Origin of the sequence: Massilia sp. (assembly GCF_046293535.1) — a bacterium.
In the GTDB taxonomy this organism is placed as follows: domain Bacteria; phylum Pseudomonadota; class Gammaproteobacteria; order Burkholderiales; family Burkholderiaceae_D; genus Telluria.
On record NZ_JBKBOV010000022.1, the window covers coordinates 1 to 55749 of the forward strand.

The window sequence follows — 55749 nt, forward strand, 5'->3', positions numbered from 1 at the left end:
CAGTTCCGCGGCCAGCGCGGCGTCCACTGCGCTCAGCTCGGGCGCGGCGGTCGCCGCCTCGCGGCCCCTGCCGCGTCCACCGCGGCCGCGGCGCCCACGCTCCGCCTTGGCCTCGGCCGGCGGCGCTTCCTCGCCGCCCTGGACGGCGGCGTCCTCGCCGGCCGGGATTTCCGGCGCCACCACCAGTTCCGGCGCCGGCATCGCCACCGGCGCCGTGGCGCTGCGGTAGACATAGGTGCCGGATTTCTCGTCGCGGCCGAAATCGAACAGGCCGCGCGCCTGGGCTTCTTCGAGCAGGTTGCCGAAGGTGCGGAAACCATAGAAGGTCTCGGAGAAGTCCGGGCGGCGGCGCTTCAGGGTGTCTTTCAGCAGCGAGGCCCAGATCTTGCCGGTGTCGCCGCGTTCCAGCACCAGCGCGTCGAAGGTCTCGACCACCATCTCGAGCGCCTGCGCCTTGCGCGCTTCCAGCTCTTCGCGGCGCTTGTCGTCACTCGGGCGGCGCGTGGACGGCTGGCCGCGGCGCGCCTCGGACTCTTCCTTGCGCTTGGCGGCGGCGCGGCGTACTTCGCGCACCAGGTCGTCATAGAAGATGAACTCGTCGCAGTTCGCCACCAGGAGGTCCGAGGTGGATTGCTTGACGCCCACGCCGATCACCCGCTTGGCGTTCTCGCGCAGCTTCGACACCAGCGGCGAGAAATCCGAGTCGCCCGAGACGATGACGAAGGTATCGACGTGCGACTTGGTGTAGCACAGGTCGAGCGCATCGACCACCAGGCGGATGTCGGCCGAGTTCTTGCCCGACTGGCGCACGTGGGGGATCTCGATCAGCTCGAAGTTCGCCTCGTGCATGGGCGCCTTGAAGGTCTTGTAGCGGTCCCAGTCGCAATAGGCTTTCTTGACCACGATGCTGCCCTTGAGCAGCAGGCGTTCCAGCACCGGCTTGATGTCGAATTTTTCGTAGTTGGCGTCACGCACGCCGAGCGCGACGTTTTCGAAGTCGCAGAACACCGCCATGCTGATGTTGTCGGAGGAAGCCATGAATTATTGCTTTCAGATAATAGAAGGACAAACTGACCGCGATTATACGCAACCCGCTTCTTCCTGGCGGCGCGTCTCGCATTGGTAAATGTTTCATGGCAAGCGCTTCGCTTTTATAATCGTGTTTTCTTCATGCCCTGACCCCGTGTTGACCCATGCTTTCGCCATCCGTCTTCGAGTCAGCGTTTAACAGTTCGCCGATCGGCAAGTACCTCTTGTCACCGACGCCCGAGGCCGTCATCCTGGCCGTGAACGATGCCTTCCTGAGAGCGTCCTCGCGCCGGCGCGAGGAACTGGTGGGCACGAGCCTGTTCGTGGCCTTCCCTTCCAATCCGGACGACCCCGGCAGCAGCACCAACGAGGCCGAACTGCGCGCCTCGTTCGCCAAAGTACTGGCGACGGGCGAGCCGGATATGCTTCCGGTGCAGCGCTACCCGATCCCGGTGCAGGCCGCGGACGGTGCGATCGGTTTCGAAGAAAGGTTCTGGAGCGCCTACAGCGCGCCGGTATTCGGCGAGGACGGCGCCATCGCATGCATCTCGCACACGACCAAGGACGTCACCGAGCAGATCCATTCCGAGCGGGCGCTGCGCGAGAGCGAGAACCGGTTCCGGGCACTCACCACTGCCGGCCAGGTGGTGTACCGGATGAACGCCGACTGGACCGAGTTGCGCGAACTCGACGGTCGCGGCTTCCTGAAGGACACCGAGCGGCCGCGCTCGTTCTGGCTCGAGGATTACATCCCGGCCGACGAGCAGGAGCGGGTGCACGCCGCAGTGCTCGAAGCGATCCGGTCCGGCTCCGTGTATGAGCTCGAACACAGGGTACGCCGCCTCGACGGCAGCGAAGGCTGGACATTGTCGCGCGCAGTGCCGATCCTCGATGCGAAGGGGCAGGTCGTCGAATGGATCGGCGCCGCTAGCGACATAACCGAGCGCAAGGTGGCTGAGGAAAGGCTGCGCGAGTCGGACCGCCGCAAGGACGAGTTCCTGGCCATGCTGGCGCACGAACTGCGCAATCCGATCGCGCCGATCGGCGCCGCGGCCGCCCTTCTGCAGCGCATGAAGCCGGACGAAGCGCTGGTGCGGCGAACCAGCGAGATCATCGCACGCCAGGTCGGGCACATGACCGGGCTGATCGACGATCTGCTCGACGTCTCGCGCGTCACCCGGGGACTGGTGGAACTGGACCGCGCACCGGTCGACCTGCGCACGGTATTGCAGGACGCGGTGGAGCAAGTCATGCCGCAGATCGAGGCGCGCCGCCACGCGCTGGCCCTGGCGCCGCCATCCGGACCGGTCATGGTCATGGGCGACAAGAAGCGGCTGGTGCAGGTGGTGGCCAACCTGCTCAACAACGCCGCCAAATACACGCCGGAAGGCGGACGCCTGGCCCTGCGGGCCCATGCCGCGGACGGGCAGGCCTGGATCGACGTCAGCGACAATGGCATCGGCATGGCGCCCGAACTGACGGGGCGGGTGTTCGAGCTGTTTGCACAGGCCGAGCGCAGCGTCGACCGCTCGCTGGGCGGACTCGGACTGGGGCTCGCGCTGGTCAAGAGCCTGGTCGAGCTGCACGGCGGCTCGGTCGCCTGCGCCAGCCCGGGACTGGGCCTGGGCAGCCGCTTCTCGGTAGGCCTGCCATGCCTGGACGCGCAGGTGGCGCCGTGCCCGCACAGCGGTGCGGGCGCCACGGCCGCCAGCGCCGTCACGCTCTCCCCGCTGCAGGTCCTGGTCGTGGACGACAACGTCGACGCGGCCGTGACCCTGTCCATGGTGCTGGAAGCGGCAGGCCACCGCACACTGGTGGAACACGGCGCGCTGGCCGCTCTCGAACGGGCGCGGGCGTCCGCGCCGCAGGTCTGCCTGCTCGACATCGGCCTGCCGGAGATGGACGGCAAGGAACTCGCGCGCCGCCTGCGCGCCGACCCGGCCACCGCGGGCGCCCTGCTGGTCGCCGTCACCGGGTACGGCCAGGACAGCGACCGCCAGCAGATCATGGCCGCCGGCTTCGACCACCATCTGGTCAAGCCGGTGGACATGGAACGGCTCGGCGCCATCCTGGCCGCTGCCTGAACCGGCCTCGCTAGCGCAGCAGCTGCCCCGGCCCGTGGCGCAGCCGCGCGGCCAGTTCGCGCACCTGCTGCTGGCGGCGCGCGGCCGCCGGGTCGGCGGGCGCGCTGCGGGCGCCGGGCGTACCGAGGTCGAGGACCGTGATCCGTTGCAACGACTCGGTAGCCTTGCCGGTCGAATCGCGCACGCGCACGACGACGTAGTAGTCGCCGTTGGCGGTATAGGCGTGGCTGGCGCGCACCTCGCCCCTGCCCCGGTATTCGCGCAGGCTGGCCGCCCGGGGACCGCTGCCGTCGCCCCAGTCGATCGTCGCGCCATGGGTGTCGCCCGGGTTGCGGTCGCGGAAGGACAGCGTGAGCTCGAACGGCTGGTTCAGGCGCGGCTCGGTGTGGCGGATCGGTCCGAGCACCGGCGCATCGGTACCGCCGCCGTTGGCGCGCAGCAGCACCACGCCGGCGTTGGAACTGGCCAGGATATCGCCGTTGTCCGCGATCGCGATCGCCGAGTTCAGCACCAGGCCGGCGGGCGGGTCGAGCAGGCGCGTGTTCAGGTCGACCGCGCTGGCGCGCGTCCAGCGGTAGGCGATGCTCTCCCCCGGGGTGCGCTGTCCCAGTCCGACGACCACGCCGTAGCGGTTGGCGGCGTTGGCTTCGGAGGCGTACAGCCCGCGCGGGTGCAGGTCGACCAGCCCGCGCACGCGCGAGAACAGGAAGGCGCGGGGCGCCGGGTCGGAATTGCCGCTGACCCTGCGGCCGACCACCTCGCCGTTGCCGTTCAGGGCGTGCGTGATGGTGCGGGCGCCGATACGGACCGCGCCCTTGCCCGGACTCCATAGAAAGGCGCTGAGGTTCGGACTGAGCGTATCGAGCATCCCGGCGATCTCGCCGCGGTTGTTGTTGGCCGACGCGAAGGCGAAGCGCTTGCCGAAGGCACCGAGGTCGATCAACCGGCCGGCGCCATCCCAGGCCAGCACGTTCGGCACTCCGTCCGGCCGGTCCCCGGAGCCGACGGTGACGTTGTCGTCGTTGATGTGGCTGGCGAAGGTCTGGACGATGCCGGCGGGAGCAGGCAGCGGCATCAGGCGGTTTGCCGCCGTCCAGCGTACGGCCCGGTCGGCGCCGTTCTCGTTCGAGAGGGCGGACCGTCCCACGATCTCGGAGCGCTCGTTGATGGCCGTGATGAAGGTGGGAGCGTCGCTGCTCAGGCTCGGCAGGGCAAGCAGTCCGCGCCGCGCCGACCAGCGGAACGGCCGGAACGGGGTTCCCTCCGGCATCCCGGGTTCGACGGTGCTGGCGGAGAAGGCGACTTCGCCCTTGTCGTTCAAGCCGCCAAGAAAGGCGGCCTGGTTGTTCGGCGGCGAGACGTCGGTCATGCGCGTACCGTCGAAATAGCCTACGCGCAATTGGTCGTCGAGACCGAAGTATTCGAACGCGGCCTGGCCGCGCGCATTGACGGCGCCGGCGAAGCCGAAGGCTCCTCCGGCAAGGTTGACGATGCCATAAACGTCCCTGCCCCGGCTCCCCGCCTTGTGTCCTTCCTGCTCTCCCGGCGCGGCGCCGGCGGCCACCGTGCCCGTCACCAGCACCACGCCTGTTATCGCGGAAAAACGTCTTTTGGAAAAAATTTGCATGTCTGCCTCCGGTAGTGGTCTCATGCGCCCGCATGAGGCAGGACGAATGTAGAACGCCGCCCGCGCAGGCAGGACGAACTACCGCAAACGGGTTCGACGCGGCGAGGCGATCGAGCGCCGCGGCCTAGAGCCGGGCCAGGGTGGCGTCGTCCGGTTCGCCGTCGAAGTACTTGTCGATGCAGTCCTGGAACACCGCTTCGTCCGGCGCGACGTCGGCGAACAGGGTCATCGAGGCGTGGAACTTGAGCTCGTCGGGATGGCCGAAAATCTCTTCGGCAGACAGGTCATCCCGCTTGGCGACGATGCCCGCGCACTCGCGCAGGCGCGCCCCCAGCACCGGATGCGCCAGGTAGGCGGCCGCTTCGTCGCTCGATGCGATCGCGTAGCGCCGCGCCATCTCGCTGCTGCCGAGCCCGGCAACCTGCGGGAAGATGAACCACATCCAGTGGCTCCGCTTGCGCCCGGCGCGCAGTTCGGCCAGCACCGTGGCGTATACCGGGTCCTGGGCCTGGACGAAGCGTTCCAGGTCGAATTCATTGTCCATGGCACTCACCTCCAGGTCCGACAATGCTATGACTTTGAGATTGTTTGCTAAAGTGCGTTCCATAGGACGCACCAATGGACACACATCATCTCTCCCTCCTGCTCGTGCGCGACATGCCGTACGGGAAATATAAAGGCCGCAAAATCGCCGACTTGCCGGGCCATTACCTGGGCTGGTTCGCCCGCGAAGGCTTCCCGCACGGCGAGCTAGGCCAGTTGCTGGCCCTGATGTACGAACTCGACCATAACAATCTGCGCAGCCTGCTCGACCCGCTTCGTAGCCGCTGAGCAACAGCTCCAGGCACTGTATTGCTGCTTGTGGGCTATACTGGCAGCGGCACCGCCTCACCCGAATTCGATGGAAAACGAACACGCTTCCCCTCCCCTCGTGCTGGTCGTCGAGGACGACGAGCACATCGCCCAGGTTCTGCGCTTCATGCTCGAACGCCAGGCATACCGCGTCGTCCACCTGGCCGACGGCCGCGCCGCGAGCGACCATATCCGCACCGCCAGCGAGCGGCCCGGCCTGGTGCTGCTCGACGTCATGCTGCCCTACGTCGACGGTTTCGAGCTGGTGCAGCTGGCGCGCGAACGCAGCGACTGGGCCGGCGTGCCGATCCTGATGCTCACTGCCAAGAATACCGAACGCGACACCGTGCGCGCGCTCGATGCCGGCGCCAACGATTTCGTCATCAAGCCCTTCCAGCCGAACGAACTGCTGGCGCGGGTACGGCGCTTCCTGAAGACGGGACCATGAGCCCGAGCGCCCTGCCCGAAGGCGCCAGCAATACCTTCGTCACCGTCGCCCTCTGGACCGGGACGGTCGCGCTCATCGTGACCCTGCTCCTGGCCCTGCAGATCGTGCTGCTGCGCGTCGGCCTGCGCCGGCGCGAGCGGCGCGCGGCGCGCGCCGTCGCCCGCTGGCGCCCGCTGCTGAACCAGGCCATCGTCGGGGAAGAGCCAAGCCTGCCATCCTTGCGGCCAAGCGAACGCCTGCCCTTCCTGCACCTGTGGGCGCACCTGCAGGCTTCGCTGCGCGGCGAGGCCAGCGAAGCGCTCAACGGCGTGGCGCGCCGGCTCGGCGTCGACACGCTTTCGCGCGAGATGCTGGCGCGCGGCGCACGCGACGAACGCCTGCTCGCCACGCTGGTGCTGGGGCACCTGCGCGACCGCGCCGCCTGGCCCCAGCTGCTGCCGCTGGCCAGCGCCGCCGACAGCGTGCTGTCCCTGAGCGCGCTGTGGGCGCTGGTGCGGGTCGACCCGGAGGCCGCGGCCGACTACCTGACGCCGCTGTTCATCGAACGCGAGGACTGGGCGCTGTCGCACGTGGCCGGCATCCTGCAGCAGGCCAGCGGCCCGGTGGCGCAGGTACTGGCGCGCATCCTGCCGGGCTTGCCGGAAGAGCGTCTGCCGCGCGCCTTGCGGATCGCCGAATCCTTGCGGATACCCCTGCCGGCCGGGGTGCTGGCCGGCGCCCTGCACAGCCCGTCCAGCGCGGTGGTGATCGCCGCGCTGCGTGGCGTGCTCGATCCGGCCACCCTGGCCGAGGTGCGCGCCTTGCTCGCCCATGACGACTGGCAGGTGCGGGTGCAGGCCGCGCGCGCCCTGGGCCGGATCGGCGAGCGCAGCGATGCCGCCCGCCTGACCAGCCTGCTGGGCGACCCGCAATGGTGGGTACGCTACCGCGCGGCCCAGGCGCTGCGCGAATTGCCGCTGCTATCGCAGGCCGACCTGAAGGCGGTGCGCGCCTCGCTCACCGACCGCTTTGCGCTCGACATGCTGGACCAGGTGCTGGCCGAGGAGGCGGCATGAGCGACGTGAACTGGGGCCCCTTGCTGACCGAATTCATCACCTGGTTCGTGTTCTGCTATTTCATCGCGCTCAACGGCGGCTACCTGCTGCTCAACGCGATCGCGCTGCGCTCGCTGCGCATCAAGGGGCAGGAACTGTTCCTCGCCGACTTGCCGCGCGCCTATTCCGGCCTGGAGCCGCCGGTGAGCATCCTGGTGCCGGCCTATAACGAGGAAGCCACCATCGCCGCCTCGGTGCGCTCGATGCTGCAGCTGACCTATGCCGAGTTCGAGATCATCGTCGTCAACGACGGCTCGAAGGACGGCACGCTGGAGGTGCTGGAGCGCGAGTTCGCCCTGCTGCCCTTCCCCGAGGCCTACCGGCGGAGAATCCCGACCGCCGAGGTGCGCGGCATCTACCGCTCGACGCGCTACCCGAACGTGCGCGTGATCGACAAGCTCAACGGCGGCAAGGCGGATTCCCTGAACGCCGCCATCAACGTTTCGCGCTATCCGCTGGTCTGCGGGGTCGACGCCGATTCGATCCTGCAGCGCGACAGCCTGGCCAAGGTCACCGAACCTTTCCTGCGCGACCCCACCGTGGTGGCGGCCGGCGGCACGGTGCGGGTGGCCAACGGCTGCACGGTCAGCGGCGGTTTTCTCACCAGCGTCGGGCTGCCGAAGAACATCTGGGCCCTGTTCCAGGTGGTCGAATACCTGCGCGCCTTCCTGTTCGGCCGGCTGGGCTGGTCCGCGATGAACGGCATGCTGATCATCTCCGGCGCCTTCGGCGTGTTCCGCAAGGACGCCGTGGTGCTGGCCGGCGGCTACCGGGTTGATACCATCGGCGAGGACATGGAACTGGTGGTGCGCATGCACCGCCTGCTGCGCGAGAAGCGCCAGCCCTACCGCATCGAGTTCGTGCCCGACCCGGTATGCTGGACCGAGGCGCCCGAGGACTACCGCACGCTGAAGAACCAACGCATCCGCTGGCAGCGCGGGCTGGCCGAGAGCCTGAACGCGAACTGGGGCCTGGTCTTCTCGCGCAAGGGCGGCGTGCCGGGCTGGGTGGCCTTCCCGTTCATGGTGCTGTTCGAGTGGCTCGGGCCGCTGGTGGAAATCGGCGGCTATGTGTTCATGTTCTGGGCCTACTTCAGCGGCATGATTTCCTGGGAGGCCTTCGGCGCCTTCCTGTTCGTCGCCATCGGCCTGGGCATCCTGCTGTCGGCCTCCGGCCTGCTGCTGGAAGAGATGTCCTTTCACATCTACCCGCGCGGCAGGCAGCTCCTGATGCTGGGACTGGTGGTGATCCTGGAAAACTTCGGCTACCGCCAGCTCAATTCCATCTGGCGCCTGACCGGCCTGTGGCGCTGGGCGACGCAGAAGGAGTCGAGCTGGGGCACGATGAAGCGCAAGGGTCTTGGCGACGAGCCAACACGGCAGACCCCAGCCGGCAAATGAGCGCGGCCGGCTGACCGTCAACGCTACACTGAGGCCATGTCACGGCTTGCCCTACTCCTCCTGTTGTCGATGAGCGCTCCCGCCCACGCCGCCTTCCTGCACCTGTGTCCGGCGCAATCCGCGCCGGCCGGCCACGCGTCCGCCAAGGCCCGTGGACCCGACGGCAAGGAGCTGCGCTTCGTCGTCACCGGCGCAGCAGCGCTGCCCGGCTGCCGCTCGCTCGAACTCGGCGCCGCCCAGGTCGAGGCCCTGCACCTGCTGGGCGCGGACGCGGCGCCGACCGCCACCATCCTGCTGCAGGGCGAGGCCAGGGACGGCGGCTTCGCCGTCAGCGAACAAACCCTGGTGCCGGAAGGCGGCGCCGGCCAGCCGGAAAAACCCGCGCCGATGCCGCTGCGGACCAACCTCCTGGGCGGGATGCAGGTGCGCAGCTACGGCGTCGAGGAGCGGGTGCACGCGCTTCTGGACCAGGGCCGCCTGCGCGTCGACTGCCGCGCCGGCACGCGCCCAGCCGGCGTCCTGCTCACCGGACCGTGGTTCATCCCGCGCCTGCGCGCGCAACTGGTGGCCACGCATTCGGGCAAGGGACAGTTCGCATGGCAGGCCGCGGACGCGGACCGGGCGGCGCGCGAGTCGGCCCTCGACATGGGCCGGCTACCCGCCGCCGGCGCCGCCGGCAGCACCCGCCTGGCCCTGCCGGCCGCCCTTGACCGGGCCGCCTGGCGCCACTTCGTGCTTGCCTGTCCAGCCGGCGGCGGCGAGCTGCTGCTCGATGCGCTCACGCTGGAGCCGCAGGCAGCGGCCGCGGCGCCGCGCTCGACCTGGATCTGGGACCGCGGCGCCTGGCTCGAGCGGGGCGAGGAGCTGCTCGACTGGGCGGCGCGCGAGCGCATCGGCGAGCTGTTCATCGTGGTAGCGCTGGAAGAAGGCCGCATCAAGGAGCCGGAGGCGCTTTCCGCCTTCGTGCGCCGCGCCGGCAGCAAGGGCATCGGCATCGGCGCGGTGGAAGGCGACCCGCACATGGTGCTGCCGCGCGAACGCGCCGCCACCGCGGCGCGCGCCCGCGCCTACGCCGCCTACAACGCGGCGGCCGAACCGGCGGCGCGTTTGAGCGGCATCCAGTTCGACATCGAGCCCTATCTGCTGCCCGAGCACGTGCTGCCGGCCGCGCGCCTCGACGCGGAATACGTGGCCACCCTGGCGGCGCTGCGCGAGGCGGCAGGCGGCATGCCGCTCGAATTCGTCGTGCCCTTCTGGTGGGGCGAGCGGCAGGCCGTGCTGGACGGCCTGGCGCGCCATGCGGACGCGGTCTCGGTGATGGACTACCGCACCGATCCCGACCAGATCCTCGCCTTCGCCATCCCTTTCCTGGACTGGGGCGCGGCCACGGGCAAGCGCGTGCGCATCGCACTCGAAGCGGGCCCGCTGCCCTTCGAGACCCAGCGCCGCTACCGCCGCGCGCCGGTTGGCGGCGCAGGCGACATGCTGCTGTTCACGGTCGACGGCCAGCAGGTAGCGGTGCTGCTGCGCCAGCCGCTCGCGCATCCGCGCGCCACGCCCTACACGCTGGTCGACACCCGCCCGATCGACGGCTCGGCCACCACCTTCCACAAGAACAAGGACGCGCTGCGCGCCCTGCTGCCCCGCCTGGAAGCCGATTTCGGCGCCTGGCCGGGGTTTGCCGGGATTGCCCTGCACGAGTGGCGATGACTTCAACCGATTTCGATCCCGACCTGCTGGACGCGCTCAGGAATGCGCGGAAGATCACGGTGCTGACGGGCGCCGGGGTGTCCGCCGAAAGCGGCATTCCGACGTTCCGCGACGCCTTGAGCGGCCTGTGGCAGCATTTCGACGCGGCCTCGCTTGCCACGCCTGACGCATTCCGGCGCGACCCCGCCCTGGTCTGGGGCTGGTACGAATGGCGCCGCATGCAGGCGCTGTCGGCGCGGCCGAACGCGGGGCACCTCGCGATCGCCCGGCTGGCCGGCCGCGTCGAGCGCCTGTCCCTGTTCACGCAGAACGTCGACGACCTGCACGAGCGTGCCGGCAGCCATGACGTGCAGCACCTGCACGGCAGCCTCCATCATCCGCGCTGCGCCGACTGTTCCCGCCCCTTTTCCCTGCCGGCGGCCGCTCCCGTGGAGCCCGAAGGCGGCCGGCGCCTGGCGCCGCCGAACTGCCCGACCTGCGGCGGCCCGGTCAGGCCCGGGGTGGTGTGGTTCAACGAGGCGCTGCCCGAAGACGTCCTCGCGCATGCATTCGAAGCATGCAACAGCTGCGATCTCCTGATCGTCGTCGGCACCTCGGGAACGGTCTATCCGGTGGCGCAGCTTCCCGAGGTGGCGCGCCGGGCCGGCAGCCAGGCCGTCCAGGTCAACCCGTCCGCCAGCGAGCTGGATCGCGTGTGCACCTGGAACCTGAGGGGAAGCGCCGCGCAGGTGCTGCCCGCCTTGCTCGACCGCGCATGGTGAGTCGGGCAGCGCGCCGCTGCTGCCACCTCAGACCAGGCCGAACAGGTAATAGGCGCCGATCGCCACCAGCACGGCCGAGGTGCCGATCAGGACCGTGACGATGAAGATGTCGCGGTAGGCCTGCTTGTGCGTCAACCCGGTCACGGCCAGCAGGGTAATCACGGCCCCGTTGTGCGGCAGCGTGTCCAGCCCCCCGCTTGCCATGGACGCGACGCGATGCAGCACCTCGAGGGGAATGCCGGCGCCGTTCGCGGCGGCGATGAAGGTATCCGAGAGGGCCGCGAGCGCGATGCTCATGCCGCCCGACGCCGAGCCCGTGATGCCGGCCAGCGCGCTGACGCTGACGGCCTCGTTGAGCAAGGGATTGGGAATATTCTTGAGCAGCCCGGTCACGGCGCCGAATCCCGGCAGCGCGGCGATGACGGCGCCGAATCCATATTCGGACGCGGTGTTCAGCGAGGCCAGCAGCGCGCCGCCCACCGCGCTGGTGGAGCCTTCGGCGAAACGCGCCGCGACCGGCCGGAACGCGAACAGCATGACCCAGAGGATACCCGCCAACAAGGCTCCCTCCACGGCCCAGATCGCGGCCAGCGGCGTCACCTGCACGGTCAGCGGCGTGCCGGAAACGTCGATGGTGACGGCGCTGCCGAAGTAGCGCGGAATGAGCTGGGTGAACAGCCAGTTCAACAGGCCGACCACGAACAGGGGCGAGACCGCCAGCAGCGGATGCGGCAAGCCTGCGCTGTCGAGCGCCTCGGGCTCGTTGCGATGCCCGGCGCCGTAACCCTCGCCGGCCGCGGCGGCGCTGCGGCGCCGGCCTTCCAGGTAAAGAATGCCCACGACGGCGATGAAGACCGAGCCAAGCAGGCCGAGGACGGGCGCGGCCCAGGTCGTGGTGCCGAAGAAGCTGGTGGGAATGATGTTCTGGATCTGGGGCGAACCGGGCATTGCCGTCATGGTGAAGGTGAAGGCGCCCAGCGCGATCGTGGCCGGGATCAGGCGTTTCGGGATATCGCCCTGCCTGAACATCTCCGCCGCGAACGGATAGACCGCGAACACGACCACGAACAGGGACACGCCGCCATAGGTCAGCAGCGCGCACACCAGGACGATCGACAGGATGGCACGCTGTTTCCCGACCAGTTGGATGACCGCGCCGACGATCGCCCTCGAAAATCCGGACAACTCGATCACCTTGCCGAAGATCGCGCCGAGCACGAACACCGGGAAGTACAGCTTGACGAAGGAGACCAGGCTTTCCATGAACACCCCGCTGAACATCGGCAGCACGGCCCCCGGATCGGTCAGCAGCACCCCGAGCAGCGCGCATAGCGGAGCGAACAGGATCACGCTATAGCCACGGTACGCAGCCAGCATGAGCAAGGACAGTGCAGCGAGCACGATCAAGATATCCAACACGGCCTCCCTGGAAAAACGGACATCGGTTCAGCCCCCCAGTATAGTCGAGCCCGGGCACGGGCAGCGCCGTGAGATTCGGTGAATTTGTCCGGCCCTTTTATCGGTAGAGTCGAGGTTTTGCCCCTACCGGAACGCCCATGCGCCTCCTTCGCCCCGCCCTCCTTGCCGCGGCCCTGGCCGGATGCGCCGTCCCGCCGCCCGGTGTGTTCAGCTTCATCGACCGCAGCTTCTACCGCTAGGATCGCGAGGCACCCATGCGTACTCCGCCCATTCATCCCCGCGTGGCCACGCGCGCCTCGGCGGTACAGCTCATGCGCTCCCGCCTGCTGCAGGAAGGCTTCCCGCGCGTCCAGATGTTCATCCTGGTGTCGCTCACCGCGCTGGCCGGTTTCGGCGCCTCGGTGGCGATGCTCGCCGCCGGGGTCGACACGATGGCGCTGCGCTACATGCTGGCGATGGGCGTGGCCTACATCGTCTTCCTCCTGCTCCTATGGCTGTGGCTGCGCACCAGCGCGGCGGACTACCTCGACCCCGAATGGGTCGGCAACGCCGACGGCAGCGGAGCGGCAAAGGATGGCGCGGCCGATTTCAGCGGTGGTGGCGGCAGCTTCGACGGCGGCGGAGCCAGCGGCAACGTCGACTTCGGCATGCAGGACAGCGCCATCGACGCCGTCGCGGACAATCCGCTCGGGCTCGCGGCCGAGGCCGAGGAAACCGTGATACCCCTGGTCGTGATCCTGCTCGCCATCGGCATCGCGCTGTCTTCCCTGTTCGTGATCTGGTCGGCGCCGATCCTGTTCGCCGAGATCCTGGTCGATGCCTTGCTGGCCGCGGGCCTGTACCGGCGCCTGCGGGTACTAGAGCCACAGCACTGGATGCTCGCCGCCTTGAGGCGCACCATCATCCCCTTCGTGCTGACCACCCTGACGGTGGCCGCCGCGGGATGGGGCATGCAGGCCTACGCGCCCGAGGCCCGCTCGCTGGGCGAGGTCCTGGCCAGCCGCTAGCTGCCCGCCGCCGGCAGTTCCACCACGAAGCGCGTGCCGCGGCCTGGCGCGGTGGTAAAGCCGATGGTCCCGCCGTGCTCCTCGATGATCGCCTTGCTGATCGCCAGTCCCAGGCCGGTGCCGCCGCGGGTTCGGGAGTCGGCCCCATCGGCCTGGGCGAAGCGCTGGAACACGCGCTGCTGGAATTCCGGCGCGATGCCGGGCCCTTCGTCGAGGACCAGCAGGCGGGCCTTACCGGGCGTGCGGGCCAGGCCCAGGGTGACCGTCTTGCCCGCCGGGGTGAACTTGATGGCGTTCGACAACAGGTTGGTCAGCACCTGTTCCATGCGGTCGGCATCGATGCTGGCCGCGATCCCCGCTGCGCCGGCATCCCAGTCGTGCCGCAGCAGCACCCCGGCCTTGCGGGCATGCCCTTCCATCGCCGCCAGCGCGCGTTCGGCCACCGGCAGCAGCGGCTGCGCCCTTGCCTCGAAATGCATCTGGCCGGCCTCGATCTTCTGGATGTCGAGCAGGTCGTTCACCATGCGCACCAGCCGCTCGCTGCTCTGGCTGGCGATGGTCGTCAAGCGCAGGGCGTCCGGCGGCAGTTCGCCCGCCATGCCGTCGGCCAGCATCGCCAGCGAGGCCTGGATCGAGGTCAGCGGCGTGCGCAGTTCGTGCGAGACGGTCGAGATGAATTCGTTCTTCATCTGCTCGACCCGCTTGCGCTCGGAGATATCGTGCAGGAACACGCTGAAGAAGGCCTCCTCGCCCCGGCCGGCCAGGGCCGCCGTCATCTCGATGGTGAATTCGCGGCCCTGGCGGTCGATCACCGTGCGCTCCAGGCGCTGCTCCAGCATGGCCAGGCGGCCGGTCTGGCGGAAGGCATGCAGGGCCTGGCCCAGGTTGGCGCGGTAGCGCTCCGGCAGCACCAGCTCGGATAGCGGCCAGCCCACGGCCTCGTTGCGGCCCCAGCCGAACATGCGCTCGGCCGCGCCGTTCCAGTCGAGGATGATGCCGCGCTGGTCGACCGCGATGTAGGCGTCCTGCGCCGCTTCCACGATCGCATTGATGCGCTGCTCGTTGGCCTGTACCGATGCCAGCGCCCGCTCCAGCTCGCGGGTGCGTTCCTCGACCCGCTGCTCCAGCGTGGCGTTCAGGTCGCGCAGTTCGGCCTGTTTTCGCACCAGGTCGCCCACCAGCCCGTTCAGGGTGCCCGACAGCGCCTGCACTTCGAAATAGTCGTTGGCGTTCGGCGGCAGCTGGACCGCCTCGCCGCGTCCCAGGCGCTCGGCCGATTCGGCCAGCGCCCCGAGCGGGCGGGTGATGCGGCGCGCCACCAGCACGCCGGCCAGCGAGAACAGCACCGCCAGCGCCGCGCCGCTCCACAGCGCCTGCTCGCGCAGGCGGCGCACCGGCGCATAGGCATCCTCCACGTCCTGGCGCACCAGCACGGTCCAGCCCAGGCCCGGATAGATGCCGCGGCCGATGGTGGCGCCGTAGCCGACCAGATAGGACAGGCCGTCGGGCCACTCTTCGACCAGGTAGCCGGTGCGCTTCTGCTGCGCCAGTTTCAGGCTCTCGGTCGCGATCTTCCTGCCTTGCAGTTCCTTCGGTCCGAGCAGGACCACGCCCTGCTGGCTGACGATCAGCGCCTGCACCCGGCCACGCGACTGGACCGGCGCGATGATCGAGCGCTCGACGTCGCGCGCCCACTGCCAGGACAGGTGCACGCCCAGCACGCCGGCGGTCTTGCCGGCCAGGTCGGAAAACGGGAAAGCGACGTCGACGAAACGGCGCGGCTCGCCGTTCTCGCTCGGCAGCAGTTTGGCCAGCTTGACCGCTTCGTGCACGTCGCCGACGTAGACGCCCTCGAGGGCATTGCGGAACCACGGACGCTGCGACACGTCGACGCCTTCCAGCAGGCCGCGCGCCTCGACGATCACCCGGCCGTCCAGGCCGGTCAGGCCGATCCAGTCGTAGTAGCCGTAGGTCTCGCGCATGTCGGACAGGATCTGGCGGCGCTCGGACAGCGCAAGCTTGGGGTCGCGCAGGTCGCGCCGCCCGGCCATCAGCATGACTTCGCGGTAGCGCTCGGCCATGCCGCGATCGAGCTTGTCGGCGGTCTGGCGCGCCAGCTCGCCCAGGCCGTGCCCGATGCTGTCCTTGACCTGTTCGTTCGAGGATTGCTCGACCACCTGCACCAGCAGCAGGGTCAGGATCACCGTCAGCAGCGAGAAGGCTAGCGCCAGCCAGGCGCCGAGGCCGCGCCTGCGCTGCCGGGTCGGGGAATGTGCGGGTGTGTCCATGCTGGGGGCTAGGCTTGAAACAATTACGCCAGCGTAACATACGCAAGTGTAAGGCACTATGGACAAGACCGGCAGCGTCGTACGGGAGAGACGGATTTCCTGTAAACTAGACGACCAGGATTTGCACGATGCTGCAACAACAAGAAATACCAAGAGAAACGCCATGCCCACCCTATCCGCCGCCAACGAGCCTTTGCTCGATTACGTCACCTCGTGCGACCTGCCGACCCCGTGGGCGCAGTTCACGCTGCATGCCTTCATCGAGCATGCGACGGGCAAGGAGCACCTGGCGATGGTGCTGGGCGACATTGGCGACGGCGAACCGGTGCTGGCGCGCGTGCATTCCGAATGCCTGACCGGAGACGTGCTGTTCTCGCAACGCTGCGACTGCGGAGCCCAGCTCGAAGGCGCGCTGCAGCGCATCGCCGAGGAAGGGCGCGGCGTCCTGCTGTATTTGCGCCAGGAAGGGCGCGGCATCGGCCTGGTCAACAAGATCCGCGCCTACCGCCTGCAGGAGGCCGGCGCCGACACGGTCGAGGCCAACCTGCAGCTGGGCTTTCATGCCGACGCCCGCAACTACGAACTGTGCAAGCCGATGCTGGAACAGTTCGGCGTGCGCTCCCTGCGCCTGATGACCAACAACCCGCGCAAGATCGATGCCTTGAGCCGCCTCGGAATCGCGGTGGCCGAGCGGGTGCCGCTGCTGGTCAACCGCAATGCCTTCAACAACAGCTACCTGAACACCAAGCAGGCCAAGCTGGGCCACATGATGGGCCCGGTGGAGGCGCCTGTCGACGCGTCCTGATTACCTAGGATGGGCGGCATAGCCGCCCATCCTACCGCGCGCACGGGCAAGCGCTCCGGTGGCAAGATAATGCTTCCTTCTTGCCAATGATTGGATTGCATGAAACGGACTGCCGCCGCCCTCCTGCTTCTCTGCCTCGCGGCAGGCGCAGCCACGGCGCCGCCGGAACAGGCTGGCCGCCCTCCCCGCGCCAGCGCCAGCGCCACCACGATGCCGGCGCCGCCTCCGCACCTGCCGCCCACCGCTGCGCCGGGGACCACGCCGCCGGCACCCGCCCCGGGCGAGATCGACGCCCAGGACGCCCTGCCGCCGCCCTCCTCGGCCGCGCAGGATTTGTACTCGTCGGCGCGCGGCGACCTGCTGCAGATTCGCATGCTGCTCAAGAACGGCCGCACCCAGTCCACCGTCGGCTCGGGCTTCCTGGTCGGCACCAAGAACCTGGTCGTCACCAACTACCACGTGGTGTCGCAGATGGCGCTCGACCCCGACGTCTACACCGCCGAATACATCGACACCGACGGCAACAGCGGCCCCGTGGAGCTGCTGGCGGTCGACGTGCTGCACGACCTGGCGGTCCTGCGCGTGAACCGCGAAGGCAGCGGCTTTTTCAAGGTGCCGGAGCGCCCGGTGCGCCTGACCCAGGGCCAGCGCCTGTACTCGCTCGGCAATCCTCTCGACCTGGGCTTTGCGATCTCGGAAGGCGCCTACAACGGCGTCGTCACGCGCAGCTTCTACGACCAGCTCATGTTCGGCGGACCGATCAATTCGGGCATGAGCGGCGGACCCAGCGTGACCGGCAACGGCACCGTGGCCGGCGTCAACGTCTCGAAGCGGCGCGACGGCGAGTCGGTCAGCTTCCTGGTGCCGGTGAAGTACGTGCAGGAACTGCTGGACAAGGTAGAGAGCCAGCCGGCGCCGCCGAAGGACTTCAATCCCTTGATCGCCGCCCAGTTGCTCGAGCACCAGCGCGCCATGGTCGACCGCCTGCTGGAAGAGCCGCTGGCCATCAAGAGCATGGGGCCGTATCTCGTGCCGGTGCGCGAATCCGGCCAGCTGCGCTGCTGGGGGCGCTCGAACGTGAAGGCCGAGACCGCGTACACTTCGGACTCGATGAGCTGCGCGATGGAGTCGGCGATCTACGTGTCCTCGACCCAGCAGACCGGCCACGTGTCGATGACCCACCAGTACATCCGTTCCGACAACCTGGCCCGGCTGCCCTTCGCGGCGCTCAGCAGCCGCCTGTTCGGCTCCGCCAAGCTGGGCAACGCGGGCGACGAGCGCCTGACCAAGCCGGTGTGCACCGAACGCTTCGTGCACACCCGCACCCTGCCGCTGCGCGCCGTGACCTGCGTGCGCGCCTACCGCAAGTTCGAGGGCCTGTACAACTTCACGCTGCTGACGGCCAGCACCAATGCGGCCGAGTCGAGCCTGCAGAGCCGGCTGGACGTGTCCGGCGTGTCCTATGAAAACGGCATGCGCGTGACGCGCGCCTTCCTCGGCTCCTTCGGGCGCAACGTGCGGCGCGCCCCCTTGCCTGCGGCCGCGCCGGGAGGCCGGCGATGAACGGCCCCTGGACCGTCGAGGTCCTGGCCCGCAACGGCGAGGTGCTGCACCGGCACCGCGCCGCCAGCCTGCCGATCCGCGTCGGCCGCGCCTACGACAATGACTTCATCCTCGACGACGAATACGCCGCCGCGCACCACGCCGTCATCGAACAGGGCCCGGACGGCGCCTTGGTGATGCGCGACCTCGGCACCCTGAATGGACTCAACCCGGGCATGAACCGCGGCCGCAAGCGGGTCCAGGAAGTGCCCCTTACCGGCGACACAGTGGTGCGCATGGGCCACACCTCGCTGCGCGTGCGCGCCGCCGACTTCCCGGTGCCGGCGGAACTGCGCGACCGCACCATGCACGGCTGGGAAGGCCTGCTGCCCGGCAGCGTGGGCGTGCTGCTGGCGGGCCTGGTCGCCCTGCTCGTGACCTGGCTGGCCGATGCCCAACCCTTCGAGCTGCTGAACTACGTGCTGGCCCCGAGCGCCGGCATCGGCGCGGCGCTGCTGTGGAGCAGCCTGTGGGCCTTCATGAACCGACTGTTCGGGCGCTATACTCGGCTTGGGCGGCATCTGTTCATCTTCGGCTGCGGCATGGCGGTGCTGGTGGGCTTCCGCCTGATCGCGGCGGTCCTTGCCTATGCTTGGTCGCTCGAATGGCTGACCCGCTACGGTTCCCACGTGGCGGTGGCGACCGTCGCGGGCATCATCTACTTCCACCTGGCGACCATCAAGCCGCCCCTGCGCCGGCGCCTGCGCGCGGTGTGCGCCGTGGCGGCGGTGCTGGCCTCGGGGCTGGTGCTGATCGTGAACCAGCAGCGCCACGGCCGCGTCGCGGACGAACTGTACATGTCGGTGCTGCTGCCGCCGGAACTACGCGCCAGCCCCGACGCGACGGTGGCGGAGTACATGTCCGACGTCGAGGCGATGCGCGCGCAACTGGAGGAAGAACGCGGCGTCCCGCCGGCAGCCGGCGGAAATTGAGACCGCTTTGACAAGTCGCGCCGGATGCAGGATGATCGGGCATTCCCACCAACCACAGCGTGGTCGGCGACTGGTACAACCATGCGATGTCCTTCCTGCCCTTCCTGCTCGGGGCGCTGGTGGCACGCGTGCCGGGCTTCTGGACACGGCCCGCGCTGCTGCGCTGGCACGCGCTCGGCATCGCCGCCACCGGCTGGGCGCTGCTGCTGATGTGGGATGCGGTGAGCTACGAGGTGGTGCCGCGCGAAGCGGTGGCGGTGCTGCGTCCGCTCATGTACGCCGTGTACACGCTGCTGGCCTGGAGCGCGATCGTGGCCGCCTGCGGTTTCGCCGCGCGCCACCTGGACCGCGACGGACCCGCGCGGCGCTACCTGAACGAGGCGGTGTTCCCGGTCTACATCCTGCACCAGACCGTGATCATCGTGCTGGCGCACGGCATGCAGCCGCTGCGGATCGCGCCGGGCCTCGAGGCCGTGCTGCTGGTGGTGCTGACCCTTACCCTGAGCTTCGGCGGCTTCGAACTGCTCAAGCGGGTGGCTGTCCTGCGCCCCCTGTTCGGGCTGGCGCCGCGGCGCCGCGGGGAGGCGCCGGCAGCGGCGCACGCGCAGGCGCAGGCGGCCGCCGGCATGCACGCGCAGGCGGCCGGCTAGGCGGCCGCCTGTGGATTCAGCCCCGCTCCGGCGCAGGCGGCAGTTCGGCGCCGCAATCCTTGCAGAAGCGCGCCCTGCCCTCGTGTCCGGCGCTGCCGCAGGCTGCGCAGGCACGCACCAGGCGCGCCGGACCCTGGCGGCGGTCGACGCGGCGCGCCGTCATCTCGGCGGTGACGATTCCCGTCGGCACCGCCAGAATGCCCCAGCCGAGCAGCATCATGAACGAGGCGATCCCCTTGCCGAGCGTCGTGTGCGGGGTAATGTCGCCATAGCCGACCGTGGTCATGGTGACGACGGCCCAGTACATCGCGGTCGGGATGCTGGTGTAGCCGTGCGCCGGCCCTTCCACCACGTACATCACGGTGCCCAGGATCAGCACCGCCATCAGCACCACCGACAGAAACACCATGATCTTGCGGCGGCTGGCGGCGAGCGCTTCGCCCAGCCGGGTGTACTCCTCGATGTACAGGGTCAGCTTGAAGATCCGGAACACGCGCAGCAGGCGCAGGATCCGGATGTCGAGCAGGGCTTCGCTGCCGGGCGCCAGCAGCGAGATATAGGTGGGCAGCACCGACAGCAGGTCGACGATGCCGTAGAAGCTGGTGGCGTAGCGCAGCGGCTGGCGCACGCACAGCAGGCGTGCGGCGTACTCGAGCGTGAACAGCAGCGTGAAGCCCCATTCGAGCGCGTGCATCAGGTCCGCATGGCGCGCGCGGATCGCCGGCACGCTGTCGAGCACGACGACCAGGATGCTGAGCAGGATCGCCGCGACCAGCGCGATGTCGAAGCGACGCCCCGCAGGCGAATCGCTGAGGAAGATCAGGTCGTACAGGCGGCCGCGCCAGCCCTCCGGGCGGCCGTAACGGGCCGGGCGCTTGCCGGCATCGGCTTGCTGGGCGGCCTTCATGCGACGCTCATCCTTCCCTTCATGCGTAAGGCGGTCCCTTGAGCTCGACGGTGTTACGCTCGGGGTCGAGCAGGTAGATCGACGGGCCGTTGCCCTCGGCGCCGTAGCGAGATTCGACCGGTCCGGCCGCCACGCCGTGGGCGTCGAGGTGGCGCCGGATGGCCGCCTCATCGAAGGGCTCGACGCGCAGGCACAGGTGGTCGAGGTTGCGCCCGCCCACGCCAGGCGCCGCGCCGCCCTCGCGCCCGAGCTGGCTGTCCACCGGCACCAGGTCGATCAGGGAATGGCCGGCGCGCAGCTGGATCAGGCCGATGTCGTCGACGCGGCGCTCGACCCGGCAACCCAGCACCTGGCCATAGAAGTCAATCATGGCCCCGAGGTCGGCCACGCGCAGCACGATGTGGTCGAGCCCGCGCACGGCGATCGGATGCTCACTTTGCATGGCGTTCCACCCAGCCGGCGAAGGTATCGATGAAGGTCTGGAAGAAGGCGCGGCTGGAATCGTCGACCAGGCGCTCGCCCTCGTACTTGCCCGCCACCATGCCGACATAGGCTTCCGGCGCCGGCATGCAGGGCATGTCCAGGAAAGGCAGCATCTGGCGCAGGTGGTGGTTGGCGCCGAAGCCGCCGAGCGCGCCGGGCGAGACGCTGACGACCGCGCAAGGCTTGCCGCTGTAGGCCGCCTTGCCGTAGGGACGCGAGCCGACATCGATCGCATTCTTCAGCGCGCCCGGCACCGAACGGTTGTACTCCGGCGTGCAGAACAGGATGCCGTCGGCCGCCTTGATGCGTTCGCGGAAAGCGGTGAAGGCGGCGGGCGGATGCTCGGTCTCGTCGTCCTGGTTGTAGAGCGGCAGGTCACGGATCTCGACGATCTCCATGTTCAGGCTGCCGGGCGCCAGCTCGATCATCGATTGCGCCACCTTGCGGGTGAACGAGTCCTTGCGCAGGCTGCCGACGATGACGGCGATGTTGCGTTTGCTCATGTTCTTCCTTTCGGGTTCAGTCACGAACCCTGATGGTAAACACTTTTGCAATCCTCCGCAGGCGGCGGCTGCGCCGGGCTAGATGCGCAAACGCTTGCGCTCCTCCAGGAAACGTTTGAGCCGGGCGGGCGTCATCTCGACCACCGGGTCGCCATGCCATACATACAGGAAGGGCTCGCCGCCCTGGCGGTCGGTCAGCTTGGCCGATACCAGGAAGCGCGTGCCGAGCGGATAGCGCCCGGTGTCGGCGAGCGCGCGCGCGCATTGCACGCGCAAGGACGTCGCATAGGCCTGCCCCGATACCGGCCGGATGCGCACCCGGCCGCTGCAGGGATCGACGAAGGACTCCACCGCCACGTCCCGATAAGCCCAGCTTTCTCGCGCCATGCGCTCAGCCCTTCGCCGGGGCCAGCCCGGCCGGACGCGCCGGCTTCGCTTCGCGGATCGGCAGGTTGATCAGCGCGGCCGCCAGCGCCAGCAGGATGTCGGCGTACCACATCCAGGTGTAGTCGCCGAAACGGACAAAGGACAGGCCGCCCAGCCAGGCGCCGAAGAAGCCGCCGATCTGGTGCGACAGCAGGGTCAGGCCGAACAGCGTCGCCAGGTAGCGCATGCCGAACAGCTTGCCCACCAGGCCGGCGGTCGGCGGCACCGTGGCCAGCCAGGTGAAGCCGAGGGCCCCGGCGAACAGGTAGAAGGTCAGCGCGGTCTTGGGAGCCAGCAGGTAGAGTACGATCAGCACGGCGCGGCTGGCATAGATGACGGCCAGCAGCGACTTCATGCGATAGCGGCTGGCGAGCGCGCCGGCGGCCAGGCTGCCGGCGATGTTGAACAGGCCGATCAGGGCCAGGGCGGTGGCCGAGACGCCGGCCGGCAGGCCGCACAGGGCAACTTCCTGCGGCAGGTGGGTGACCAGGAAGGCGATGTGGAAGCCGCAGGTGAAGAAGCCCAGGTGCAGGCACAGGTAGCTGCGATCGAGCATGGCCTGGCGCAACTGCCCGGTCAGCGTGATGCCTGGCGGCGCAGGCACTGCCGGCGCGGCGCCCTGGACCGGCGCCTGCATGGCGGCAGGCGCTGTGGACTTCTTGCGCATCCCCAGCGCCAGCGGAATGGTCAAGAGGGTCGTGGCCGCCATGGTCAGCATGGCCATCACCCAACCGGCGCCGGCAATGATGGCCTGCATCAGGGGGGCGAACACGAACTGGCCGAAGGAGCCGCCCGCGTTGATGAAGCCGGATGCGAAGGCGCGCCGCTCGCTTGGCAAGCGCTGCGCGGTGGCCCCGATCAGGATCGAGAAGCTGCCCGCCCCCGCGCCGGCGGCGGACAGGACGCCCAGGCTGAAGATCAGGCCCCACTCGGAATCCATGAAGGGCGTGATGGCGGTCCCCAGCGCGAGCATGATGCCGCCGATGACGATGACCTTGGCCGGACCATACTTGTCGGCGATGGCGCCGAACACCGGCTGCGAGGCGCCCCACATGAGCTGGGCGACGGCCATCGCGAAACTGATGCTGGCCACGCCCAGGCCGGTGGAGGTATTGATCGGCGACAGGAACAGGCCCGTGGTCAGGCGCGCACCCATCGTGATCATCAGGATGGCGCTCGCGGCCAGGATGAGCATCCAGGCCGCGCGCGGCGTCATCGTTCCGGCTTCCGGTGCATGGCTCATGTGCGGCTCCTCCTGGCGTCGAGCGGAGGATTATAGTGCGTATGCACGCACATGCCGGAGAGATATCACATCAGCCCGGTTCCGCGGCGCGGATCAGCATGGCGACCGACTCCGCCGCCATGCCCTCTTCCCGGCCGAGGAAGCCGAGCTTCTCGTTGGTCTTGGCCTTGATGTTGACTTGCTGCGGCGACACGCCCAGGTCTTCGGCGATGCGCGAGACCATCTGCGGGATGTGGGGCGCCATCTTGGGCTGCTGGGCGATGATGGTCGCATCGATGTTGCCGATGGTGTAGCCGGTGGCCACCACGCGGTGGGCCACTTCGCGCAGCAGGGTGCGCGAATCGGCCCCGGCGAACATCGGGTCGGTGTCCGGGAAATGCTTGCCGATGTCGCCCAGGGCCGCCGCGCCCAGCAGCGAATCGATGATCGCGTGCAGCAGCACGTCGGCATCGGAGTGGCCGAGCAGGCCGAGGCGGTGCGGGATGGTCACGCCGCCGACGATGAGCTTGCGCCCTTCGACCAGCGCGTGGCAGTCATAGCCGGTTCCGATGCGGAACGGCGGGGTAGGATTCCAGGATGCTTGTGCCATGGTGGTTCAGTTCGTTTCGTTATCGAGATATCGGTCAGGGTGGAAAGCCGCCAGGTAGATCTCCGCGATCCGGATGTCGGCAGGCAGCGTGACTTTCAGGTTGCGGGGATGCCCTTCCACCAACTTGGGGGCCAGTCCGAGCGCTTCAACCGCGCTGGCGTCGTCGGTGATCGCGGCCGGGTCGGTCACGGCGTCGAGCGCGCGCAGCAGCAACTGGTAAGGGAACATCTGCGGCGTCTGCGCCAGCCACAGGCCCTCGCGCGAGACCGTGGCAAGCGATGACGCCCCCGCGCCCGCCACCCTGCGCTTGACCGTATCGACCACGGGCAAGGCCAGCAGGCCGCCCGCCGGGTGTTCACCCGTTTCGACGATCAGGCGCTCGATCAGTTCCGCATCCAGGCCGGGCCTGGCCGCGTCGTGTACCAGCACCCGGTCGTCAAGGGCGATACTGCCGTGCAGCGCTCGCAGGCCGTTGCGGATCGATTCCATGCGGGTGGCCCCGCCGCAGCGCAGGACGGTCACGCCGTCCGGGGGGGTGATGCCGTCGATGTAGGGATCCTCGGGGCTGACCACCACATACGTGTGGGCGATCAGGGGACTCGAGCGGAAGGCGTCCAGGGTATGGCGCAGCATCGGCTTGCCGCCGATTTGCAGGTATTGCTTGGGACTGCCCGCCCCCATGCGCGCGCCGACCCCGGCCGCGGGGATCAGCGCGACATGAGACGGCGCCGAACGCTGCGGCGACGGCGAATTGGCTTGTACTGCCGGGTTTGTCATTTTTGCTTGCTTCGTTGTAAAGGGCCAAGCAAAGACTGTACCTCACCTCCGCAAACCTTGCCGAGGCGGGCATATTCCTGCGGCGAGTCGATCTCCGCCTGCACGCTCTCGACCTTTGCCATTTCGCTTTTAATGTATGGCATCCAGCCGCGGTCGATTTCGCGCTGGAGCAGGTTCTGTGCGTTGCCGATGCGCGCATACAGCGGCTTGTCCTCGAAGCGCCGCGCGAGCGCCGTGCGCACCCGCGCCTCGGCCCTGGGCAGGTAGTCGAGGTAGGCGTTCAGGTGGCGCATCTCGTGCGCCAGCACTTCTTCGTAGGCGCAGGTGCCGGGCCGGAATTCGCGGGTGATGTACACCACGATCGGCGGATAGTAGAGCTTGATCTCGATGTGGGGCGCGATGCATTCGTAGCCGCTGGCTTCGTCGGCCAGCAGGCGCCCGCCGACGTTGATGCTGACGCGCGACTCGGTGCGGGTCAGCCCCAGCACGACCTGGCCGGGCCGGGTCCGCCCCTTCATGGCGGTGAGCGCGCGAAAACCCACGGTGTTGTCGATCCGAAAACCGTTCTGGGTGCCGGTCAGCACCGACAGGCTCGCGCCGATGCTGTCCTCGCAGCGCGCCTGGAATGCGGTGCGAGGCGCGGTCGAGGCAGCCGTGGCCGCGCTCGCCCACCAGCACAGCACGAGCGCCAGCAGGAGCCGCATCCCTCAGGCCGGTTGCCAGGTGCCGGACAGGATCTTCTCGAGCCAGAAGCTGCCGATGATGGTCTTCACGTCGGTGATCTCGCCGCGCCTGACCATCTCGAGCAGCTCGGGCACGGTGACGCTGAAGGTTTCGAGGAACTCGCCGTCGTCCAGCTTCTGCGGGCCGGCGCTGAGTTCTTCGGCCAGGAACAATTCGAGGTGCTCGTCCGAATAAGCGATGGCGTTGTGGATGGTGCAGACGAAGCGCCACCTGGCGGCGGTGTAGCCGGTCTCTTCTTCCAGCTCGCGCTTGGCGCAGGCCAGGTGGTCTTCGCCCGGGTCGATCTTCCCGGCCGGGAATTCGATGAAGACCTGGGAGTTCGGATAGCGGAACTGGCGTTCCAGCAGCACCCGGCCGTCCGGCAGCAGCGGCAGGATCACCACCGCGCCGGGATGGCGGATGAATTCGCGCTGGGTGATGGAACCGTCGGGGAGTTCGATGCGGTCGCGCTGGACCTTCAGGAAGTGGCCGTCGTAGACCACGCCGCCGTCGATACGCGTTTCTTTCAGTTGATCTGACATGCAGACTCCGTTGGGATTGTTCGGGTGATCGGCCGCGCCGTTCGCCCGAACAATTCAACGACGCTGCTTGCGCAGGTAACGCAGTACGAAACCGGGGAACGCCAGCACCAGGAACAGGCAGCCGGTGATCGCATAGAACTCCCAGTTCTGCGCGAACACGCCGCCGATCCGCGATTCCAGCATGCGAGCCAGGAAGCCGACGACGAAGTATAAAACAATTAACTCGAACAGGCGCAGCGGGAGCGACTTCGTGCGCGGATCGCCAGTCGTGGCGGAGGAGTTGCCGTCACCGGCGCGCTGCGGTTTCAGGGGAATGAAACCGAACAGGCGCTCGGTGAGGAAAGGCAGGTTGGCGGCCGCGACCGAGATCGCGACCACCAGCCAGGCAGCGAGGGAGGAATCCACCCGGCTGCCTGCTTACTTGGCGAGGGTTGCCTGCATCGCGGTGTAGCACACCGCCAGCAGCCAGCCCGGGACGATGCCCAGCACCACCACGGCCACGCCGTTGATCGACATCACGGCGCGCATGTCGGCCGGGGTGTTGATCGGGGCAGTGTCGACCGCCTCGTCGAACCAGATGGTCTTGACGATGCGCAGGTAGTAGAAGGCGCCGATCAGCGAGAACAGCACCGCGACCACCGACAGCCACACCATGCCCGCGTTCACGACGGCCTGCAGGACCGCCCACTTGGCCATGAAGCCCACCATCGGCGGCACGCCGGCCAGCGAAAACATCAGGATGGTCATGACGACGGCGAACCACGGGGAGCGCTTGCCCAGGCCCTTGAAGTCGGCGATGGTTTCCGCCTCGTGGCCGGCGCGCGCCAGCATCATGATCAGGCCGAAGCTGCCGACCGTGGTCAGGACATAGGTGATGGTGTAGTACATCGCGGCGCTGTACGAGGCGGCGGCATCGCTGTTGTCGCCACCCACCACGCCGGTCATCATGCCCAGCACCACGAAGCCCATCTGGGCGATGGTCGAGTAGGCCAGCATGCGCTTGATGTTGGTCTGCGCGATCGCGGTGATGTTACCCACGGCGAGCGACAGCACGGCCAGCACCAGGAGCATCTGCTGCCAGTCGAAGGCCATGCTTGGGAGGCCTTCGACCAGGATGCGGATCACCATGGCGAAGGTCGCCAGCTTCGGTGCGCCGCCCAGCAGCAGCGTGACCGCGGTCGGGGCGCCCTGCACCACGTCCGGCACCCACATGTGGAACGGGACCACGCCCAGCTTGAAGGCCAGGCCGGCAACCACGAACACCAGGCCGAAGACCAGGATGGTGCTGTTGACGTCTGCGGCGGAGCTTGCCTGGTTGATGACGGTCAGGTCGAGCGAGCCGGTGGCGCCGTAGATCATCGACATGCCGTACAGCAGGAAGCCCGAGGACAGCGCGCCCAGGATGAAGTACTTCATCGCCGCTTCGGTCGAGAGCGCATGATCGCGGCGCAGCGCCACCAGGGCGTACAGCGACAGCGACATCAGTTCCACGCCCAGGTAGAGCGACAGCATGCTGTTCCCCGAGATCATGATCATCTGTCCCAGCATCGAGAACAGCGCGAGCACGTAGAACTCGCCGCCCAGGTTACCGGACAACATGGCGCGGTCTTGCGCATACTGGCGCGAATACACCAGGGTCATCGCGGTGGCCACGTAGGTCACCAGCTTGAGCAGGTTGGACATCGGGTCCGACACGTACATGCCATTGAAGGTATACACGGTGGCGCCGGTGTTCATGTCGGCGAAGGTCAGCACGCCGCAACCGGCGATGGCCATCAGGCTCAGCGCGTAGGTCAGGTTGCGCTTGCCCGCCTTCAGGTACATGTCGATCAGCAGGATCGCGGAAGCCGCGATCAGCAGGAAGATTTCGGCATAGACCGGCGCCAGATTGGTGTCGGCCGCTGCTAACAATGTGGAGTTCATTTCGTTCATGGCGATTTATTGAGGCAATTTGCCAGCTGCAACGTGTTGCAGGAGGTCGGTGACCGACACCTGCAGCGTCTCGGCGATCGGCGCCGGGTACAGGCCCATCAGCAGGGTAGCGATGGCCAGCACGCCCAGGATGGCGAACTCGCGGCCGTTCAGGTCGCTCAGTTCGGCCACGTGCTTGTGCACGACCGGGCCGAACACGACGCGCTTGACCATCCACAGCGAGTAGGCCGCGCCCAGGATCAGGGCGGTGCCCGCGGCCACGCCGGTCCAGAAGTTGAACTCGACGGCGCCCAGGATCACCATGAATTCGCCGATGAAGCCCGAGGTGGCCGGCAGGCCGGCGTTGGCCATCGAGAACAGCACGGCGAAGGCGGCGAACTTCGGCATGGTGTTGACCACCCCACCGTAGTCGGCGATTTCACGCGAATGGACGCGGTCGTACAGCACGCCGATGCACAGGAACATCGCGCCCGACACGAAGCCGTGCGAGATCGCCTGCATGATGCCGCCCTGCACGCCCAGGTCGTTGAACATGAAGAAGCCCAGGGTCACGAAGCCCATGTGCGCGATCGACGAGTAGGCGACCAGTTTCTTCATGTCCTTCTGCACCATGGCCACCAGGCCGATGTAGATCACGGCGACCAGGGACAGGCCGATGACGACGGGCGCCAGGTACTGCGAGGCGTCAGGCGTGATCGGCAGCGAGAAACGCAGGAAACCGTAGGCGCCCAGTTTCAGCATGATCGCGGCCAGCACCACGGAACCGCCGGTCGGCGCTTCCACGTGGGCGTCCGGCAGCCAGGTGTGCACCGGCCACATCGGGACCTTCACGGCGAAGGCCATGAAGAAGGCGATGAAGATCAGGATCTGCTCGTTCATCGTCAGCGGCAGGCGGTGCCACTCGAGGATGTCGAAGGAACCCGACTGGTTGTACAGGTAGATGATCGCGACCAGGGTCAGCAGCGAGCCGAAGAACGTGTACAGGAAGAACTTGAATGCCGCGTACACGCGATTCGGGCCGCCGAACACGCCGATGATGATGTACATCGGGATCAGGGTGGCTTCGAAGAAGAAGTAGAACAGCAGGCCGTCCAGCGAGGCGAACACGCCGATCATCAGGCCCGACAGGATCAGGAAGGAACCCATGTACTGCGCCACGCGCTCTTCGATCACCTGCCACGCCGCCAGCACCACGATGATGGTGATGAAGGCGGTCAGCGGCACGAACCACAGCGACAGGCCGTCGACGCCCAGCTTGTAGAACACGTTGAAGCGTTCGATCCAGGCAGCCGATTCATAGAACTGCATGCCGTGGGCGGCATTGTCGAAGTTCATGATCAGCGGCAGCGTCGGCAGCAGGCTGACGACGGCGCCGACCAGGGACAGCAGGCGGACGAAGCCGGCGTTCTTGTCGCGGCCGACGGCCAGCACGATCATGCCGAACAGGATCGGGAGCCAGATCGACAGGCTCAGGTAAGGAGGAAATGTAGAAATTGACTGCATCATTTTTCGCTTTTCGCTTTTTCTCTTATCTGTGCCCGCATTAACCGCGCCAGAACGGGAAGAACCACAGCAGGGTTGCCAGCACGCCGACGATCATCACGAATGCATAGTGATAGATGTAGCCCGTCTGGAAGGTACGGGTGATCGTCGAGAACCAGCCCACCAGTTTGGCCGAACCGTTGACCAGCAGGCCGTCGATCAGGCCGCGGTCGCCCACTTTCCACAGGCCGCCACCGATGGCGCGCGCGCCGCCGGCGAACACGACATCGTTGAACTTGTCCATGTAGTACTTGTTGTCCAGCAGGGTGTGCAGGAACTTGAACTTGGCATAGAACCAGGCCGGGACGCGCGGGTTGACCATGTAGCAGTAGTAAGCCAGGGCCACGCCTGCCAGTGCCAGCCAGAACGGTGCGGTCTGCACGCCGTGCAGGGCCATCGCCATCGGGCCGTGCCACATGGCGCTCAGTTCCGCCATCGCCGGGTGGTTCGGGGCGACGTAGATCACATCCTTGAAGAAGTCGCCATGGACCATCGGGCCCAGCGCCAGGTAGCCGATGATGACCGACGGGATCGCCAGCAGGATCAGCGGCAGGGTCACGACCAGCGGCGACTCGTGCGGCTTGTCGCCCGGCTGCAGGCCGTGGTGGTGATGGTCGTCGCCATGCGCGTCTTCTTCATGGTGCGCGTCCGAATCGTGGCCTTCGCTATGCGGTTTCGGGTTGTTCCAGCGCGATTCGCCATGGAACACCAGGAAGTACATGCGGAACGAGTAGAAGGCGGTCACGAAGACGCCTGCCAGCACCGCGAAGTTGGCGAAGCCGGCGCCCGGGATGGTGGTCGCGTGCACCGCTTCGATGATCGAATCCTTCGAGTAGAAGCCCGAGAAGAACGGGGTACCGATCAGGGCCAGCGAGCCCAGCAGCGAGGTGATCCAGGTGATCGGCATGTACTTGCGCAGGCCGCCCATGTTGCGCATGTCCTGGTCGTGGTGCATGCCGATGATGACCGAACCCGCGCCGAGGAACAGCAACGCCTTGAAGAAGGCGTGGGTCATCAGGTGGAACACCGCCACCGAGTAGGCCGACGCGCCCAGGGCAACGGTCATGTAGCCCAGCTGCGACAGGGTCGAGTAAGCGACCACGCGCTTGATGTCGTTCTGGATGATGCCCAGGAAACCCATGAACAGCGCGGTGATCGAGCCGATCACGATCATGAAGGAGAGCGCGCCGTCCGACAGTTCGAACAGCGGCGACATGCGCGACACCATGAAGATGCCGGCGGTAACCATGGTCGCGGCGTGGATCAGCGCCGAGATCGGGGTCGGGCCTTCCATCGAGTCCGGCAGCCAGACGTGCAGCGGGAACTGCGCCGACTTGCCCATCGCGCCGATGAACAGGCAGATGCAGGCTGCGGTCAAGAGAGGCCAGCCGATGCCCGGCACGGTCATGCCGGCCAGCTTGTCGGCTTGCGCGAACACTTCGGTGTACTGCATCGAGCCGGAAGCGGCCAGCAGCAGGCCGATGCCCAGGATGAAGCCGAAGTCGCCCACGCGGTTGACCAGGAAGGCCTTCATGTTGGCGAAGATCGCGGTCGGACGGTTATACCAGAAGCCGATCAGCAGGTACGAGACCAGGCCCACCGCTTCCCAGCCGAAGAACAGCTGCAGGAAGTTGTTGGACATGACCAGCATCAGCATCGCGAAGGTGAACAGCGAGATGTACGAGAAGAAGCGGTTGTAGCCTTCGTCCTCGGCCATGTAGCCGATCGTGTAGACGTGCACCATCAGCGAGACCGAGGTGACCACGCACATCATCATCGCCGACAGCGTGTCGATCTGGAAGCCGACGGCCAGCTTGAGCGTGCCGACGGTCATCCAGGTGTAGATGTCTTCATTGAAGGTGGCGCCATCGAGCACCGCCATCAGGGTCTGGACCGAGATGATCAGTGCGATCAGCACGCCCAGGATGGTCGCGGTGTGCGATACCTTGCGACCGACCACATTGCCGAAGAACTTGGTGCCGAGCAGGCCGGCGATCGCCGAGCCCGCCAGCGGCGCCAGAGGCACCGCCAGTAACATTGAGGAAGAGAGTTGCCCCGCCATTGTTGAACCTTAATCGTTATTGTTAATCAGCCGAGACCATCAGCCCTTCAGGCTGTCGAGGTCTTCCACATTGATCGTGTCCAGGTTACGGAACAGGACCACCAGGATCGCCAGGCCGATCGCCGATTCGGCGGCCGCGACGGTCAGAATGAAGAACACGAAGATCTGCCCCGCCGCGTCTCCCAGGTAATGCGAGAAAGCGACGAAGTTCAGGTTCACCGCCAGCAGCATCAGTTCGACGGCCATCAGCAGGATGATGATGTTCTTCCGGTTCAGGAAGATGCCGATCACCGAGATCGCGAACAGGATCGCGCCCAGGATCAGGTAATGTGCGAGCGACAAAGTCATGGTGCCTCCTTCGATGCGGCCGCGGCTGCGGCTGCTTTTTCGGCGGCTGCTGCATCGATGGCGCGCTGGTTGACCGCATCCATCTTGACGATGCGCAGGCGGTCGTTACGCTTGACGCGGACGGCGACGCCCGGGTCGATTGCTTTGGTGTCCTTGCGCTTGCGCAGGGTCAGGGCGACTGCGGCGATGATCGCCACCAGCAGGATCACGGCCGCGATCTCGAAGCCGTAGATGTACTTGGTGTAGATCAGCAGGCCCAGTTCCTTGGTGCCGCCGATGTTCAGGGCGGCGGCCTCGGCCGACAGGTCGGTCTCGTTGTACGCGCGGTACAGCACGGCGGCCATCTCGAGCACGATCAGGGCGCCGACGCCCGACGCGACCGGCAGGTAGCCCCAGAAGCCTTCGCGCATGCGGTCGAGATTAATGTCGAGCATCATGACGACGAACAGGAACAGCACCATCACGGCGCCGACGTAGACCAGCACCAGCACGATGGCCAGGAACTCGGCCTTCAGCAGCAGCCAGATGCCGGCCACGTTGAAGAAGGCCAGCACCAGGAACAGCGCGGCGTGGACCGGGTTCTTGGTGGTGATGACGCGCAGCGCCGCCAGCACCGTGATGGTCGCGAACGCGTAGAACAGGAAAGTTGTGAATTCCATGACTTTGACAGCCTTTTCTTATCGGTACTTCGCGTCCGCTTCGCGGGCGGCTGCGATGTCGTTTTCGTAGCGGTCACCGACGGCCAGCAGCATCTCTTTGGTGTAGTAGAGATCGCCACGCTTTTCGCCGTGGTATTCCAGCACGTGGGTCTCGACGATCGAGTCGACCGGGCAGGATTCTTCGCAGAAGCCGCAGAAGATGCACTTGGTCAGGTCGATGTCGTAGCGCGTGGTGCGGCGGGTGCCGTCCTCGCGCTGCGCCGATTCGATGGTGATCGCCATTGCCGGGCACACTGCCTCGCACAGCTTGCACGCGATGCAGCGCTCTTCCCCGTTGGGGTAGCGACGCAGGGCGTGCAGGCCGCGGAAGCGGTTCGACATCGGGGTCTTCTCTTCCGGGTACTGGACCGTGATCTTGCGCGAGAGCGCATACTTGCCGGTCAGGGCCAGGCCCTTGAAGAGTTCGGACAGCATCAGGCTGCCGACGAGTTCTTTAATCCGATTCATTTTTGTTTGCTTCCTTACTTCACAGGCATCCAGATGTTCCACGGCGAATGCATCCAGATCGCGACCACGACCAGCCAGACCAGGGTCAGCGGGATGAACACTTTCCAGCCCAGGCGCATGATCTGGTCATAGCGGTAGCGCGGGAAGGTGCCGCGGACCCAGACCATGGTCGATACCAGCGCGAACATCTTCAGGAACAGCCAGAAGAAACCGCCGATGGCGCCGAATTCCAGGAAACCGAACGGTGCCGACCAGCCGCCCAGGAACAGGATCGCGGCAAGGGTCGAGATCAGGATCATGTTCGAATATTCAGCCAGCATGAACATCGCGTAGGACATGCCCGAGTACTCGACCATGTGGCCGGCGACGATCTCCGACTCCCCTTCCACCACGTCGAACGGGTGGCGGTTGCATTCGGCCAGGCCGGACACGAAATAGATCACGAACAGCGGCAGCAGCGGCAGCCAGTTCCACGACAGGAAGTTCAGGCCCATGTCGGCGAAAGTACCCATCTGCTGGCTGGTAACGATGTCGGTCATGTTCAGGCTGCCGGTGACCATCAGCACCACGACCAGCACGAAACCGATCGGGATCTCGTAGGAGATCATCTGGGCCGAAGCGCGCATCGCGCCCAGGAACGAGTACTTCGAGTTCGATGCCCAGCCGGCGATGATGATGCCGTAGACTTCCATCGAGGTGATCGCCATCAGGAACAGCAGGCCGGCGTTGACGTTGGCCAGCGCGGCTTGCGGGCCGAACGGGACCACCGCCCACGCGGCGAGCGCCGGCATGATGGTCATGATCGGGCCGATCACGAACAGGCTGCGATTGGCCTTGGTCGGAATGACGATTTCCTTGAGCAGCAGCTTGATCGCGTCGGCGATCGGCTGCAGCAGGCCGCCCGGACCGACGCGGTTCGGGCCCTGGCGGATGTGAATCCAGCCGATCAGGCGACGTTCCCACAGAGTGGCGTACGCAACCAGGCCCATCAGCGGCAGGAGCACGCACAGGATCTTGATCACGTTCCAGACCAGAGGCCAGACCGGGCCGAACAGGTCAGCCCCGCCAGCGGTAAAACTATCGATAAAACCGGGCGTTGCCATTATTTGCCCTCTCCTGCTTTCTCAACATTGATCGGACCGAACATCGCGCCGAGCGTAGCGACGGCCGGGTGGCCGGCGGCCACGCGCACCGCGTTCGACGGCAGGCGTGCATCCACGTCCGCGACCAGGACGGCGCTGCCGTTGCCTTGCGAAACGCGGACGCTGTCGCCGGCCTTGACACCGATCTGCTCGGCCACGGCCTTCGACAGGGTGACCAGCGGCGCATTCGCGTCGGCGGTGCGCTGCAGCGGCTCGGAACGGCGCGCCAGCGCGTCGGTGAAATAGATGCCGACGTCGGCAACGCGCTCGACCTGACCGGCCGGGGAATACTGGCCCGCGGTCGGCGCCAGCCTGGCGACGTTGTTCAGCTTGCTGGATACGTCGGTCACGCCTTTGCCGATCGCTTCGTCGCGGATCGCTTCCGAGGTCTCGTAGTCGAAGCCCGACAGGCCCAGCAGGTTGCCGAGCACGCGCAGCACTTTCCAGGCCGGACGGGTTTCGCCGAGCGGCTTGACGGTGCCGTTGAAGCTCTGGGCGCGGCCTTCGCAGTTGACGAAAGTGCCGGCGGTCTCGCTGAACGGCGAGATCGGCAGCAGCACGTCGGCGAAGTCCATGCCGTGCTTGAAGGCCGACATGGCGACGACCATCTCGGCGCCGTCGAGAGCGGCGCGCGCCTGCTGCGGGTTGGCCGCATCCAGTTCCGGTTCCGCGTTCAGCAGCACGTAGGCCTTCTTCGGCGATGCGAACACAGCCTCGCCCTTGCCCGTGGCGCCGACGATGTGGCCGCCGACCGTGTTGGCGGCGTCGACCAGGTAGCCGAAGGAGCAACCGGTCTGCTCGGCGATCCATTGCGCGGCGGCATGGATCTTCGAGGCTTGCGGGTGGTAGGAAGCGGCATTACCCAGCAGCACTGCGCCCGGGGTGTCGACACCGACCAGGGTCGCGGCGATGGCCTTGCCGCCTTCGCTCGGTTCGACGTTGCCGAAGCCGGCAGGGGCTGCGACGTCCTTGGCCAGGGCCACGGCGACCACGACTTCCGACAGCGCGGCCAGCCAGTCGCTCGGCGCCGCAACCATCTTGTTCGCCACCGGCATGAGCAGGTCGTCGTCGCTCGCGCCCAGCAGCGACAGCTTGGCGCCGCCCTTGGTGGCGGTGCGCAGGCGGGTCGCGACCAGCGGATGGTCCTTGCGCAGGTTGGAGCCGATGACGAAGGCGCGCTTCAGTTGCGAGAAGTTCGCGATCGGCATGCCCAGCCATGGGGTGACCTGGCCGTCCAGCGCGAAATCGCTCTGGCGCAGGCGGAACTCGATGTTGTCCGAGCCAATGCCACGGGTCATCTTGTTCAGCAGGTGCAGCTCTTCCAGGGTCGAGTGCGGGGTCGCGACGGCGGCGATTGCATCCGCGCCATGCTCGTGGCGGATGTTACGCAGGCCGTGGGCCACGTATTCCAGCGCGGTCTGCCAGTCGGTTTCCTGCCACACGCCACCCTGCTTGATCATCGGGTTGGTCAAGCGGTCGGCATTGTCCAGCGCCTCGTACGAGAAGCGGTCCTTGTCCGACAGCCAGCATTCGTTGATGGCTTCGTTTTCCAGCGGCAGCACGCGCATGACCTTGCCGCCCTTGACCTGGACGATCAGGTTCGAGCCCAGCGAGTCGTGCGGCGCGATCGACTTGCGGCGCTGCAGTTCCCACGGACGTGCCGAGTAACGGAACGGCTTGCTGGTGAGCGCGCCGACCGGGCACAGGTCGATCATGTTGCCCGACACTTCCGAATCGACAGTCTTGCCCACGAAGGTGGTGATCTCCGAGTGCTCGCCGCGGCCGACCATGCCGAATTCCATCACGCCGGCCACTTCCTGGCCAAAGCGCACGCAGCGGGTGCACTGGATGCAGCGCGCCATCTCTTCCATCGAGATCAAGGGGCCGGCTTCTTTCGGGGCCACCACGCGCTTCTCTTCTTCGTAGCGCGACTGGCTCTTGCCGTAGCCGACGGCCAGATCCTGCAGCTGGCATTCGCCGCCCTGGTCGCAGATCGGGCAATCCAGCGGGTGGTTAATGAGGAGGAACTCCATCACCGACTTCTGTGCCTGCACGGCCTTGTCGCTATGGGTGCGCACGATCATGCCGGGCGAGACCGGGGTTGCGCAGGCCGGCAGCGGCTTGGGCGCCTTCTCGACTTCGACCAGGCACATGCGGCAGTTCGCTGCGATCGACAATTTCTTGTGATAGCAGAAGTGCGGGATATAGGTCCCGAGTTTGTTTGCGGCGTCCATCACCATGGAACCTGGTGCGACTTCGACTTTTTTGCCGTCTAATTCAATTTCAACCATTTGATCGTTACCTGACCTGGTTTAAAGGTATGCGGGCACGAGGCAGTGCTTGTGCTCGATGTGATATTCGAATTCCTCGCGGAAGTTCTTGATCATCGCTTCCACCGGCATCGCGGCGGCGTCGCCCAGCGCGCAGATGGTGCGGCCCTTGATGTTGCCCGCGATGTTGTTCAGCAGGTCCATGTCTTCCGGACGACCCTTGCCGTTCTCGATGCGGTGGACCATGCGGTACATCCAGCCGGTGCCTTCACGGCACGGGGTGCACTGACCGCAGGATTCTTCGTAGTAGAAGTAGGACAGGCGCAGCAGCGACTTGACCATGCAGCGGGTCTCGTCCATGACGATCACGGCGCCCGAACCCAGCATCGAGCCGGCCTTGGCGATCGAATCGTAGTCGAGGTCGGTATCCATCATGACCTCGCCGCGGATCACCGGCGCCGACGAACCGCCCGGGATGACGGCCTTGACCTTCTTGCCGCCGCGCATGCCGCCGGCCAGCTCCATCAGCTTGGCGAACGGGGTGCCCAGCGGGACTTCGTAGTTGCCCGGACGCTCGACGTCGCCCGAGATCGAGAAGATCTTGGTGCCGCCGTTGTTCGGCTTGCCGAGGGCCATGTAGTTCTCAGGGCCGATGTTCAGCAGGAACGGGACCGCAGCGAAGGTCTCGGTGTTGTTGATCGTGGTCGGCTTGCCGTACAGGCCGAACGAGGCCGGGAACGGCGGCTTGAAGCGCGGCTGGCCCTTCTTGCCTTCGAGCGACTCGAGCAGCGCGGTTTCTTCGCCGCAGATGTAGGCGCCGTAGCCGTGGTGGGCGTGCAGCTGGAACGAGAAGTTCGAACCCATGATGTTATCGCCCAGGAAGCCGGCGGCGCGCGCCTCTTCCAGCGCCTCTTCGAAGCGCAGGTATTCCTGGAAGATCTCGCCGTGGATGTAGTTGTAGCCCACGGTGATGCCCATCGCGTAGGCGCCGATGGCCATGCCTTCGATCAGCGCGTGCGGGTTGTAGCGGATGATGTCGCGATCCTTGAAGGTACCCGGCTCGCCTTCGTCGGTGTTGCAGACGAGGTATTTCTGGCCCGGGTACTGGCGCGGCATGAAGCTCCACTTCAGGCCGGTCGGGAAACCGGCGCCGCCGCGGCCGCGCAGGCCCGAGGCCTTCAGGTCGGCGATGATCTGTTCCGGCGCGATACCGCCTTCGAGGATCTTGCGCAGCGCCGAATAGCCGCCACGCTTGACGTAGTCGGCCAGGCGCCAGTTGTCGCCGTTCAGGTCCTTGAGGATCAGCGGATTGATGTGACGGTCGTGCAGGCTGCTCATTTCTTCAGTTCCTCTACCAGGGCGTCGATTTTCTGGTCGTTCATGAACGAGCACATGCGGTGGTTATTCACCAGCATCACCGGCGCGTCGCCGCAGGCGCCCATGCACTCGCCCTCGACCAGGGTGAACTGGCCGTCGGCGGTGGTTTCGCGGTAGTCGATGCCCAGCTTGTCCTTCAGGTACTGGCCGGCGCGCTCGCCGCCCGACAGGGCGCACGGCAGGTTGGTGCAGACCGTGATCTTGGCCTTGCCGACCGGCTTCAGGTTGTACATGTTGTAGAAGGTCGCCACTTCCTGCACGGCGATGGCCGGCATGCCGATGTAGTCGGCGACTTCCTGCATGGTTTCCGGCGACAGCCAGCCCAGTTCGACCTGGGCGTGGGCCAGCGAAGCCATCACGGCCGACTGGCGTTGATCGGCTGGGTACTTGGCCAGCTCGCGATCGATCTTTTTATAGCAATCCTGCGATAACATTTTATTTGGTCCTTCTTATCGAACGTGAGCGTTACCTGTCGATACTGCCGAACACGATGTCCTGGGTGCCGATGATCGCGACCGCGTCGGCGATCATGTGACCGCGCGACATTTCGTCGAGGCTCTGCAGGTGGACGTAGTCCGGGGTGCGGATCTTCAGGCGGTACGGCTTGTTGGCGCCGTCCGACACGATGTAGATGCCGAACTCGCCCTTCGGGTGCTCGATTGCCGCGTAGGCTTCGCCTTCCGGCACGTGGAAGCCTTCGGTGAACAGCTTGAAGTGGTGGATCAGCGATTCCATGTTGGACTTCATGTCCATGCGGTTCGGCGGCGCGATCTTGTGGTTGTCGATCATCACCGGACCCTGGTTCACGCGCAGCCAGGCGATGCACTGCTTGATGATGCGGTTCGACTGACGCATTTCTTCCACGCGCACCAGGTAGCGGTCGTAGGAGTCGCCGTTGGTGCCGACCGGGATGTCGAAGTCGACCTTGTCATAGGCCGCGTACGGCTGGGTCTTGCGCAGGTCCCAGGCCACGCCCGAGCCGCGCAGCATGGCGCCCGAAAAGCCCATCGCTTTCGCGTCTTCCGGCGAAACCACGCCGATGCCGACGGTACGCTGCTTCCAGATGCGGTTATCGGTCAGCAGGGTTTCGTATTCGTCGACGTAGCCGTCGAAGCGCTCCGTGAAGGCTTCGATGAAGTCCAGCACCGAACCCTGGCGGTCGCGGTTCAGGTCGTCGATCGCCTTCTTCGAGCGGATCGGCGATTCGCGGTGCTGCGGCATGCGGTCCGGCAGGTCGCGGTACACGCCGCCCGGGCGGTAGTAGGCCGCGTGCATGCGCGCGCCCGACACCGCCTCGTAGACGTCGAACAGGTCTTCGCGGTCACGGAAGGCGTACAGGAAGGGACCCATGGCCCCGATGTCGAGCGCGTGCGCGCCCAGCCACATCAGGTGGTTCAGGATACGGGTGATCTCGTCGAACATCGTGCGGATGTACTGCGCGCGGATCGGCGCTTCGATGCCCAGCAGCTTTTCGACTGCCAGCACGTAGCCGTGCTCGTTGCACATCATCGACACGTAGTCGAGGCGGTCCATGTACGGGACCGACTGCAGGTAGGTGCGGGTCTCGGCCAGCTTCTCGGTGCCGCGGTGCAGCAGGCCGATGTGCGGGTCGGCGCGCTGGATCACTTCGCCGTCCAGTTCCAGCACGAGGCGCAGCACGCCGTGCGCTGCCGGGTGCTGCGGACCAAAGTTCAGGGTGTAATTCTTAAGCTCAGCCATTATTTCGATGTCCCGTAGGTTTCTTCACGGATCACGCGCGGGATGTTCTCGCGCGGCTCGATCGTCACCGGTTGGTAGATCACGCGTTTCTGTTCAGGGTCGTAGCGCATTTCGACATAGCCCGTGATCGGGAAGTCCTTGCGGAACGGGTGGCCGATGAAGCCGTAGTCGGTCAGGATGCGGCGCAGGTCGCCGTGGCCGTCGAACAGGATGCCGAACAGGTCAAAGGCTTCGCGCTCGAACCAGTTGGCGGCGCGCCAGATCGGGGTGATCGATTCGACCATCGGCATGTCGTCGTCGGCGCAGAAGGTGCGCACGCGCACGCGCCAGTTGTGCTGGAGCGACAGCAGGTGCACGACCACCGCGAAGCGCGGGCCGTCCCAGGTGCCCTCCCCGTACTGGGAATAGTCGACACCGCACAGGTCGATCATTTCTTCGAAGCAAAGAGCCGGGTCGTCGCGCAGCGCCTGCATCGTCTTGATGTAGTCGGCGGCCTTGACCACCACAGTCACTTCGCCCAGCGCCTGCTTGATGGCGGCGCCCTCGCCCAGTGCATTTTTCAGGGCGAGTTCAAGGGTTTCGAGTTTCGTCGTCATGATGTTTCGCTGTTCTTAGCGCGCGATGGTATTGGTGCGCTTGATCTTGTTCTGCAGCTGCATGATGCCGTACAGCAGGGCTTCCGCGGTCGGCGGGCAGCCCGGCACGTACACGTCGACCGGCACGATGCGGTCGCAGCCGCGCACCACCGAGTACGAGTAGTGGTAGTAGCCGCCGCCGTTGGCGCAGGACCCCATCGAGATCACCCAGCGCGGTTCGGCCATCTGGTCGTACACCTTGCGCAGGGCGGGAGCCATCTTGTTGCACAGCGTGCCGGCGACGATCATCACGTCGGACTGGCGCGGCGACGGGCGGAACACAATGCCAAAACGGTCGAGATCGTAGCGGGCGGCGCCCACATGCATCATCTCGACCGCACAGCATGCCAGGCCAAACGTCATCGGGAACATCGATCCCGTGCGCGCCCAGTTGATCAGCTTGTCGGCTGTGGTGGTAATGAAACCTTCGTTTAATACGCCTTCAATTGCCATGGCTTATTCCCAATCAAGGGCACCTTTCTTCCAGATGTACCAGAAGCCCACGACGAATTCGGCGATGAACACCATCATCGTGATGAAACCGGTCCAGCCCAGTTCGCGCATCGAGACGCCCCATGGGAAGAAGAATGCCGTTTCCAGATCAAACAAAATAAACAGGATCGCCACCAGGTAGTAGCGAACGTCGAACTTCATGCGCGCATCTTCGAAGGCTTCGAAGCCGCACTCATACGGGGACAGCTTGGCGGCGTCTGGACGGTGCGGACCGAGGATGCGACCGAGCACCTGCGGAGCGACACCGACGCCGATGCCAACCAGGATAAATAGAAGAACGGGGAGATAATTTTCGAGGTTCACGTGAAGCCTATTTGAACGATCGGTTAATGAAACACTGCAGGGCTGCAGCGCCGATCCATTCGAACCTGACCGAGGACCTTCCACCAGGGCCGCATGAATCGTAAAAAAGCCAGCTCAGGCAGGAGAGCGTTTGCTCATTGCGCCCTTGCTGGCTTCTTTGTATCTTGGTGCCGACGGCGAGACTCGAACTCGCACAGCTTGCGCCACTACCCCCTCAAGATAGCGTGTCTACCAATTTCACCACGTCGGCTGGAGACCAGTATTCTACCCTGCTTTAGCACTACTTTTCAATGCACAAATTGCGCTATCACAAGGAAATTACGCAATTACTCAACATTTCTTTTAAGGCCAAGCATCTTACGGCAGGGCTGGCGGCATGAACGGCCGCCCATCCTTTACAACAATGCGCCCTACCCGATGGCGAGGCGCATTCTACTCCTATTCCTGCACGGGCGTGCGGCCCGCGCCAGGATTACTTGGTCGGAGCCGGTGCAGGCGCAGGCGCCGGTGCGGCCGGAGCCGGTGCGGCCTCGCCCGGCGCTGCCGGCACGGCAACGCCCGGGGTCTGCGGGATGTCGTTGGCCGGAACGGCCGTGGTCGGGCCGGCGTTCGGACCTGCGCCGGGCACGTCGCTCGGAATGCCGGTGGCCGGCGCCTGCGACGACGGCACGGTGACGCGTCCCATCACGCCACCGTCGGTGTCGCCCGAGCTGCGGCCATTGCTGTGCCAGGCCAGCGCCAGGGTCGATGCAAAGAACACGGCGGCCGCGACGGCGGTCGACTTCGACAGGAAGTTCGACGAGCCCGAAGCGCCGAACAGGCTGCCCGAGGCGCCCGAACCGAAGGCCGCGCCCATGTCGGCGCCCTTGCCGTGCTGGACCAGCACCAGGCCGATGATGGCCAGGGCCGAAATAACCTGCACAACAATAATCAGATTGAACACGGTGTTCATTGCAATTCCATTTCCAAGTTAACGACGTCGAATGACTACTTTATGAATGCTTTATTTCTAAAGCTTGTGCTTCTGCTTTTCTACTTCTTCTGAAACTGCGGATGTCTACCCTGCCGAGCGGATGATCCCGAGGAAGTCCGCCGCTTTCAGCGCCGCACCACCGATCAGGCCGCCATCGATGTCCGGCTGCGCCAGCAGGTCCGCCGCATTATCCGGTTTCATGCTGCCGCCGTACAGCACCAGCGTGCGCTGCGCGGCCTCGGCGTTGCATGCGCGCAATTTTTCGCGCACGCCTGCGTGGACTTCCTGGGCCATCTCCGGCGTGGCGGTCTTGCCGGTGCCGATCGCCCATACGGGCTCGTAGGCCAGCACGATACTGTCGACGGCATCGGCACCTACCGCTTCCAGCACGGCCTCGAGCTGGGCATCGACCACGTCCATGGTCTGCCCGGCTTCGCGCTGCTCCAGGGTTTCGCCGACGCAGACGATCGGGGTCAGGCCGGCTTCCAGGGCGGCCTTCGCTTTCTTGGCAACCAATTCATTGGTCTCGCCATGGTATGCGCGGCGCTCGGAGTGGCCGACGATCACGTAGCGGCTGCCGAAATCCTGCAGCATCGACATGCACACTTCGCCGGTATAGGCGCCGACCGGATGGCAGGACACGTCCTGCGCACCCCAGGCGATCGGAGTGCCCTTGAGAATTTCTTCGCACTGGAACAGGTAGGGCGCCGGCACGCACACCGCCACCTGGGCCTTGGCATTGCCGAGACCTTCGAGGATGCCGGTCAGGAGCGCGGCATTGGCAGCGCGGCTGCCGTTCATTTTCCAGTTACCTACGACGAGCTTGGGACGCATAGAACCCCATCCTTTAATTTAACCCGCTATTCTAGCGGTCGAATATGTGGCGGTCAAACAATGGCTAGGCCATCTTCCAAACGCCAATCCCTTTTTGATTCAATCTCTTACAGCGCTTAACAGAAGCCCGAGGGCAAGGCGCATCGCCGCAGTGGCGGACCACGAAGACAGTACGCTAGTACGGCGAGACGATGCAACGCCGCCATCGGGGGAATTGTTAAGCGCTGCTCACTTCCAGGACGATTTTGCCCACGTGGGTGCTCGACTCCATCAGCGCATGCGCCTGGGCCGCCTGGGCCAGCGGGAAGCTCCGGTAAATGACCGGCTTGAGTTTGCCCTGTTCGAACAGCGGCCAGACGCGCTCGCGCAAGCTGCGCGCGATCGCGGCCTTGAAGGCGACCGGGCGCGGGCGCAAGGTCGAGCCGCTGATGGAGAGGCGGCGGCGCAGCACCTGGCCCAGGTCGATCTCGGCTTTCGCGCCGCCCAGCAACGCGATCAGGGCGATGCGGCCGTCGTCGGCCAGGCAATCGATCTCGCGCGGGATGTAGTCGCCGGCGACCATGTCGAGGATCACGTCGACGCCCTTCCCGCCCGTCAACTCCTTCACCACGGCGGCGAAATCCTCGCTGCGGTAATTGATGCCGCGTTCGGCGCCGAGCTGCTCGCAAGCACGGCATTTCTCATCCGACCCCGCGGTGGCGAATACCCGGTGGCCCAGGGCCGCGGCCAGCTGGATCGCGGTGACGCCGATGCCCGAGCTGCCACCCTGCACCAGCAGCGATTCACCCGGCGCCAACCGCGCGCGGTCGAACACATTTGACCAAACGGTAAAAAAAGTCTCCGGCAGCGAAGCGGCTTCGAGCAGGCTCAAGCCTTTCGGGACCGGCAGGCATTGCTCGGCTGGCGCGGTGCAGTATTCGGCATAGCCGCCGCCCTGCACCAGTGCGCAGACCATGTCGCCCTTGGCCAAGCCGGCGGCCGCATAGTCGCCGTCGACGATCTCGCCGGCCACTTCCAGGCCCGGCAGGTCGGAGGCGCCCGGCGGCACCGGATATTTACCGAGCCGTTGCAGCACGTCGGGGCGGTTGATGCCGGCCGCGTGCACCTTGATCAACACCTCGCCGGCCCTCAAGACCGGCACCGGCCGCTCGCAGGGCTGCAGGACGTCCGGCTTGCCGGGTTGCGTGATTTCGATGGCGCGCATGGGAACTCCTGTGTTGAAAAAACCACAATTGTAAGGGAGTCGGCGAAATCCTGCGCGTCCCGTGTCGCCTCACCCGGCGCGGCGCGTGCTGCGCCGGCCCCGGAATTCCTCGTGCGGCATGCAGTAGCCGCGATCCTGGCGGGCAAACGCGCGACCGTCACGGGATTGCAGGCGCAGGGTAGCCAGGAAGTCCGGCCCGCAGTCGTGCTCATGGGGATAGCCGGGAAGTCCGGGCATGCGTGCCAGGCCGAACTCGAGGGAGATGGCGGCGGCGGCCAGCGCATCCGGCGCGATGCCATGCCGGCGGAGCGCCGCGCGCAGGTGCAAGGCCCAATTGCGGGCCACGCTCGTACATCCCGGAAAATCTGGCTGTGCCACGCCGTGCAGCATGTCGATGTCGGCCCGGTTGTTGAAGGAGCGCACCTCCGAGTACATCACCCCGAGTGCCCAGTAGCCGTCGAAGTCGTTGTAGCGGGTGAGAAATTTCGAAAGAAGACCTGCGGTGATGTGATTGAACTTGCGTCTGGCGATCATGCCCATGCCCCCGCCGAGCGCCGGATGCCTGGCATCACGCGACGGATCGGCGAAAATGGATGGGCCAGGGGATCAGACTACCACAGGTGCAAGCTCAGGCGCGCATGCGCCGCTCCGGCTCCGGCGCGGCGCTGACACCCACCAGGGTGTCGCGGCGCAGGCGCACGCGGGTGTGCGGGGTGCGGATCCCGGCGCACATGCCCCAGGCCGCGGCCCAGCGCAGCGCCCGGTCGGTTTCCGGTCCGAAAGGCCGGGCCGCCGCGGCCCGGTTCAGCGCGGCCGACATACGCTGCATCGCGTACAGCTTTTTCATCGAAACGATCTTGGCCATGGGACCAAGATAATGTTTCGTGGCGAGACTGACCGTGCCCTGCCTAACTCAATGACGATGCCGGCACCGATGCCGATGCCGATTCGCGCGCCGCGAACAGCGGGCTCAGGCCGGTGTCCACCGCCTGCAGCGCCTGCAGGGCCATCGCATACGCGCCCTCGTAGGATTTTGCAGCAGCAATGAAACGGCCGTTGTGGCAGAACTTCGCATCGGGCACGCCGGTCACCGCCGCCAGGTCGGCGTCGCGCAGGCCGGCCCAGCTTTCCGGCAGGTCGGCGCGGGCATCGAAGGTGTCGACCGTGGCGGGCACGGTGTGCAGCATGTAGCGGTCTTCCGACAGGCTGTGGCTGAGCACGAAGAGCACCTTCGGCATTTCCTTGCGCACCACCGAACTCCAGGGCAAGGCCGCATTCCTCAGGAACAGCAGCCGGCCGTTTTCCAGCACTTGCGCCTGGCGCACCTGGGCCAGCGCCAGGATGGCGCCGACGCGGTACTTGACCGCATTGACGATCACCTCGGTGAGAAAATCCATCGCCTTGCGGAACTGGGCCAGCCGGTAGGCGTCGGCCTGCGCGCCGTAGCCCAGGCGCTGCTCGTCCATCCAGTTCGGGTTGAAGCCCGACACCACGGCCGACATGCCGTAGCCGCCCGGCGCGTTCTTGGCCGCGCCCACGTCCGACAGGTCGAGGTACTGGACGATGTCGGCGTCGATCGCATGGGCCATCTGCTGCGCGGTCTCGTCCTCCAGCCGGTGGCCGGTGTGCTGCTCGGCCAGGTGGGCGACGCAGCGCGCGCCGTATTCGCGCCAGACCAGGCCGGCGCTGGCATAGGGCACGCCGCTGGCACGGGCGCCGTCGAAGCCCTTCTGGTGGTGGTCGAAGCGGCCCGCCGCCGGATCCCAGATGCCGCCGACGTCGACCACGAAATCGGCGGCCTCGATGATGGCGCTCTCGCGGGTCCTGACGATCTCGGCGTCAGGGAAGAGGATGTGCAGGACGGCGACCGCCCATGCGTCGTCCGCATGGAACTTGCCGTTGTGGGTCACGATGACCATGAATGCTCCGGAAACTAGAATCAGGTGCGCATCATACCGCTCAACCCGATTCCACGGCGAGCCGCTGCGGATGGCTGTAGACGACGTGGCGCCCGCCGCGCACGAAGCCGGCCAGCGTCAGCCCTGCCCGCTCGGCCAGCTGCACCGCCAGCGCGGTCGGCGCCGAGATCGCGGCCAGCATCGGAAAGCCCGCGCGCGCGGCCTTCTGCACCATCTCGAAGCTGGCGCGGCTGGTCACCACCGCGAAGCCGTCCGCACTGTCGAACCGGGCGCGCGCCAGCGCGCCGACCAGCTTGTCGAGCGCATTGTGACGGCCGACGTCCTCGCGCACGCACAGCAGTTCGCCGCTGCCGTCGGCCCAGCCGGCCGCGTGCACGGCGCCGGTCGCGTGGTGCAGGTCCTGGCGCGCCGCCATCCCGGCCATCGCGCGCTGCAGCGCTTCCGGATCGAAGCGGGCCTCGCCGCCCTGCGCCTGGGCGGCGCAAGCCTCGTCGTCGAAGCAGGCCAGGCTCTCGACGCCGCACAGGCCGCAGCCGGTCTTGCCGATACGCGCGCGGCGCGTCTCCTTCAGGCGCATCATGGCGCCCGAGGCGATCCGCATCTCGATCGCGATGCCCTGCGCCGCTTCTTCCACCTCGAGGTCGTGGATCTCGCGCGCGTCGTCCACGATGCGCTCGCCCAGCGAAAAGCCGAGCGCGAAATCCTCCAGGTCCCGGGGCGAAGCCAGCATCACCGCATGGCTGATGCCGTTGTAGACGAGCGCCACCGGCACTTCGTCGGCCACCAGCTCGGTCGCGTGTTCCAGCCGGCCGTCGCGCCAGCGCCCGGCCGGCAGGCGGCAAGCCCCAGCCGGCGCGAAGAAGCCTTCGCCCGCGTTCACGACAGCCTCCCGCCGCGCTCGAGGATCACGTCGATCGCCTTGGCCGCCGGCACCTTGCTTTCCTTCGCGTGGTGCCACAGCGGAATCAGGGGATTGAGCTCGGGGAAGTAGCCCGCGATGCAGCCTTCCGGCACGTCGTAGGGCACCACGGTCAAGCCGCCGACGCGGCGCTCGACGCCGTCCTCGGCGGCGCAGCGCAAGGCCACCTGGTCGCCCTGGGCCAGCGCGTGCCTGGCCATGTCGGCGCGCGCCATGAAGATCACCATGCGGCTGCCGTAGACGCCGCGGAAGCGGTCGTCGTGGCTGTAGATGGTGGTGTTGAACTGGCCGTCGCTGCGCACCGTGAACAGGCGCAGCGTATTGGGGCCGCCGCGCAGGTCCGGATTGCCGTCGAGCGCTTCGGGCACCGTGAAATTGGCCTTGCCGTTCCCGGTCTTCCAGACCCGGTGCGCGGCGCCCAGGGGTTTGCGAAAGCCGCCCGGTGTCCACATGCGCGCATTGAAGTCGTGAAAGGTCTCGGGATAGGTCTCGGCGATCGCATCGCGGATGGTGGCGTAGTCGGCCACCCAGCGGTCCCAGTCGACGCGCGGGTTGGGTTCGAGCGTGGCCTTGGCGATGCCGGCCACGATCGCCGGCTCGGACAGCAGCGTGCCCGCCACCGGCTCGGCCATGCCGCGCGAGCCGTGCATGCAGGCGGTCGAATCCTCGATGGTCACGTCCTGCGGCCCGCTCGCCTGGCGGTCGATCTCGATGCGGCCCAGGCAAGGCAGGATGTAGGAAGCCCTGCCGTGGACCAGGTGGTTGCGATTGAGCTTGGTCGAGACCTGCACCGTCAGCGGGATCTCGCGCCAGGCCGCCTCCATCAGGCCGCGCTCGGGCACCGCGCGCACGAAGTTGCCGCCCAGGCCGATGAAGGCCTGCACGCGCCCGGCCAGGATGCCTTCGCAGGCCTCGACCGTGTTCATGCCGGGTTCGCGCGGCGGCGCGAAGCCGTACTGCTGCTCCAGCTTGTCGAGCGGCGCCAGCTCGGGCTTCTCGGTAATGCCGACCGTGCGCTGGCCCTGCACGTTGGAGTGGCCGCGCACCGGGCACACGCCGGCGCCGGGCTTGCCGATGTTCCCGCGCAGGAGCAGCAGGTTGACGATCATCGCCACGTTCTGCACGCCGTTGCGGTGCTGGGTCAGGCCCATGCCGTAGACCGCCATCACGGCGCTCGAACCGCAGTAGACCTGGGCCGCGCCTTCGAGGGCGGCGCGGCGCAGGCCGGATTCGCGCTCGATCGCTTCCCAAGTGCAGGCACGCACGGCCGCCTCGAACTGCGCCAGGCCATGCGCGTGCTCCTGCAGGAAGGCGGTATCGAGCACGCGCTGGCTGCCTGCCACCCGGGTGGCGTCGTCGAAGGCGAAGATGGCCTTGCACAGGCCCATGATGGCGGCCGTGTCCCCGCCCGGCTTGACCTGGTGGTACTGGGTGCTGATGGCCGTCTCGCTCCTGGTGAGCATCTCGGCGGGCGATTGCGGGTTGGTGAAGCTGACCAGCCCGCGCTCGCGCAGCGGATTGAAGGTGATGATCGGCACGCCGCGCCGGCGCGCCTCCTGCAACTGGTGCAGCATGCGCGGGCTGTTCACGCCGACGTTCTGGCCGAAGAAGAAGATGCAGTCGGTATGCTCGAAGTCCTCCAGGGCCACGGTGCCGACCGGCACGCCGATGGTCTTCTGCAAGCCGACCGAGGTGCTTTCGTGGCACATGTTGGAGCTGTCCGGCAGGTTGTTGTTGCCGTACATGCGCGCCAGCAGGCCGTACATGTAGGACGTCTCGAGCGAGGCACGTCCCGAGCTGTAGAACACCACCCCCTTGCGGTCCATGGCGCGCAGCAGAGCCCCGATCTCGGCGAACGCCGTATCCCAGGCGATCTCGCGGTACTTGTCGGTCTGCGGATCGTAGCGCAGCGGCACGGTCAGGCGGCCCTGGTCTTCCAGGCTGTGGTCGTCCCAGGTGTCGAGTTCGGTGACGGTATGGCGCTCGAAGAAATCGGCGCCAATGGCCTTGCTGGTGGTTTCCCAGGCCGTGGCCTTGGCCCCGCTCTCGCAGAACTCGAAGGGATGCGGATTGGCCGGTTTGGCCCAGGCGCAGCTGACGCAGGCAAAGCCGTCCGGCTTGTTTTGCTTGAGCAGCAGCGGGCTGTCCTTCAGCGGCACGCGCTGGTGCAGCAGGATGGTGGAGACTTCCTGCACCGAACCCCAGCCGCCGGCCGGCATGGTCGGGTTCTCGATCCGTACGTCGTTTGAATGCTTGCTCATGGCCGCTCCTCGTCCGTGGAAGCACCAAGCTAGTCCTGTTGCCCCGACTACTCGGTGCGCCTGCGAACAGTAAAGACGGCAGGACGGGTCAATTGACGGACAAGATTTCCCTAGCGGGACGAGAAGATTCTTGCGGGAATACTAATCTTTTGTGGCTTCGATCCCGCGCAAACGACGCGATTGTTGCCTTCTTGTTCAGCTCCCCACGGCTCGCTACAGTGGTCAGACGAGCTCATGCATATCGCATGGCCACTACCCAAGGAGCCGACCATGAAACGCTTCCTTCCCCTCCTTCTCGATGCCGCCCGGCGCCTCAAGGAAGGTATCGCCCTCACCCCCGCCGGCATGCATCCGCCGCGCCGCCGCCTGCTGCTGGGCAGCGCCATGCTGGCCGCGGCGATCGCCCTGCCGCAGCCGGCCACTGCCCAGTCCTGGACCACGGAAAACTGGACCGGTACCTGGGGCACGGCCCCAGCCGGTCCGCCGCCGGACGCCAGCCTGCAGACCTTCACCGACCAGACGCTGCGCCTGATCGTCCACACCAGCACCGGCGGCAACCGCGTGCGCATCCGGCTGTCCAACGAGCTCGGTTCCACGCCCTTGACGATCGGCGCCGCCCGCATCGGCCTGCGCGCCGGCGGCTCGGACGTGGCCGCCGGGACCGACCGCGCCTTGACCTTCGGCGGGCGCAGTTTTGTGACCATCCCGCCCGGCGCCCCTGCGCTGTCCGATCCGGTGGAGCTGAACGTGCCGCCGCTATCAAGCCTGGCGGTGAGCCTCTACCTGCCCGGCACGGTGCAGGCCACCACCGTGCACCAGCTGGCCCTGCAGACCAACTACGTGTCCCTGCCGGGCAACTTCACGGCCGCCGCGACCCTGCCGGTGCAGCGCACGATCCAGATCTGGCCCTTCCTCACCGAGGTCGACGTCGACACCAGCGGCCCGACCATCGTCACGCTGGGCGACTCGATCACCGACGGCACCCGCAGCACGCCCGACACCAACAACCGCTGGCCCGACTGGCTGGCGCGCCGGCTGCAGACCGAACGTGACCCGGTGCTCGGCATCAACACGCGCTTCGGCGTGGTCAACCGCGGCATCAGCGGCAACCGCCTGCTGAGCAATTCGCCGAACACCCTGGCCGGGCGCAGCGCCCAGGAACGCTTCGACCGCGACGTGCTGGCCACGGCCGGCGTGCGCTACCTGGTGGTCCTGATCGGCATCAACGACATCGGCAACAGCTCGCCGACCAATCCGGTGACGGCCGAGGACCTGATCGCCGCCTACCGCCAGCTGATCCAGCGCGCCCATGCCAAGGGCATCAGCGTGATCGGCGCCACCCTCACGCCCTTCGAGGGCGCAGCCTATTACTCGCCCGAGAAGGAAGTGGTGCGGCAGGCGGTGAACAACTGGATCCGCAACAACGACGAGTTCGACGCGGTGATCGACTTCGACCGCGTCACGCGCGACCCGGCCCGGCCGACCCGCTTCCTGCCGGCCTTCGACAGCGGCGACCACCTGCATCCGAACGACCTGGGCTATCAGGCGATGGGCAATGCGGTGCCGCTGAGCCTGTTCCGCAGCGCCGCGAAGGCGCCGGCAAGCGCGCCGGCGAAATGATGGTCGTAGGGTGGACGGCTTCGCCGTCCGCGCGTTCAACCAGCTCAGGAATAGCCGTGCATCTGCTCGAGCCAAGTTTGAACGCGCGGACGGGAGACCCGTCCACCCTACAAAACCCGCCGAGCCAACACATAGACAAACCGCCGGTCGAAGCCGGCGGTGTTTGATCAGGAATTGCTCCCCGTGCGCGAACTGGTCGGCAGGGGCCGGCCCGGCCGCCAGGTGCGCGACATCGCCTGCGCCTCCTCGATCTGCTCCTGGGTCATCTGGCGCGAGATGGCGGCGCGCTGCTCGACCGCGTTATGGTTGCCGCTGGCCGCCGCCAGGTTCCACAGCATATAGGCCAGCACCTTGTCTTGCGGCATGCCCGCCTGGTGGTAGCGGTACATCAGTCCGAGCGCGTGCTGGGCCTCGGCATGGCCCTGCTCGGCCGCCTTGCGGAACCAGCCCACCGCGTGGCGCTGGTCCTGCGGCACCGCATTACCGGTGTAGTACATGGCGCCGACCACGTACTGGGCGTCGGCCTTGCCCTGCTGGGCCGCCTTGTAGTGCCAGGCGAAGGCCTGCTTGTAGTCGCGCGTGACGCCGCGGCCCATGTAATACATCAGGCCCAGCAAATGCTGGGCATCCGCATGGCCGGCCTTGGCGAGCGGGACGATCTCTTTCAGTGCTACCGCGTAGTTGCGCGCGTTATACGCGCTGGCCCCTTCCGCGAAGCCCGCATGCGCACTGGCCTGCAGGCCCAGCACGAATGCGATCGCTATCAGTAGTTTTTTCATGTCTCGTTCATGGAATCAGGATCTCTGCGTACCCTTGGTCCTCGCGAGGACTCCCGTTGTTCTTGTTTATTTCCAGTTGACCTTGCCCAGGCCGTCGACGCTCACCTTGCGGTTCTGCGGCTTGCCGTGCACCGTCACCGAGCCCAGGCCCGACAGCGTCAGGTTGGCGCTGTCCTTGGCGGTCACGGTCGCGTTGCCCAGGCCGGACAGTTCGAGGGTCACGTTCTCGGCCGAGAAGGCCTGTGCGTCCAGCCCGCCCAGTCCACCCAGCTCCGCCTTCAGCTTGCGGCTGCGGCCCGACAGGGTCACGTAGCCGGCGCCGCTGAGGTTCAGCTCGACGCTCTCGCTGTTGATGCCATGTACCTTCATGCTGCCGACACCGCCCAGGTTGGCGCTCAGTACCTTGTAGTTACATGATACATTCATTGAGCCGGCCCCATCGAGGTTGAGCTCGAGTTCGTCACCCGAGAAACCGGTGATCGCCGTGCCTCCCACGCTTTCGGAACTGACTTCACGCAAGTTTGGCAGCGTCAGCTCGGCATGCAGGCCCATGCTGCGGCCGAGGTTGATGCTCACGCCCTTGGTCTCGGTGCCGATGGTGATGGTGTCGCCGCTTTGCAGCGTGGTGGTCTTGCCGAGCAGGCGCGGATCGCCGCTCAAGACCAGCAGCGGCGTGCTGCCCTGGCGGATCTTGAGGTCGACCACCCCGTCGACCTTGACGCGCACCACGCGCGCATCGACCTGGCGCGTCTCGGTGGCCACATCCGGCGCCGCCTTCGCCATGCCCATGCAGGTCAACAGCCAGGTGCACAGTGCCGCGACGGCGAAGCCGGCCTTGGAAAGCTGATTCATACCATTCTCCGAATACATGTTCTTGTTGTCCATGGAGCGCCTTGTCGGCAAACCAGTGCGCAACAGCTCAAAATTATCATGTTGCAACTATATCCGTTCGGGCCGCCATCGCCTACCGATCTGCGATGAACTGCAAAAAACGCGTCCTGGAGCGGCGTATGCACGGATGGCCGGCCTGTGGCATGCGGGGCACAGCGGGCCAGGCTTCCCGAGAAAAAGATTACTTATTGGCATGCCATTGCGCTAAGATGCAGCGCATGACGGCCCTGGCTGTCAGTACAGATCCTTCCCGAGTACTCAAACGAGGTCATACCAATGCGCATGCGCCAATTACCAGTTCTGCTGGCCGGGCTCACGTTCTCGCTGTCGGCGTTCGCCGCCTCCGCGGACCAGTGGACCCTGCCGATCGCCGTCAAGAAACTCGACAACGGCCTGACGGTCATCGTCACCGAAGACCGCAGTTCGCCCACCGTGGGCGTGTCGGTCGTCTACAAAGTGGGCATGCGCCTGGAGCCGAAGAACCGCACCGGTTTCGCCCACCTGTTCGAACACCTGATGTTCCAGGGCACGCCGAACGCCAAGAAGGGCGTGTTCGACACCACCATCACCGCTGGCGGCGGGCGCAACAACGGCTCGACCCGTGCCGACTACACCAACTACATCGAGACCGCCCCGCGCTCGGCGCTGGAGCCGATCCTGTGGCTGGAAGCGGACCGCATGAAGACGCTCGACTTCAACCCGACCACGCTGAAGAACCAGCAAGACGTGGTGAAGGAAGAGATCCGCGTAAACGTGAAGAACCAGCCCTACGGCGGCTTCATGTGGATCGACATCGGCCAGCACGCGTTCCAGAAGTGGGAAAACAACCATGACGGCTACGGCAGCTTCGAGGACCTCGAGAACGCCAGCCTGGATGACGTGCGCGCCTTCCACCGCGACTACTACGGCCCCAACAACGCCGTGATCGCCATTGCCGGCGACATCACGCCGGCCCAGGGCTTCGCGCTGGCCGAGAAGTACTTCGGCAAGATCCCGGCCCGCCCGACGCCGAAGCCGACCGACTTCAGCGAAGGCCTGAACACCCAGGAGAAGCGCATCACGCAGAGCGACGCCCTGGCCCAGGTGCCGGCGATCGCCGCGGCCTGGAAGATGCCGCCGCGCGGCCACCGCGACCAGGCCGCCATGGCCGTGCTGGGCGAACTGCTGGCCGGCGGCGACGCGTCGCTGTTCTACCAGGGCCTGGTGAAGGGCCGCGAGATCGCGCTCAACGTCGACTCCCTGTTCGGCCTGACCGGCCCCTTCGAATACGACGGCCCGACCCTCCTGACCGTGTTCGCCCTGTACAAGCCGAACAGCAGCGCCGACGCCATGCTCAAGGCCATCGACGAGGAACTCGCCAAGGTCGCGCAGGACGGCGTGGACGCCGCGACCCTCAAGCGCGTCAAGACCCGCATGCTGGCCAACTGGAACAACCAACTGGAGAGCTTCATCAACCGCGCCGACATGATGGCCAAGATGCAGGTGATGTGGGGCGACGCCAACGTGGTCAACAAGGTTCCCGGCCTGATCGAGGGCGTGACGTCGGAAGACATCCAGCGCGCGGTGCGCACCTACATGGTGCCGACCAACCGCACCGTCATCGACCGCAAGCCGGCCGCGATGCTCGCCGCACCTGCAGCCGCCCCTGCCACCCCCGCTGCCGCTGCCGCACCGGCCGCCGGCGCTAACAAATAAGGAGCGCATCGATGAAAAAACTGATGCTCGCATTCGCCGTCACGCTTGCCTTCGCCCCGGCCGCCTACGCCGCGCCCGCCGCGGACAACCTGCCGATGCCTGCCTACGGCAAGGACAACCCGATCCCGATTCCGAAGATCACCAAGAAAACCCTGGGCAACGGCCTGACCGTCTGGGTCGTGCCGCGCAAGGGCCTGCCGCGCGTGGACTACGTGCTGGCGGTACGCGGCGCCGGCTTCGCGGCCGACGCGCCGCAGTCCCCGGCCTTTGCCAGCATGCTGGCCGGCCTGCTCAACGAAGGCACCGCCAAGCGCGACTCGCGCGCGATCGCCGAAGCGGCCCAGGGCATGGGCGGCGAAGTCGGCGCCAGCGCCACTTCGGACGGCATCGTGGTCTCGGCCAATGCGCTGGTCTCGCAGGCCGCGCCGATGATGCAACTGCTGGCCGAAGTGGCGCGCAGCCCATCCTTCCCGCAAAGCGAAGTGGCGCTGGCCAAGGCCAATGCGCTGCAAGCGCTGCGCGTGTCGGAAACCCAGCCGGGCTTCCGCGCCGAGCGCGCCATCAGCCGCGCGGTCTACGGCGACCACCCGTACGCGCGCACCACCCCGACGGTGGAAGCGATCAACGCCGTGACCCAGGACATGCTGCGTCTTGAACATGCCAAGCGCCTGCGTCCGGACCGCGCCCTGCTCGTGATCACCGGCCCGGTCAAGGAAGCCGACGCGCTCAAGCTGGCCGAAGAGGCCTTCGGCTCTTGGCGTGCCAGCGGCCCGGCCTTGCCGGAAACCGCCGCCGCCCCGGGCAACGCCAAGCCGTCGCGCATCCTGCTGAACCGCGACAAGAGCGTGCAGTCGGCCGTGCGCCTGGGCAGCCCGGGCATCGCCGCCAGCGCGCAGGACCAGATTCCGCTGCGCCTGGCCAGCACCATCCTGGGCGGCGGCTTCTCGAGCCGTGTCAACACCAACCTGCGCGAGGAAAAGGGCTATACCTACGGCGCCTCGGCCGGCGCGCGCATGAACCGCGCGGGCGGCGCGATCGTCGGCGGCGCCGACGTGCGCAACGAAGTCACCGGCGCGGCGCTGAACGAGTTCCTCTCCGAGTACAAGCGCATCGGCACCGAGCTGGTACCGGCCAAGGAAATGGAGATGAACAAGCGCTACGTGGCGGGCGGCTACATGATCAGCAACCAGCTGCAGCGCGCGGTCGCCGCGACCCTGGCGCAGAACTGGCTGGTGGGCCTGCCGGCCGAGTTCCTGGGCGAGTACGTGCCGCGCATCCAGAAGGTCACGCCGGAACAGGTGCGCGAGGTGTCGCGCAAGTACTTCAATCCGGAGAGCCAGTCGATCGTGGTGGTGGGCGATCCGAAAGCGGTGGGCGAGCAGCTCAAGGCCTTCGGGGAGTTCACCGTCACCGACAAGTGACGGGTACCGCCGCCTGATGTGCAAAGCCCCGCTCTCGCGGGGCTTTTTTCTTACCATCCTCAGCCTCTGAGCGCCTGTTCCAGGTCGGGCAGCTCGGCCGGCTTGACCAGGTGCGCGTCGAAGCCGGCCTCCATCGCGCGCCGGCGGTCTTCCGGCGAGCCGTAGCCGGTGTGGGCCACCAGGCGGATGCCCGCCAGGGCCGGGTTCCTCTTGATGCGGCGCGCCACCTCGTAGCCGTCCATGCCCGGCAGCCCGATGTCGAGCACGATCACCTGCGGCTTGTGGCGCAGCGCCAGCGCCTCGATCTCGGCGGCATCCGAGGT

Annotated in this window: 55 protein-coding genes and 1 tRNA gene (1 of these 56 only partly in view); 15 read left to right on the top strand and 41 right to left on the bottom strand. The window is 66.7% G+C overall.

Annotation, left to right across the window (positions count from 1 at the left end; translation table 11 throughout):
• On the bottom strand, positions 1 to 1038 hold a 1038-nt coding region (locus ACK4S9_RS13000; RefSeq protein ID WP_409726214.1), incomplete at its 3' end, for an NYN domain-containing protein.
• Between the two features lie 155 nt (positions 1039 to 1193).
• On the opposite strand from ACK4S9_RS13000, the gene ACK4S9_RS13005 reads away from it, so the two are divergent.
• Positions 1194 to 3113: an ATP-binding protein gene (locus ACK4S9_RS13005; protein ID WP_409726216.1), complete on the top strand. Its 1920-nt coding sequence runs from the start codon at positions 1194 to 1196 to the stop codon at positions 3111 to 3113.
• Between the two features lie 10 nt (positions 3114 to 3123).
• On the opposite strand, the gene ACK4S9_RS13010 is transcribed toward ACK4S9_RS13005, so the two are convergent.
• Both ACK4S9_RS13010 and ACK4S9_RS13015 read right to left on the bottom strand, forming a co-directional pair.
• Positions 3124 to 4740 carry a PKD domain-containing protein gene (locus tag ACK4S9_RS13010; RefSeq protein ID WP_409726218.1) on the bottom strand — a complete coding sequence of 539 codons (1617 nt, stop codon included), beginning with the start codon at positions 4738 to 4740 and terminating at the stop codon, positions 3124 to 3126.
• Between the two features lie 124 nt (positions 4741 to 4864).
• Positions 4865 to 5284 carry a DUF1810 domain-containing protein gene (locus tag ACK4S9_RS13015; protein WP_409726220.1) on the bottom strand — a complete coding sequence of 140 codons (420 nt, stop codon included), beginning with the start codon at positions 5282 to 5284 and terminating at the stop codon, positions 4865 to 4867.
• A 74-nt stretch (positions 5285 to 5358) separates the two neighbouring features.
• Between ACK4S9_RS13015 and ACK4S9_RS13020 the strand changes: the two genes are divergently transcribed.
• The 6 genes from ACK4S9_RS13020 (at position 5359) to ACK4S9_RS13045 (ending at position 11005) form a co-directional block, all read left to right on the top strand.
• Positions 5359 to 5571 carry a DUF3820 family protein gene (locus ACK4S9_RS13020; protein WP_409726222.1) on the top strand — a complete coding sequence of 71 codons (213 nt, stop codon included), beginning with the start codon at positions 5359 to 5361 and terminating at the stop codon, positions 5569 to 5571.
• Positions 5572 to 5641: 70 nt separating this feature from the next.
• Entirely contained in the window at positions 5642 to 6040 is a 399-nt protein-coding gene (locus ACK4S9_RS13025; protein WP_409726224.1) for a response regulator transcription factor, read from the top strand.
• Positions 6037 to 7095, top strand: a complete 1059-nt coding sequence (locus ACK4S9_RS13030; RefSeq protein ID WP_409726226.1) for a HEAT repeat domain-containing protein — start codon at positions 6037 to 6039, stop codon at positions 7093 to 7095. The genes ACK4S9_RS13025 and ACK4S9_RS13030 overlap by 4 nt, the downstream gene beginning before the upstream one ends.
• Entirely contained in the window at positions 7092 to 8534 is a 1443-nt protein-coding gene (locus tag ACK4S9_RS13035; RefSeq protein ID WP_409726228.1) for a glycosyltransferase family 2 protein, read from the top strand. The genes ACK4S9_RS13030 and ACK4S9_RS13035 overlap by 4 nt, the downstream gene beginning before the upstream one ends.
• Before the next feature lie 69 nt (positions 8535 to 8603).
• The gene (locus ACK4S9_RS13040; protein WP_409726230.1) at positions 8604 to 10244 is read left to right on the top strand and encodes a hypothetical protein; all 1641 of its coding nucleotides are present in this window, start codon (positions 8604 to 8606) and stop codon (positions 10242 to 10244) included.
• A complete protein-coding gene (locus ACK4S9_RS13045; protein WP_409726232.1) occupies positions 10241 to 11005 on the top strand; it encodes an SIR2 family NAD-dependent protein deacylase in 765 nt (254 codons plus the stop codon). Before ACK4S9_RS13040 ends, ACK4S9_RS13045 begins: the two co-directional genes overlap by 4 nt.
• Positions 11006 to 11032: 27 nt before the next feature.
• Here the strand turns inward: ACK4S9_RS13045 and ACK4S9_RS13050 are convergent, their stop codons facing one another.
• The gene (locus tag ACK4S9_RS13050) at positions 11033 to 12421 is read right to left on the bottom strand and encodes a GntP family permease (protein WP_409726234.1); all 1389 of its coding nucleotides are present in this window, start codon (positions 12419 to 12421) and stop codon (positions 11033 to 11035) included.
• A gap of 257 nt (positions 12422 to 12678) precedes the next feature.
• Here ACK4S9_RS13050 and ACK4S9_RS13055 point away from each other — a divergent pair, with 257 nt between their 5' ends.
• Positions 12679 to 13431: a hypothetical protein gene (locus ACK4S9_RS13055; protein ID WP_409726236.1), complete on the top strand. Its 753-nt coding sequence runs from the start codon at positions 12679 to 12681 to the stop codon at positions 13429 to 13431.
• Here the strand turns inward: ACK4S9_RS13055 and ACK4S9_RS13060 are convergent.
• Positions 13428 to 15719: an ATP-binding protein gene (locus ACK4S9_RS13060; RefSeq protein WP_409726238.1), complete on the bottom strand. Its 2292-nt coding sequence runs from the start codon at positions 15717 to 15719 to the stop codon at positions 13428 to 13430. The two genes, ACK4S9_RS13055 and ACK4S9_RS13060, sit on opposite strands and share 4 nt — an antisense overlap.
• 163 nt (positions 15720 to 15882) lie before the next feature.
• Between ACK4S9_RS13060 and ribA the strand changes: the two genes are divergently transcribed.
• The 4 genes from ribA to ACK4S9_RS13080 all read left to right on the top strand — a co-directional run bounded on the left by ribA (position 15883) and on the right by ACK4S9_RS13080 (position 19708).
• The gene (gene ribA / locus ACK4S9_RS13065; protein WP_409726240.1) at positions 15883 to 16524 is read left to right on the top strand and encodes a GTP cyclohydrolase II; all 642 of its coding nucleotides are present in this window, start codon (positions 15883 to 15885) and stop codon (positions 16522 to 16524) included.
• A 99-nt stretch (positions 16525 to 16623) separates the two neighbouring features.
• Positions 16624 to 18087, top strand: a complete 1464-nt coding sequence (locus ACK4S9_RS13070) for a serine protease (protein WP_409726242.1) — start codon at positions 16624 to 16626, stop codon at positions 18085 to 18087.
• Positions 18084 to 19058 (top strand): FHA domain-containing protein, encoded by a 975-nt coding sequence (locus ACK4S9_RS13075; RefSeq protein WP_409726244.1) that lies wholly within the window; start codon positions 18084 to 18086, stop codon positions 19056 to 19058. The genes ACK4S9_RS13070 and ACK4S9_RS13075 overlap by 4 nt, the downstream gene beginning before the upstream one ends.
• 59 nt (positions 19059 to 19117) lie before the next feature.
• A complete protein-coding gene (locus tag ACK4S9_RS13080; protein ID WP_409726246.1) occupies positions 19118 to 19708 on the top strand; it encodes an acyltransferase family protein in 591 nt (196 codons plus the stop codon).
• Between the two features lie 16 nt (positions 19709 to 19724).
• Here ACK4S9_RS13080 and ACK4S9_RS13085 read toward each other — a convergent pair whose 3' ends face one another.
• From ACK4S9_RS13085 to ACK4S9_RS13245, 33 genes are all read right to left on the bottom strand, one after another.
• Entirely contained in the window at positions 19725 to 20615 is an 891-nt protein-coding gene (locus ACK4S9_RS13085) for an ion transporter (protein WP_409726248.1), read from the bottom strand.
• A 19-nt stretch (positions 20616 to 20634) separates the two neighbouring features.
• Positions 20635 to 21057, bottom strand: coding sequence for a VOC family protein (locus ACK4S9_RS13090; protein ID WP_409726250.1), 423 nt, complete (start codon positions 21055 to 21057; stop codon positions 20635 to 20637).
• Positions 21047 to 21601: an NADPH-dependent FMN reductase gene (locus ACK4S9_RS13095; protein WP_409726252.1), complete on the bottom strand. Its 555-nt coding sequence runs from the start codon at positions 21599 to 21601 to the stop codon at positions 21047 to 21049. The genes ACK4S9_RS13090 and ACK4S9_RS13095 overlap by 11 nt, the downstream gene beginning before the upstream one ends.
• A 78-nt stretch (positions 21602 to 21679) precedes the next feature.
• Positions 21680 to 21988, bottom strand: coding sequence for a hypothetical protein (locus ACK4S9_RS13100; protein WP_409726254.1), 309 nt, complete (start codon positions 21986 to 21988; stop codon positions 21680 to 21682).
• Positions 21989 to 21992: 4 nt separating this feature from the next.
• Positions 21993 to 23270, bottom strand: coding sequence for an MFS transporter (locus ACK4S9_RS13105; protein WP_409726256.1), 1278 nt, complete (start codon positions 23268 to 23270; stop codon positions 21993 to 21995).
• Between the two features lie 70 nt (positions 23271 to 23340).
• Positions 23341 to 23859 (bottom strand): 2-C-methyl-D-erythritol 2,4-cyclodiphosphate synthase, encoded by a 519-nt coding sequence (ispF, locus tag ACK4S9_RS13110; protein ID WP_036249048.1) that lies wholly within the window; start codon positions 23857 to 23859, stop codon positions 23341 to 23343.
• A 6-nt stretch (positions 23860 to 23865) separates the two neighbouring features.
• Positions 23866 to 24636: a 2-C-methyl-D-erythritol 4-phosphate cytidylyltransferase gene (gene ispD, locus ACK4S9_RS13115; RefSeq protein WP_409726258.1), complete on the bottom strand. Its 771-nt coding sequence runs from the start codon at positions 24634 to 24636 to the stop codon at positions 23866 to 23868.
• A complete protein-coding gene (locus ACK4S9_RS13120) occupies positions 24633 to 25340 on the bottom strand; it encodes a hypothetical protein (protein WP_409726259.1) in 708 nt (235 codons plus the stop codon). The genes ispD and ACK4S9_RS13120 overlap by 4 nt, the downstream gene beginning before the upstream one ends.
• Positions 25341 to 25343: 3 nt before the next feature.
• On the bottom strand, positions 25344 to 25901 hold the full coding sequence (locus ACK4S9_RS13125) for an NUDIX domain-containing protein (protein ID WP_409726261.1): 558 nt from the start codon (positions 25899 to 25901) through the stop codon (positions 25344 to 25346).
• A 54-nt stretch (positions 25902 to 25955) separates the two neighbouring features.
• Entirely contained in the window at positions 25956 to 26306 is a 351-nt protein-coding gene (locus ACK4S9_RS13130) for a DUF2818 family protein (protein WP_409726263.1), read from the bottom strand.
• A 12-nt stretch (positions 26307 to 26318) separates the two neighbouring features.
• The gene (nuoN, locus tag ACK4S9_RS13135) at positions 26319 to 27833 is read right to left on the bottom strand and encodes an NADH-quinone oxidoreductase subunit NuoN (RefSeq protein ID WP_409726265.1); all 1515 of its coding nucleotides are present in this window, start codon (positions 27831 to 27833) and stop codon (positions 26319 to 26321) included.
• Between the two features lie 6 nt (positions 27834 to 27839).
• The gene (locus tag ACK4S9_RS13140) at positions 27840 to 29339 is read right to left on the bottom strand and encodes an NADH-quinone oxidoreductase subunit M (protein WP_409726267.1); all 1500 of its coding nucleotides are present in this window, start codon (positions 29337 to 29339) and stop codon (positions 27840 to 27842) included.
• A gap of 37 nt (positions 29340 to 29376) precedes the next feature.
• A complete protein-coding gene (gene nuoL / locus ACK4S9_RS13145; RefSeq protein ID WP_409726269.1) occupies positions 29377 to 31437 on the bottom strand; it encodes an NADH-quinone oxidoreductase subunit L in 2061 nt (686 codons plus the stop codon).
• Positions 31438 to 31476: 39 nt separating this feature from the next.
• Positions 31477 to 31785: an NADH-quinone oxidoreductase subunit NuoK gene (gene nuoK / locus ACK4S9_RS13150; RefSeq protein WP_027863874.1), complete on the bottom strand. Its 309-nt coding sequence runs from the start codon at positions 31783 to 31785 to the stop codon at positions 31477 to 31479.
• Positions 31782 to 32444, bottom strand: coding sequence for an NADH-quinone oxidoreductase subunit J (locus tag ACK4S9_RS13155; RefSeq protein WP_409726272.1), 663 nt, complete (start codon positions 32442 to 32444; stop codon positions 31782 to 31784). The genes nuoK and ACK4S9_RS13155 overlap by 4 nt, the downstream gene beginning before the upstream one ends.
• A gap of 18 nt (positions 32445 to 32462) precedes the next feature.
• Positions 32463 to 32951 (bottom strand): NADH-quinone oxidoreductase subunit NuoI, encoded by a 489-nt coding sequence (gene nuoI, locus ACK4S9_RS13160; protein ID WP_409726274.1) that lies wholly within the window; start codon positions 32949 to 32951, stop codon positions 32463 to 32465.
• Positions 32952 to 32965: 14 nt separating this feature from the next.
• Positions 32966 to 34054, bottom strand: coding sequence for an NADH-quinone oxidoreductase subunit NuoH (nuoH, locus tag ACK4S9_RS13165; protein ID WP_409726276.1), 1089 nt, complete (start codon positions 34052 to 34054; stop codon positions 32966 to 32968).
• Positions 34054 to 36384, bottom strand: a complete 2331-nt coding sequence (gene nuoG / locus ACK4S9_RS13170; protein ID WP_409726278.1) for an NADH-quinone oxidoreductase subunit NuoG — start codon at positions 36382 to 36384, stop codon at positions 34054 to 34056. Before nuoG ends, nuoH begins: the two co-directional genes overlap by 1 nt.
• Before the next feature lie 21 nt (positions 36385 to 36405).
• Entirely contained in the window at positions 36406 to 37701 is a 1296-nt protein-coding gene (nuoF, locus tag ACK4S9_RS13175) for an NADH-quinone oxidoreductase subunit NuoF (protein WP_409726280.1), read from the bottom strand.
• Complete coding sequence (gene nuoE / locus ACK4S9_RS13180) at positions 37698 to 38174, bottom strand: NADH-quinone oxidoreductase subunit NuoE (protein ID WP_409726282.1); 477 nt, start codon at positions 38172 to 38174, stop codon at positions 37698 to 37700. Before nuoE ends, nuoF begins: the two co-directional genes overlap by 4 nt.
• A 31-nt stretch (positions 38175 to 38205) precedes the next feature.
• Positions 38206 to 39459, bottom strand: a complete 1254-nt coding sequence (locus tag ACK4S9_RS13185; RefSeq protein WP_409726284.1) for an NADH-quinone oxidoreductase subunit D — start codon at positions 39457 to 39459, stop codon at positions 38206 to 38208.
• A complete protein-coding gene (locus ACK4S9_RS13190; RefSeq protein WP_409726286.1) occupies positions 39459 to 40055 on the bottom strand; it encodes an NADH-quinone oxidoreductase subunit C in 597 nt (198 codons plus the stop codon). The genes ACK4S9_RS13185 and ACK4S9_RS13190 overlap by 1 nt, the downstream gene beginning before the upstream one ends.
• Positions 40056 to 40070: 15 nt before the next feature.
• Complete coding sequence (locus ACK4S9_RS13195) at positions 40071 to 40547, bottom strand: NuoB/complex I 20 kDa subunit family protein (RefSeq protein WP_020654624.1); 477 nt, start codon at positions 40545 to 40547, stop codon at positions 40071 to 40073.
• A gap of 3 nt (positions 40548 to 40550) precedes the next feature.
• Positions 40551 to 40910 (bottom strand): NADH-quinone oxidoreductase subunit A, encoded by a 360-nt coding sequence (locus ACK4S9_RS13200; protein ID WP_409726289.1) that lies wholly within the window; start codon positions 40908 to 40910, stop codon positions 40551 to 40553.
• Positions 40911 to 41075: 165 nt separating this feature from the next.
• Positions 41076 to 41160, bottom strand: a tRNA-Leu gene (locus ACK4S9_RS13205).
• Positions 41161 to 41382: 222 nt separating this feature from the next.
• Positions 41383 to 41862 carry a preprotein translocase subunit SecG gene (gene secG, locus ACK4S9_RS13210; protein WP_409726291.1) on the bottom strand — a complete coding sequence of 160 codons (480 nt, stop codon included), beginning with the start codon at positions 41860 to 41862 and terminating at the stop codon, positions 41383 to 41385.
• Positions 41863 to 41967: 105 nt separating this feature from the next.
• Positions 41968 to 42717: a triose-phosphate isomerase gene (gene tpiA / locus ACK4S9_RS13215; protein WP_409726293.1), complete on the bottom strand. Its 750-nt coding sequence runs from the start codon at positions 42715 to 42717 to the stop codon at positions 41968 to 41970.
• A gap of 217 nt (positions 42718 to 42934) precedes the next feature.
• On the bottom strand, positions 42935 to 43921 hold the full coding sequence (locus ACK4S9_RS13220; RefSeq protein ID WP_409726295.1) for an NAD(P)H-quinone oxidoreductase: 987 nt from the start codon (positions 43919 to 43921) through the stop codon (positions 42935 to 42937).
• Positions 43922 to 43990: 69 nt separating this feature from the next.
• A complete protein-coding gene (locus ACK4S9_RS13225) occupies positions 43991 to 44461 on the bottom strand; it encodes a hypothetical protein (protein ID WP_409726297.1) in 471 nt (156 codons plus the stop codon).
• Between the two features lie 88 nt (positions 44462 to 44549).
• The gene (locus ACK4S9_RS13230; RefSeq protein WP_409726299.1) at positions 44550 to 44768 is read right to left on the bottom strand and encodes a hypothetical protein; all 219 of its coding nucleotides are present in this window, start codon (positions 44766 to 44768) and stop codon (positions 44550 to 44552) included.
• Between the two features lie 61 nt (positions 44769 to 44829).
• Positions 44830 to 45840 (bottom strand): MYG1 family protein, encoded by a 1011-nt coding sequence (locus ACK4S9_RS13235; protein WP_409726301.1) that lies wholly within the window; start codon positions 45838 to 45840, stop codon positions 44830 to 44832.
• A 40-nt stretch (positions 45841 to 45880) separates the two neighbouring features.
• Entirely contained in the window at positions 45881 to 46720 is an 840-nt protein-coding gene (gene fdhD / locus ACK4S9_RS13240; protein ID WP_409726303.1) for a formate dehydrogenase accessory sulfurtransferase FdhD, read from the bottom strand.
• A complete protein-coding gene (locus ACK4S9_RS13245; protein ID WP_409726305.1) occupies positions 46717 to 49020 on the bottom strand; it encodes an FdhF/YdeP family oxidoreductase in 2304 nt (767 codons plus the stop codon). Before ACK4S9_RS13245 ends, fdhD begins: the two co-directional genes overlap by 4 nt.
• A 270-nt stretch (positions 49021 to 49290) precedes the next feature.
• Here ACK4S9_RS13245 and ACK4S9_RS13250 point away from each other — a divergent pair, with 270 nt between their 5' ends.
• Complete coding sequence (locus ACK4S9_RS13250) at positions 49291 to 50640, top strand: SGNH/GDSL hydrolase family protein (protein WP_409726307.1); 1350 nt, start codon at positions 49291 to 49293, stop codon at positions 50638 to 50640.
• A gap of 167 nt (positions 50641 to 50807) precedes the next feature.
• Here ACK4S9_RS13250 and ACK4S9_RS13255 read toward each other — a convergent pair whose 3' ends face one another.
• Positions 50808 to 51419 (bottom strand): tetratricopeptide repeat protein, encoded by a 612-nt coding sequence (locus ACK4S9_RS13255; protein WP_409726309.1) that lies wholly within the window; start codon positions 51417 to 51419, stop codon positions 50808 to 50810.
• Between the two features lie 66 nt (positions 51420 to 51485).
• The gene (locus ACK4S9_RS13260) at positions 51486 to 52271 is read right to left on the bottom strand and encodes a GIN domain-containing protein (protein WP_409726311.1); all 786 of its coding nucleotides are present in this window, start codon (positions 52269 to 52271) and stop codon (positions 51486 to 51488) included.
• A gap of 321 nt (positions 52272 to 52592) precedes the next feature.
• Between ACK4S9_RS13260 and ACK4S9_RS13265 the strand changes: the two genes are divergently transcribed.
• Positions 52593 to 54005 carry a M16 family metallopeptidase gene (locus ACK4S9_RS13265; protein ID WP_409726313.1) on the top strand — a complete coding sequence of 471 codons (1413 nt, stop codon included), beginning with the start codon at positions 52593 to 52595 and terminating at the stop codon, positions 54003 to 54005.
• Between the two features lie 11 nt (positions 54006 to 54016).
• Positions 54017 to 55426, top strand: coding sequence for a M16 family metallopeptidase (locus ACK4S9_RS13270; RefSeq protein WP_409726315.1), 1410 nt, complete (start codon positions 54017 to 54019; stop codon positions 55424 to 55426).
• A gap of 59 nt (positions 55427 to 55485) precedes the next feature.
• Here the strand turns inward: ACK4S9_RS13270 and ACK4S9_RS13275 are convergent, their stop codons facing one another.
• Positions 55486 to 55749, bottom strand: partial view of a response regulator gene (locus tag ACK4S9_RS13275; protein ID WP_409726317.1) — the 3' end only. Its footprint extends 1629 nt past the window's final position; only the last 264 of its 1893 coding nucleotides appear in the window; the start codon falls outside the window, past its right edge; its stop codon occupies positions 55486 to 55488.

What these genes read in the sequence shown, in the direction of transcription:
- nuoF (WP_409726280.1), bottom strand. Translation starts at nt 37,701, where the DNA reads ATGAGCAGCCTGCACGACCGTCACATCAATCCGCTGATCCTCAAGGAC.
- tpiA (WP_409726293.1), bottom strand. Translation starts at nt 42,717, where the DNA reads ATGCGTCCCAAGCTCGTCGTAGGTAACTGGAAAATGAACGGCAGCCGC.
- ACK4S9_RS13105 (WP_409726256.1), bottom strand. Translation starts at nt 23,270, where the DNA reads ATGAGCCATGCACCGGAAGCCGGAACGATGACGCCGCGCGCGGCCTGG.
- ispD (WP_409726258.1), bottom strand. Translation starts at nt 24,636, where the DNA reads ATGACAAACCCGGCAGTACAAGCCAATTCGCCGTCGCCGCAGCGTTCG.
- ACK4S9_RS13025 (WP_409726224.1), top strand. Translation starts at nt 5,642, where the DNA reads ATGGAAAACGAACACGCTTCCCCTCCCCTCGTGCTGGTCGTCGAGGAC.
- ACK4S9_RS13040 (WP_409726230.1), top strand. Translation starts at nt 8,604, where the DNA reads ATGAGCGCTCCCGCCCACGCCGCCTTCCTGCACCTGTGTCCGGCGCAA.
- ACK4S9_RS13085 (WP_409726248.1), bottom strand. Translation starts at nt 20,615, where the DNA reads ATGAAGGCCGCCCAGCAAGCCGATGCCGGCAAGCGCCCGGCCCGTTAC.
- ACK4S9_RS13100 (WP_409726254.1), bottom strand. Translation starts at nt 21,988, where the DNA reads ATGGCGCGAGAAAGCTGGGCTTATCGGGACGTGGCGGTGGAGTCCTTC.
- ACK4S9_RS13055 (WP_409726236.1), top strand. Translation starts at nt 12,679, where the DNA reads ATGCGTACTCCGCCCATTCATCCCCGCGTGGCCACGCGCGCCTCGGCG.
- ribA (WP_409726240.1), top strand. Translation starts at nt 15,883, where the DNA reads ATGCCCACCCTATCCGCCGCCAACGAGCCTTTGCTCGATTACGTCACC.
- ACK4S9_RS13095 (WP_409726252.1), bottom strand. Translation starts at nt 21,601, where the DNA reads ATGAGCAAACGCAACATCGCCGTCATCGTCGGCAGCCTGCGCAAGGAC.
- ACK4S9_RS13260 (WP_409726311.1), bottom strand. Translation starts at nt 52,271, where the DNA reads ATGAATCAGCTTTCCAAGGCCGGCTTCGCCGTCGCGGCACTGTGCACC.
- nuoG (WP_409726278.1), bottom strand. Translation starts at nt 36,384, where the DNA reads ATGGTTGAAATTGAATTAGACGGCAAAAAAGTCGAAGTCGCACCAGGT.
- ACK4S9_RS13245 (WP_409726305.1), bottom strand. Translation starts at nt 49,020, where the DNA reads ATGAGCAAGCATTCAAACGACGTACGGATCGAGAACCCGACCATGCCG.
- ACK4S9_RS13270 (WP_409726315.1), top strand. Translation starts at nt 54,017, where the DNA reads ATGAAAAAACTGATGCTCGCATTCGCCGTCACGCTTGCCTTCGCCCCG.
- secG (WP_409726291.1), bottom strand. Translation starts at nt 41,862, where the DNA reads ATGAACACCGTGTTCAATCTGATTATTGTTGTGCAGGTTATTTCGGCC.
- ACK4S9_RS13020 (WP_409726222.1), top strand. Translation starts at nt 5,359, where the DNA reads ATGGACACACATCATCTCTCCCTCCTGCTCGTGCGCGACATGCCGTAC.
- ACK4S9_RS13060 (WP_409726238.1), bottom strand. Translation starts at nt 15,719, where the DNA reads ATGGACACACCCGCACATTCCCCGACCCGGCAGCGCAGGCGCGGCCTC.
- nuoK (WP_027863874.1), bottom strand. Translation starts at nt 31,785, where the DNA reads ATGACTTTGTCGCTCGCACATTACCTGATCCTGGGCGCGATCCTGTTC.
- ACK4S9_RS13230 (WP_409726299.1), bottom strand. Translation starts at nt 44,768, where the DNA reads ATGAAAAAGCTGTACGCGATGCAGCGTATGTCGGCCGCGCTGAACCGG.
- ACK4S9_RS13140 (WP_409726267.1), bottom strand. Translation starts at nt 29,339, where the DNA reads ATGATGCAGTCAATTTCTACATTTCCTCCTTACCTGAGCCTGTCGATC.
- ACK4S9_RS13030 (WP_409726226.1), top strand. Translation starts at nt 6,037, where the DNA reads ATGAGCCCGAGCGCCCTGCCCGAAGGCGCCAGCAATACCTTCGTCACC.
- nuoL (WP_409726269.1), bottom strand. Translation starts at nt 31,437, where the DNA reads ATGGCGGGGCAACTCTCTTCCTCAATGTTACTGGCGGTGCCTCTGGCG.
- ACK4S9_RS13265 (WP_409726313.1), top strand. Translation starts at nt 52,593, where the DNA reads ATGCGCCAATTACCAGTTCTGCTGGCCGGGCTCACGTTCTCGCTGTCG.
- ACK4S9_RS13015 (WP_409726220.1), bottom strand. Translation starts at nt 5,284, where the DNA reads ATGGACAATGAATTCGACCTGGAACGCTTCGTCCAGGCCCAGGACCCG.
- ACK4S9_RS13250 (WP_409726307.1), top strand. Translation starts at nt 49,291, where the DNA reads ATGAAACGCTTCCTTCCCCTCCTTCTCGATGCCGCCCGGCGCCTCAAG.
- nuoI (WP_409726274.1), bottom strand. Translation starts at nt 32,951, where the DNA reads ATGAATCGGATTAAAGAACTCGTCGGCAGCCTGATGCTGTCCGAACTC.
- ACK4S9_RS13185 (WP_409726284.1), bottom strand. Translation starts at nt 39,459, where the DNA reads ATGGCTGAGCTTAAGAATTACACCCTGAACTTTGGTCCGCAGCACCCG.
- ACK4S9_RS13220 (WP_409726295.1), bottom strand. Translation starts at nt 43,921, where the DNA reads ATGCGCGCCATCGAAATCACGCAACCCGGCAAGCCGGACGTCCTGCAG.
- ACK4S9_RS13075 (WP_409726244.1), top strand. Translation starts at nt 18,084, where the DNA reads ATGAACGGCCCCTGGACCGTCGAGGTCCTGGCCCGCAACGGCGAGGTG.
- nuoN (WP_409726265.1), bottom strand. Translation starts at nt 27,833, where the DNA reads ATGAACGAAATGAACTCCACATTGTTAGCAGCGGCCGACACCAATCTG.
- ACK4S9_RS13045 (WP_409726232.1), top strand. Translation starts at nt 10,241, where the DNA reads ATGACTTCAACCGATTTCGATCCCGACCTGCTGGACGCGCTCAGGAAT.
- ACK4S9_RS13090 (WP_409726250.1), bottom strand. Translation starts at nt 21,057, where the DNA reads ATGCAAAGTGAGCATCCGATCGCCGTGCGCGGGCTCGACCACATCGTG.
- ACK4S9_RS13035 (WP_409726228.1), top strand. Translation starts at nt 7,092, where the DNA reads ATGAGCGACGTGAACTGGGGCCCCTTGCTGACCGAATTCATCACCTGG.
- ACK4S9_RS13190 (WP_409726286.1), bottom strand. Translation starts at nt 40,055, where the DNA reads ATGACGACGAAACTCGAAACCCTTGAACTCGCCCTGAAAAATGCACTG.
- nuoE (WP_409726282.1), bottom strand. Translation starts at nt 38,174, where the DNA reads ATGTTATCGCAGGATTGCTATAAAAAGATCGATCGCGAGCTGGCCAAG.
- ACK4S9_RS13195 (WP_020654624.1), bottom strand. Translation starts at nt 40,547, where the DNA reads ATGGCAATTGAAGGCGTATTAAACGAAGGTTTCATTACCACCACAGCC.
- ACK4S9_RS13255 (WP_409726309.1), bottom strand. Translation starts at nt 51,419, where the DNA reads ATGAAAAAACTACTGATAGCGATCGCATTCGTGCTGGGCCTGCAGGCC.
- ACK4S9_RS13070 (WP_409726242.1), top strand. Translation starts at nt 16,624, where the DNA reads ATGAAACGGACTGCCGCCGCCCTCCTGCTTCTCTGCCTCGCGGCAGGC.
- ACK4S9_RS13225 (WP_409726297.1), bottom strand. Translation starts at nt 44,461, where the DNA reads ATGGGCATGATCGCCAGACGCAAGTTCAATCACATCACCGCAGGTCTT.
- ACK4S9_RS13235 (WP_409726301.1), bottom strand. Translation starts at nt 45,840, where the DNA reads ATGGTCATCGTGACCCACAACGGCAAGTTCCATGCGGACGACGCATGG.
- ispF (WP_036249048.1), bottom strand. Translation starts at nt 23,859, where the DNA reads ATGGCACAAGCATCCTGGAATCCTACCCCGCCGTTCCGCATCGGAACC.
- ACK4S9_RS13005 (WP_409726216.1), top strand. Translation starts at nt 1,194, where the DNA reads ATGCTTTCGCCATCCGTCTTCGAGTCAGCGTTTAACAGTTCGCCGATC.
- ACK4S9_RS13155 (WP_409726272.1), bottom strand. Translation starts at nt 32,444, where the DNA reads ATGGAATTCACAACTTTCCTGTTCTACGCGTTCGCGACCATCACGGTG.
- ACK4S9_RS13010 (WP_409726218.1), bottom strand. Translation starts at nt 4,740, where the DNA reads ATGCAAATTTTTTCCAAAAGACGTTTTTCCGCGATAACAGGCGTGGTG.
- ACK4S9_RS13125 (WP_409726261.1), bottom strand. Translation starts at nt 25,901, where the DNA reads ATGTCAGATCAACTGAAAGAAACGCGTATCGACGGCGGCGTGGTCTAC.
- nuoH (WP_409726276.1), bottom strand. Translation starts at nt 34,054, where the DNA reads ATGGCAACGCCCGGTTTTATCGATAGTTTTACCGCTGGCGGGGCTGAC.
- ACK4S9_RS13120 (WP_409726259.1), bottom strand. Translation starts at nt 25,340, where the DNA reads ATGCGGCTCCTGCTGGCGCTCGTGCTGTGCTGGTGGGCGAGCGCGGCC.